Origin of the sequence: Senegalia massiliensis (assembly GCF_009911265.1) — a bacterium.
Taxonomy (GTDB): Bacteria; Bacillota; Clostridia; order Tissierellales; family SIT17; genus Anaeromonas; species Anaeromonas massiliensis_A.
Map to the genome: position 1 here is coordinate 57,672 of NZ_QXXA01000015.1, position 42,477 is coordinate 100,148.

Below are 42,477 nucleotides of genomic sequence, written 5' to 3' on the forward strand. Positions count from 1 at the left end.
GTATCTAATTCATCCCAATCAATTGGTGTTGCTATAGGAGCATTATCTTTATCTCGTATACTATATGGTGCTATTGAAGTTTGACCATATGAGTTTCTTAAATAATCAATAAATATTTTATTATTTCTTTTATCTTTTCTTTGCTCAATAGTATATAAATCACTATTTTTTTCAACTAATTCTTTTGCTATGTTTTTAGAAAAATGCCTTGTTTCTTCAAAATCATACTCTTGTATAATTGGAACAACAATATGGAGACCTTTTGAACCTGTAGTCATTACATAAGCAGATAGTTTCTTATAGTCTAATAATGTTTTTAAATCTTTAGCAGCTTTTATTACTAAATTAAAATCTTTATTTTCAGGAGGATCCAAATCAAATATTATTTTATCTGGATAATCAAGACTATCTTTTTTACTGAGCCAAATATGTTGAGATATACAAGCCTGATTAGCTAAATAAACTAAGGAGTGTTTATTATTACATAGTGGATATATTGTATGACCTTTGTCTTTATTCTTAATATCAACTCTATCAAACCAGCTTGGAAAATATGACGGTATTTGTTTTTCATAAAAATTTATATCATTTATTCCGTTAGGAAATCTATGCATAGTTAGAGGTCTATTTTCTATGTGGGGTATTATATAATTTGATATTTTTAAAAAATAATTTATTAAATCTTTTTTTGATATATTAGATTTAGGAAATATTATTTTATTTTCATTTTTTATGTTAATATTTTTATTATTTATCTTCATATCTATGATTCTTCCTTTAGTTCATTTATTGTTTTTCCTGATATAACCGATTTATTTTCAGTACTAGTAGGGTTTCTTCTGGCATCAGCATAATCATCTTTCATTTTAACTAAAATCCAACGTTCATTTTTTCCTTTAGAAGTTCTAATTAAAGCATAACCACCTTTAAGTTTCTCTCCTTCTAGAAATATAGTTAGATGTCCATTCTCCAATGATTCTTTTATTGTTGGAGAATTATTTTCTTTAAGATTGTAATAAGTACCTCTATCCCATATTATGACTTCACCAGCACCATAGTTGTCTTTAGGTATTACTCCTTCAAAATCTTTATATTCAAAAGGGTGATCTTCTGTAGGCATAGCAAGTCGTCTTTTCCTTGGGTCAGTTGAAGGACCTTTAGGAATAGCCCAAGACTTTAAAATACCATCAACTTGAATTCTAAAATCGTAGTGAAGATTAGTTGCATCATGTTTTTGGATTACAAATATAAGTTCATCATTTTTTTTAATTCTTTTACCTGTAGGTTCAGTTGTATTATTAAAGTTTCTTTTATTTTTATATTCTTTTAAATTATCTTTTTTCATTTAATCATCTCCTATTATGTATGTACCAAAAAAACATAAATATAAACTTAAATGTTTACAATAAGATGTTATAATATATTTAGATATGATTGGAGGAATTATAAATGGAAGATAATAAATTGCAATGTGAAGGTTGTGGAAGGAATTGTTTTATAACTTTAAAAAAAGAAAATAATGAATATTATATAGAAGGCAATAAATGTATTGGTGGGGAAGAGCAAGCAAAGTCTAAATGGGGCTTTCTAAAACAAAAATCCTCTTTGGAAAAGCCTAAAAAGAAAGGATTTTTAAAGAAACTATTTAATAAATAGATGGATTAATCCATCTATTTTATTAGCTTTAATTGTGTTATACTATATATTAATAATACATAATAAATGAGGTGAGAAGATTGAATAAAATCAAAATAGACGAATTAATGAAAGATAAGGATTATTTGAAGTTATTAGCTGAAGAATATCCAACTATATCTTCAGTTTCATCTGAAATAATAAATTTGAATGCAATATTAAATCTTCCTAAAGGTACTGAGCATTTCCTAACTGATATCCATGGGGAATATGAAGCTTTTAGTTATGTACTTAGAAATGCATCAGGAGTTTTAAAGCTTAAAATAGATGATCTTTTTGATGACGAATTAACTAACGAAAAAAAGAAAAAATTAGCTACACTTTTATACTATCCAGAAGAAAAATTAGATTTAATAAAAAAAGAAGCAGTTGATATAGATAGTTGGTATAAAGATACATTGATAAGGTTAATAAAAATTTGTAGAGTAGTTTCTTCAAAATATACACGTTCAAGAGTAAGAAAAATGTTACCAAAGGATTTTTCTTATATTATAGAAGAATTATTACATGAAGAAGAAGAAAGATTAAACAAGCATGATTATTTTCATAACATTATCCATACAATAATAGACATAGATAGAGCAGATGAATTTATAATAGCTATTTCAAATTTAATTCAAAGACTTGCAATTGATAGACTTCATATAATTGGAGATATATATGACAGAGGGCCATTATCTCATAAAATATTAGATGATTTAATACTAAGAAGAAGCTTTACAGATATTCAATGGGGTAATCATGATATATTATGGATGGGGGCAGCAGCAGGTTCACTTGCTTGTATTACAAATGTAGTAAGAATAGCTTTAAGATATGCAAATTTAGCTACATTAGAAGAAGGATATGGAATAAACTTATTGCCTCTTGCTACATTTGCACTTGATATATATAAAGATGATGAATGCAAAAACTTTATTCCTAAAAAACCTATAGAAAATTATTATCAAGAAAAAGACTTAGAATTACTTTCAAAAATGCATAAAGCAATTTCTATAATTCAATTTAAAATAGAAGGACAAATTATAAAAAATAGTTCTAATTATAAAATGGAACATAGACTTTTACTTGATAAAATAGATTATAATAATTTTAGTATTACAATAGAAGATAAAAATTATAAATTAAATGATAAAAACTTTCCTACTATAGATCCAAATAATCCATATATATTAACCAAACAAGAAGAGAGGATACTAAATAGAATAAAAGAATGTTTTTTAGAAAGTGATAAACTACAAAAACATATAAAATTCCTCTATTCTAATGGAAGTATGTATTTAAAATATAATTCAAATCTTTTATATCATAGTTGTATACCATTAAATGATAAAGGAAAATTTAGAAAAGTTGAATTAGGGGATGAAAAATTATATGGAAAGAAATTATTTGATAAACTTGATTTTCTAGCGAGAATGTTCTATTTCAATAATGATCAAATAGATAAAAAATTATATGGGGAAGATATAATGTGGTATTTATGGTGTAATGGTGATTCCCCACTTTTCGGTAAGGATAAGATGACTACTTTTGAGAGATATTTTATTGAGGATAAAATGACACATATTGAAAAAAAAGATCCATATTATAAGTTTAGGGATAATGAAAATGTATTAAATAATATATTAGAAGAATTTGATTTAAATCCTTACTCATCCCATATAATAAATGGGCATGTACCTGTAAAGGCTTCAAGTGGAGAAAGTCCAATAAAAGCTAATGGTAAATTACTAGTTATTGATGGTGGTTTTTCAAAAACATATCAATCAAAAACAGGACTTGCAGGGTATACATTAATATATAATTCATATGGAATTAGACTTGCATCTCATGAACCATTTGAGTCTAAGATAAAAGCGATTAAAGAAGAAAAGGATATATTATCAACATTAGAATTACTTGAAAAAATGGATAAGAGAAAATATATATATGATACTGATAAAGGTAAAGAGTTAGAAGAAAGAGTAGAATATCTTAAAAAGTTATTGTCAGCTTACAGAATGGGATTAATAAATGAAAATGTACAATGATTTTTTGAAATAGATTTTTGTTTAACAAACAATATTCAGGGTAATATTTGTTAAGGAAAGACTTATTATATTAGGAGGGATTTTAATATGAAGGATTATCATGAGCCAATGGAGTTATTAGATGAGCATACTAGAGATTGTGTTAGAGCATTAAATAGTTTAAGAGAAGAGGTAGAGGCAGTAGATTGGTACCATCAAAGAGTTGCTGCTGCTACAGATGAGCAATTAAAAGCTGTTATGGCACACAATAGAGACGAAGAAATAGAACATGTAGCTATGACATTAGAATGGTTAAGAAGAAATATGGATGGATGGGATGAAGAATTAAGAACTTATTTATTTACTGATGATCCAATTCTTGAAGTAGAAGAAAAAGCTGAAGCTGAAGAAGATAGCAATACTGATTTAGGAATTGGAAAATTAAAATAATATTAGTTATTTAATTTTATTTTTTTGAAAGGAGAATTGTTATGTTAAAAAGAAATTTAGCACCTATATCAGAGAATATGTGGCAAGAGATTGATCAAAGAGCAAAAGAAGTACTTTCAAATTATTTATCCGCAAGAAAAGTAGTTAATGTTTCAGGACCAAAAGGTTGGGAGTACAATGCAATTTCAGAAGGACGATTAGAGCCTATTGAATGTGAAGAGGAAGTATGCTCAGGGGTATATAAAGTAAAACCTTTAGTAGAATCTAGAGTAGAGTTTGAGTTAAATAGATGGGAAATGGATAATTTAGAAAGAGGAGCAAAGGATGTAGATTTAGATAATCTTGAAGAAGCTGCTAAAAAAATAGCTTTATTTGAAGAAAAAGCTATTTTTAATGGGTTTAAAAAAGGAATGATAGAAGGTCTTAAGGATGCTTCATCTCAAGAAAAAATGAACTTTGGTAATAGCGGAGATGATATATTAAAATCAGTATCTCAAGCTATGATAAAACTTAATAGAGCATTTGCTGGTAAGCCTTATGTTCTTGTTGTAGGTGAAGAAGCATACCAAAGAATAAACGCAAATTGTATGGGCTATCCATTACTTAAAAGATTAGAAGATTTATTAGGAACAGAAATTGTATATAGTCATGTAGTAGATGGAGCATATTTATTACCATATAATCATGAAGATTTAGAAATGACTATAGGAAAAGATCTGTCTATAGGATATCAAAATAGTGATAATGAAAAAGTTAAATTCTTTATAACAGAATCATTTACATTTAGAGTATTAGATCCTAATATAATTATAGAATTTACTTTATAAATCATATTAAAAAGACTCCCTAGGGAGTCTTTTTAATATGCAGTAACCACGCCACCATTATAATTTTCCTCTATAAAGTTTTTAATTTCATCACTTTGAAGAGCTTTAACTAAAACTTCTAAATTTTTATTATCTTTATCTTCTGGTCTTATAGCTATTATATTGGCATAAGGAGACTCTTTTCCTTCAAGTAGTATAGCATCTTCTGTAGGCACCAAATCAGCCTCTAAAGCATAGTTCCCATTTATTACAGCTAAGTCAACATCATCAAGTGACCTTGGTATTTGAGCTGCTTCAAGTGCTTTAAATTCTAGTTCCTTAGGGTTTTCTACTATGTCTTTCTCTGTTGCAAGTAAACCGGCTTCTTTATCTAATTGTATTAATCCTTCATTTTCTAAAAGTAAAAGAGCACGACCGCCATTTGTAGGATCATTTGGTATAGCAATTGTACTTCCTTTTTCAATTTTTTCTACATCTTTATATTTGTCAGAATATAGACCTAATGGCTCTACGTGAATCTTTGCAAGGGCAACTAGATCAGTATCATTTTTTTCATTAAAATCTTCAAGATAAGGTGTATGTTGAAAGAAATTTGCATCTAATTCACCATCTGAAAGAGCTAAATTTGGTTTTACATAGTCAGTAAATTCAACTATTTCTAAAGTTATACCATCATCTGCTAACTTTTCTTTTACTTCATTTAATAGTTCTGAATGAGGAATAGGAGTTGCTCCTATTTTTAAGGTGCTTACATCTTCTTTTTCCTCTGCCTCGTTACCACATCCTACAAAGATTAATGTTACTAAAGATAATACGATTAATAATTTTTTCATTTTATCATACTCCTAACGATTTTCTAATAATTTAAATGCTATTTTATTACCTAAAGATTGTACACCTTGGACTAATATTATTATGGCTATAACTGCAATAAGCATTACACTTGCATCAAAACCATAATAACCATATCTTATTGCTAAATATCCAAGGCCTCCAGCTCCAATGGCTCCTGCTATAGCTGAATAGCCAATTAAATTTATAATAGTTAAAGTCATACCTAATATTAATGAAGGTAAAGCTTCAGGTACTAAAACTTTAAATATTATTTGCCTTGTAGTAGCTCCCATAGATAAAGATGCTTCTATTACTCCATAACTTACTTCTTTCAATGAAGATTCAACTACACGTGCAATAAAAGGAGCTGCTGCTATAGATAGTGGAACTATAGTTGCTGTATTTCCAATGGAAGTTCCTACAATTAATTTTGATAAAGGTGATAATATCAACATAAGTATTATAAATGGAAAGGATCTTCCAATATTTACTATGAAGTCTAATATGCTATTTAATTTTAAATTAGGCACTAAACTATTTTTTTGAGTAATAAATAATATTATCCCTAATGGAAAACCTAGCAAAAATCCAAATACAGAAGATAATGATACCATAAATAATGTTTCTAATAGGGGGGTATATATAAGATCAAATATCTCTTTCATTTGTTATCACCTCTGCTTTCACATTATTTTTAGTTAAAAAATTTATGCTTTTATTTATTTCTTCCTGATTGCCATTTATTTGTATGGTTAAATTACCAACACTTGTGCTTATAAGTTTATCTATATTTCCAGAAAGAATATTTATTTCTACATTAAAATCTTTTGCTATTGTTGATATTATAGGTTTTTTTGAAGATTCTCCTATAAAAGTTAATTTGAATAATTTGGAGTTTTCAGTATTAGTAATATCTAACTCTTCTATATCATCATTATGCATAGATTCTATAAGTCTTTTAGTAATATCTGTTTTAGGATTGAAAAATACTTCATCTACATTACCCTTCTCTACAATTTCTCCATTTTCCATAACAGCTACTTTATCACAAGTTCTTTTAACAACTTCCATCTCATGAGTTATCATAATGATTGTAAGGTTTAATGTTTTTTGTAACTTTCTTAAAAGTTCCAATATCGATTTTGTTGTTTCAGGATCAAGTGCAGATGTAGCTTCATCTGATAATAATAAATTAGGTTTATTTGCTAGAGCTCTTGCTATTGCTACTCTTTGTTTTTGTCCTCCGCTTAGTTGCGATGGATAAGCATATTTTTTATCACTCAGTCCTACAAGTTCTAATAAGTCGTTTACTCTTTTAGATATTTCATTCTTATCTACTTTTGCAATTTGTAAGGGAAATGCAACGTTGTGAAATACATTTTTTGAACTCAATAAATCGAAGTGCTGGAATATCATACCTATTTTTTTTCTTGTTTTTAATAATTCTTTTTTATTTAAATTAGTAATATCAATATCATTTATATAAATATTCCCTTTATCAACATTTTCTAATCTATTAATAGTTCTTATAAGAGTTGATTTACCAGCACCACTTAGGCCAATAATTCCATAAATTTCACCATTTTTAATATTTAAATTTATATCTTTAAGAGCTACTATATTTTTATCTTTAGTCTTATACTCTTTATATACATTTTTAAGTTTTATCATATTTTCCTCCTTAATAAAAAAAATCCTCTATGAAAGAGGATTTTCCTCCCTCATCTTTCGGCATATGCCGCTGGAATTAGCACCTTATGCATAATGCATTGGTTGCTGGGTTTCATAGGGCCAGTCCCTCCACCTCTCTAGATAAGAGTTTCGATATTTTTTTATTGTTTTCAATTATATATCTATAATTATTATATGTCAACAAGAAATATTCTTTTTTTTAGAACAAATTTATGAGATAATATTTTTAATAGATATAGGGAGGTAAATTAAATGCCTAAAATTACAGATATTAAAGATTCCAAAAAAACAACAGAAAGAGTTCATATATATATAGATGGGGAGTATTTTAAAACTACATTGAAAGAAATAAGTTTTGGATTGAATTTATATATTGGAAAAGATATTGAAAGAAGCATATTAGATGAAATGATTTTAAAGGAAGACTTTATAAAGTGCAAAAACAAAGCATTACAGATAATAAGTGCAGCTCCACAAAGTGAAAAAAATTTAAATATCAAATTAAAAAAATATAATTTTAATGAAGATATAATTGATAAAGTTATTAAAAATTTAAAGGAATACAATCTAGTAAATGATAAAAATTTAGCTAGTTCTATTATAAAGGATAAGAGAAATTTAAGTCACTTTGGAAAAAGAAAGATATATTATGATCTAATAAAAAAAGGAATCGATGAAAGGATTGCTCAAGAAGAAATCTCTAAGTTAGAGGATAATGATTTAGAATTAGAAAATGCAGTATTTCTTTCTAAGAAAAAAGTAAAATTGATAAAAGAGGAAGATAGAAATAAGGTTTACCAAAAATTAGCAAGACATTTAACATATAAAGGCTTTAGTTATGATATAGTAAAAAAAGCTATAGAAAAAACTCTGAAATAAATATTTTTTAAAAATACTTGAAATTTTCTAAAAACTGTATTATAATTATATTGGTAAATAACTTAAAGGAGGTCGTAAAAATGAAAATGCTCAATATGAATAAATTTATAAAAATTAAATATAATACGACCTACACAAGTTATATCTAATATTAACTTAATTTTATCTGTAGGTATGTAGATATCTATGGTTTTTTTATGTCTAATTATCAGAAAATAAAAATGATTATGTATTAAAGGCGATGGATTTATAAATCTATCGCCCTTTTTTATGAACAAGGAGTGTGAAAAGATTGAATAGTTTAAAATTATTATGGAAATTCATGAAAGGAAATAAGTTGCTTTATCTAGCTTCTATATTAAGCATAGGAATTGCAACATTGGCATCAATAATTAACCCTTTAGTATTAAAAATTTCAATTGACTCAGTTATTGGTGATAATCCTATAGATGCGCCAAATATAATTGTAAATATGATTAATAGTATAGGAGGAGTAGTAGTACTTAAAAGAAATTTATGGATATTAGCATTTGCATTAATTTTTCTTACTATAATTCAAGGTATATTTTTATACACAAAAGGAAAGTGGTCAAATAGTGCTGCAGAATCTATTGCTAAAAATATTAGAGAAAAATTATATGATCATATTCAAAACTTACCTTATAATTATCATGTTAAGGCAGAAACTGGAGATCTTATTCAAAGGTGTACATCTGATTTAGATACAATCAGAAAGTTTTTAGCTATACAATTTGTAGAAATAGGAAGAGCAGTTTTTATGATTATATTTATCGGTATAATAATGTTTTCTTTGGATGTTAAAATGGCATTTATATCGATGTCAGTAGTGCCAATAATATTTTCTTTTTCAGTAATATTCTTTTTGATGGTAAAAAAGGCATTTAAGCTTTCTGATGAAGCTGAAGCAGAATTATCAACAGTGCTTCAAGAAAATTTAAATGGTGTAAGGGTAGTAAGAGCTTTTTCAAAAGAAAAATTTGAAATAGAAAAATTTGATGAAAAGAATGAAAACTTTAGATATTTAACCTATAGATTAATTAAGCTTTTAGCAGGATATTGGGCTTTATCTGACCTGTTAAGCTTAATACAAATTGCACTTGTTTTAATATTGGGAGTTTATTGGACTGTTAATAATGAGATAACACTTGGTACATTAGTTGTATTTACTACATATGAAGGAATGCTTTTATGGCCTGTAAGACAATTAGGTAGAATTTTAACTGATTTAGGTAAGTCATTAGTTTCACTAGATAGAATAGGAGAGATACTGGAAAATCCTATTGAAAAAAAAGAAAGTCATGAGATTATGCCTAAAATAAATGGGAATATTGAATTTAATAATGTTTCTTTTTCATATGAAAATTATAATAAAACATTAAATAATGTATCATTTAAAGTGAAAAAAGGTGAGACAATTGCAATAATGGGGAAAACTGGTTCAGGTAAATCCTCATTAGTACATTTACTTGCTAGATTATATGATTATGACTCAGGATCCATAAAGATTGATGATATAGAATTAAAAAATATAGATAAAAAATGGATTAGAAAAAATATAGGAATAGTATTACAAGAACCATTCTTATACTCAAGAAGTATAAAAGATAATATAAGTATTGCAAATTTAAAAGCTAAAGAGAATGAAATTGTTGAGTCTGCAAGAATTGCATCTATACACAATGTAATATTAGGCTTTAATAAAGGTTACGAAACTCCTGTAGGAGAAAAAGGTGTTACTTTATCCGGTGGACAAAAACAAAGAATAGCAATAGCAAGAACTATTATAAATGATAGTCCAATATTAATTTTTGATGATTCATTAAGTGCAGTAGATACAGAAACTGATTTAACAATAAGGAGTGCTTTAAAAATGAGAAAAAAAGATGTGACTACATTTATAATTTCTCATAGAATTACTACTGTAGCTGAAGCAGATAGAATTATAGTATTAGAAGATGGAAAAATTGTTGAAATGGGAAACCATAGTCAATTAATTAAAAGAAATGGTTTATATAAAAAGGTATTTAAGATTCAAAATGGTCAAAATTTTGAAAAAGAAAATATAGTATAAAATGGGGTGACAATATGACAGGTTTTAAAGAAGAAGAATACAGTAAGAATTTAAATATAGGTATTTGGAAACGAATATTTAAATATATGAAAAATTATAAGAAGCATTTATACTTATTAGGATTTATAATGCTGAGTGTAGCAGCTATAGATATAATATTTCCATTGATGACAAAAAGGGCAATTGATAATTATGTGGTACCAGGGAATACAGATGGTTTAATTCGTTTTTCATTTATATATTTAGTGTTAATATTAATTCAAGTTATAAATGTAGGTGCTTTTATTGCAGTTGCAGGCAAAGTAGAAATGGGAATTCAATATGATATAAGGAAATTAGGCTTTAAAAAGCTACAAGAATTGTCATTTACTTATTATGATAAAACACCAATAGGGTGGATTATGGCAAGAATGACTTCTGATGTAAGAAGATTGGGAGAAACTATATCTTGGGGGATTGTAGATTCTGCATGGGGACTTACATTTATGTTAGGAGTAGGAATAGTTTTATTTGTTTTAAACTTTAAATTAGCTCTTATTACACTTTCTGTTGTTCCTGTATTAGCTATTATAAGTGTTTATTTTCAAAATAAAATATTAAACTCTTATAGAGGAGTAAGGAAACTAAATTCACAGATTACAGGTGCATTTAGTGAAGGAATATCTGGAGCTAAAACTACAAAAACTTTAGTTAGAGAAGAAGAAAATTTAAAAGAATTTAAAAATTATACATCAAGTATGAAATTGATATCCATAAGGGCTGCAATATTTTCGGCTTTATTTTTACCAATAGTGCTAACTCTTGGTAGTATAGGTACTGGACTTGCATTATGGTTTGGAGGAAGAGCTGTAGTTTTTGGAGAAATTACCTATGGTACACTTGTAGCATTCTTATCCTATACAGCATTGTTTTTTGAGCCAGTTAGAGAATTAGCTCGTGTATTTGCAGAACTACAATCTGCTCAGGCTTCTGCTGAAAGAGTATTATCATTAGTAGAAATGACTCCAGATATAAAAGATACTAAAGATGTTATATTAAAATATGGAGACATTTTAAATCCTAAAGAAGAAAATTGGGAAAATATTAAAGGGGATATAGAGTTTGAAAATGTATCATTTCAATATCAAAATGGAGAAAAAGTATTAGATAACTTTAATTTAAAAATTAATGCAGGGGAGACAGTTGCTTTAGTTGGTGAAACAGGTTCTGGAAAGAGTACAATAGTTAATTTAGCATGTAGATTTTATGAACCAACTGAGGGCAAAATTTTGATTGATGGAGTAGATTATAAAAGTAGATCATTGTCTTGGTTACATTCTAATATTGGTTATGTTCTTCAAAGTCCTCATCTTTTTAGTGGAACTATAAGAGAAAATATACGTTATGGCTCTAAAAATGCAAGTGAAAACGACATAATAGAGGCTGCAAAAAGAGTAAATGCTCATGAATTTATTGAAAAATTAGAAAAGAAATATGATACTGAAGTTGGTGAAGGTGGAGGTAAATTATCTACTGGTCAAAAACAATTAGTATCTTTTGCTCGTGCTATAGTATCTAATCCATCAATATTTGTATTGGATGAAGCAACGTCGTCTATTGATACTGAAACTGAGAAGAAAATACAATATGCAATAGAAAAAGTTTTGAAGAATAGGACTAGTTTTATAATTGCTCATAGATTATCTACTATAATAAATGCAGATAAAATACTAGTAGTTAAAAATGGTAAGATAATAGAGCATGGAAATCATAATGAGCTATTAAAGTTAAAAGGTTATTATTATAAACTTTATACAAATCAATTAGAAGAACAAAATACTAAAGAATCATGGGTTTAAAATAAGTTTAATTTTTACAATATGAGGTAAATATATTATAAGGAGGTGCTTTATGAGCTTAAGTATATTTGATTATATTTTTATAATTATTAGTGTTTTATGGTTATTAGAATTTTTATTTTATCCTTCGATTAATAGAAAGGATGAAATAAAAAAAGATACATTTTATATGATTTTAGTTACTATTTTACTTATAGTTATTATTAATAGTGTAATGACTTATTTTAATATAGGAATAATCTATATTAAATGGATTAAAGTAGTGGCATTAATAATTTACTCTTTAGGATTGATTTTAAGGTATTGGTCATTATTCATAATTGGAAAAAAATTTTCAAGGTATGTGCAAGTAGACGAAACCCAAGATTTAGTAATTAAAGGCCCATATAGAATATTAAGGCACCCCTTATATTTAGGATTATATTTGCTTACAATATCAATACCACTTTATACTGAAAATTTTTTAGTTTTTATTTTCTCTGCATTTATTATGTTTAGAATACTTAAAATGAGAATGGATGAAGAAGAAATTATTATGGAAAAAGTTATAGGGGAAAGGTATATACATTGGAAAGAGAAAAGATTTAAGTTTATTCCTTTTATTTACTAGAAAAAGAAGGATTTAAATTTTATTTAGATCCTTCTTTTTTTATTATGGAAATTTGATCAGTAATAAATGTTAAAAATCTAAAATTAGAAAACAATGTATAATAATTATTTTAAATTCGTTATATTATACTATTTTTACTTTGAAGAAAAAGGAGTATAATATAATTGGGGGTGAATAAAATTGTCATTTAAAGATATAAAATTAAATTATGATATTATGGCTAAAAATAATATACCATTATTAGTTAATAGTTTTGAGTGGAAAAAGATGTTTGGGAATTTAGATAATAATGATATTCAAAATGCTAAAAAAGAATTATTAGAACATTTGAGAAATCAAAGAAAATATAAAAGTGATCTAAAAAAGTTACAAAATAAAAAAAGAGATATTATGGTTGATATAGTTAATTTATCTCATAAAGTAAATAATAATGACAAGAATTCTATAAGTAAATTAGAACTATCAAGAAGTGAAATGTTAGAAATAAATAAAGAAATAGAAAATCTGGAAATAGAATTAGACAATATGCCTAGTAAAATAAGACATTCTAATTTTGAGCTATTAAATATAACAATAAAGATAGCATATCAAGATTTAAAAATAAAGGAAAAAAAATTAGTACCAATTTATAACGAAATAGAAGAATTGCGAATTAAATTAAAAGAACTTATTGAAAATAAAAATGATTACGAAGAAGAAATAAACAACGCTTATACATTTTTACATAATATGATTGGAAAAGAAGAAATTGAAAAGTTAGATCAGAATTTTTTAGAGAAAAATTAATTAGCTTAGAGTAGCTATAAATTTAGCTTTATTTAGAAATGAGGAGATAATTTGAAATTTGATTTAATATTGTTTTTTTTGCTTATAATAAGTGGTATAGAGATATTCACTAGTATATTCACAAGGCCTTTACTTAAATTTGATAAGAAAGGTCAAAAACGAGAAACAAAAGTTTATACAGTAGTAAAATTAATATTTATAGTATTATTTATAGGTATTACTATATATTTTTTATATAGAGCAGTATATACTTTAGGAATATTACTTGATATTCCTGTAGATAAAAGTTTATTAGATATTATACGAGGTCTTACAAAATAAAAACTTAATGTAATAATAAGTATGAATATAAGAATAATATATTAAATATCAGGCTATTTAAAGAATATTAATATATTTTGATATAGTAGGTACAATAAGGGGTATAAATATTTTAAATTTAAATATAAAAGATAGGAGGGGTTTGATTGAAGGCTAAAGATATAATGACTAAAAGTGTGATAACAGTAACAGAAGATGACATAATAGAAGATGTGACTAAAGTTTTAATAACGAATAAAATTAGTGGAGTTCCAGTAGTGAATGAGGAACAAGAAGTTGTAGGAATTGTAACAGAAACAGATTTAATATTTAGAGACAAAAATGTAAATATGCCGTCGTATGTTCCATTATTAGGAGGATTTATTTTACTTGAGTCTGTAAAAAAGTTTGAAAAAGAATTAAGAAAGGCTGCTGCATATAAAGTTAAAGATGTTATGACATCTCCAGTAATTAAAGTTTATGAAGAAGATGAAATTAGAAAAGTAGTAAATATTATGTTAGATAGGAGAATTAACAGAGTTCCTGTTATAGATAGAGATGGAAAATTAAAAGGAATAATAGCTAGATCAGACATTTTAGCTCATCTTTAATAAAGGGGTGTACTAATTGAATAAGTTATTTGTTGTGATTGTTTTATTGATAGTTATTTTTACTATATCATGCTCTAATAAAAATCCAACAAATGAAGAATTATTTAATGAACTAGTAAAAACTATAAATAATATAGAAACTTATTCTGCAGATGTAAATATATCTATAGAAAGTAATAAAGGGAAAGAAAAATATTCTGCTAAGCATATATTTTCTAAGCCTAAAAAATATAGGATTAAATATTTAGATGAAAAACAAGAAATATATTTTGATGGTAAAAATTTACATTTAATATATCCTAATATTGATAAAACAAAAATTGTTTTAGAAAGAAAAAAAATTGAACAATATAGTACATTATTTATAGGATATTTCTTAGAGCTTATTCAGACTTCTGAAAAAATTGAAATGGAAAGTGATAAAGATTTTTTAATTATTAACTTAGAATTACCAGGAAATAGTGCTAAAAGAAGAAATCAAAAGATATGGTTTTCAAAAAAAGATTTTAAACCAAATAAAATGATAATAACTGACATCAATGGAATAGAAAATGTAGAAGTTAAATATGAGAACTTAAACTATAATGTTACACTAACAGAAGATATGTTATTTGAATAATTTATAAGAGGTGATTAATTGCTAGATTTAAATAACACAAGACCTACATGGGTAGAGATAAACTTAGACAACTTAGCTCATAATATGAAAGAAGTAAAAAATATAGTTAAAAAGGATACTTTGATAACAGCAGTTGTAAAAGCCAATGGATATGGTCATGATGCAGCAGAAGCATCTAAAACTTTTCTGAAGAATGGTGCAGATAGGCTTGCTGTAGCTACATTGTCTGAAGCTATAGAATTAAGAAATTCAGGAATAAATGATACACCTATATTAATATTAGGTTATACTCCAAATTCACAAGCTGAGTATTTACTAAAATATAATATTATAAGTACTATATATTCATTTAATCAAGCACAATTACTATCAAGGTCTGCATTAGAACAAAATAAAATTTCAAAAATACATATAAAAATAGATACTGGAATGAGAAGATTAGGATTTGAATCTAATGCAAAATCTATTGAGGAAATACTAAAGATATCAAAATTACCTAATATAGAAATAGAAGGAATATTTACTCATTTTGCTTGTGCTGATGAAGAAAACAAAAGATTTACAAGGTTACAATTTACAAGGTTTAAATATATAACAGATGAATTAGAAAAAAGAGGGTTAAGGATTCCAATCAAGCATGTATCTAATAGTGCTGCAATAATTGATTTGCCAGAATATAATCTTGATATGGTAAGAGCTGGTGTGATGTTGTATGGATTGTATCCATCTATGAATGTAGATAGAAAAAGAGTTGATTTAAAATCAGCAATGAGTTTAAAAACTAAAATTTCATATGTTAAGTGTGTAGAAAAAAGTGAAGGAATTAGTTATGGTCATATATATGTAACTAATAAAACTGCAAAAATAGGAACATTACCAATAGGTTATGCAGATGGATTTACTAGAATATTGAGTAATGACATAGAAGTAACATTAAAAGGAAAAAAGGTTAATGTATTAGGAAGAATTTGTATGGACCAAACCATGATTAATCTGAGTGAAGTAATGAATGCAGAAATAGGAGATATTGTAACAATTTTTAGTGGTGAAGAAAAAAATACTAATAGTATTGATGATATTGCCCATAAATTAAATACAATTAATTATGAAGTAGTTTGTATGATAGCTAAAAGAGTTCCTAGAGTTTTTGTTAAAGGAGATAATTTTATTAAGGTAAAAGATTATAATTTACATAATATGAGTATATAAATTAGTATTAATTACTCATTTGAAAATGTTCATATACTACTATATAATCAGGTATATACTTTACTTCAATGGAATATAATAATAATAAGTATATAAATTGGAATTATATTATCTTAATAAATTTATCCGGAGGTGCACTAATGGCCGAATCTAAAAAAATAGTTGTGAGCATGCCAAAAACTTTATTGAACGAAATTGATGGAATAGTATCTATTGAGAAGAAAAATAGAAGTGAATTTATTAGGGAAGCTATGAGGCTTTACATTAGAGAGAGGAAAAAGATTCAAATCAGAGAGAGAATGAAAATTGGATATAGAGAAATGGCTAATATTAATTTAGCTTTAGCTGAAATAGGAATTGAAGCAGATAATTGTGAACTCTGTGATTATGAGTCGAAGCTGACGGGATGTGATTAATATTGATTAAAAGAGGAGATATATTTTATGCCGACTTAAGTCCTGTTATTGGTTCTGAACAGGGAGGAGTTAGACCAGTTTTAGTTATACAGAATGATGTAGGAAATAAATATAGCCCTACTATTATTATAGCTGCTATTACATCTCAAATTAATAAAGCAAAATTACCTACACATATTGAAATAAATGCTAGTGAATATGGTTTAACAAAAGATTCAGTTGTACTATTAGAACAAATTAGAACAATAGATAAAAAGAGACTTAGAGAAAAAATTGGACATTTTGATGAAGATATGATGAAAATAGTAGATGAGTGTTTGAGAATAAGTACAGGCCTTGCAGAATTTTAAATTAAAATATATTTTAAAATTAGAAATCATATGATTTCTAATTTTTTATTGCTAAAAAGTTGTTCTAATAGAAATATACTTTTATATTAAATATTAAATATATGTTATATTCTTTTTTAAAACTTATTTGATAGTGTAAAATATATAAGAAGAGGTGATAATATGAAAAACAAAAAATGGTATAAGTACTTTATAGACTACGTTGCAATAACATTCGGTACTATTATAATGGCGTTATCATTAAATATGTTTCTAGGACCAAATACTATAGCGCCAGGTGGAGTCTCAGGTATTGCAATTGTTATTCAAAAGATAACAAATGGATTTGTTAAAATTGAAGTTACAAATTTACTTATAAATATTCCACTATTTATTGGAGGAGTATTAGTTTTAGGAAAATCATTTGGTGCAAAAACACTATATGCAACAATAGGATTATCTTTTTTTGTAAAAATTTTCCCGAATTCAGTAGCTACAAGCAATCTTTTACTAGCCTCTATTTTTGGAGGGCTTCTTATAGGCATAGGTATAGGTATTATATTTAGATTTGGTGGGACTACTGGAGGAACTGATTTAGGTGCAGCAATAATAAATAAATATTTCCCAGGATTAAGTATACCTAAAATTATGATGAGTATTGATTTGATAGTTGTAGTTTTTGCAGGAATAGTAGATAAAAAGTTAGATACAGCATTATATTCTATTATTTCACTGTATATATTAGTAAAGGTGATAGATCAGATACTAGAAGGGCTTAGTTATAGTAAGGCATTTCTTATAATATCCAATAATCCAGAAAAATTAGGCAGTGCAATTTTAAAAGAAATTGATAGAGGTGCTACTATTTTGAAAGGTAAAGGAATGTATACTGGCAATGATAGAAATGTATTGTTATGTGTAGTAAATAGAGCTGAAATAACTAAATTAAAAAACCTTATTAATAAATTAGATAAAAATGCATTTGTTATGGTAACAGAAATTCATGAAGTACTAGGAGAAGGGTTTACAGAAATTAAATCATAATTTTCATACAATCATAATACTATTTAATAAAGAACTTTGTTTAGATGGGGGGATTGTGTGAATAAAAAATGGTGGGTACTTATTTTTTTAACTATAGTTATTTTAGGAATTATTTTTATTCCTAAAATTTTAACTGATAAAGGAGATGAAAAAGTGTCTTTTGATATTATTAAAGAAGATGATATCCCTAAAGAAATAGAAGAAATATTGCCTAAGTATCAAAAGGAAGAACGTGCACTTGCATGTAAAGTAGATGATAAGATTTATATAGTAGTTACAAGAGGAGAAAAAAATACTGATGGTTATGATGTAACTATTCAATCTATAGAGAAAAAGAAAAATAATGGAAAGTTTGATTTAATAGTATATGCTGAATATACGGATCCGAAGCCAGATGAAATAGTACCTCAAGTTATTACTTATCCTACTGTCATAGCAGAAACAGAATTAGAAAAGTTACCTGAAAAAATAGATTTAAAAACAAATTATATAGAATAATCATCAGAATTAATTCTGATGATTATTTTTTATATATAATTGTAATATCTGAATGAATTCTAATATACAATTTAGGGTATAAATGTTTTAAATATTTGAGTGGAGGGGTTTCGTGGATAAATATAAATTAGGCTTAGATAAATTAAAGAATGAATGTAATACTGATTTATTTGATTTTGAAACTACTGAAGAAGTAGATAACTGGGAAGGTATAATAGGTCAACAAAGGGCCATAAAAGCGCTTGAATTTGGGATGTCTATTTACAGAGAAGGCTATAATATATATGTATCAGGACTTAACGGTACAGGACGTAACAGTTATTCTTACTCTCTTGCAAAAGAACATTCTAAATTAAAAAATAATAGTAAAGATTGGTGTTATGTATATAGTTTTCAAAAGCCTGAAAACCCTAAAGCAATTTCTCTTAAAAAAGGAAAAGGGAAAATTTTCAAAAAAGAAATGGGTGAACTTATAGATATATTAAAGGAAAAAATACCTGAAAACCTAAGTTCAAAGAACTATGAAGAAAAATTAGACAATTTATATAAAAACCATAAACAAATAATTCAAAAGATTATAAATGAACTAAATAATATTTCAAAAGAATATGATTTTAAATTTGAATATACTGAAAAAGGTATTGTAACTTTTCCTATTGTCAATGGTAAGCCAATGTCAAAAGCTCAACTTAATGATCTAGATGAAGAAGAAATTAAAGAATTAAAAGCAAAATCTAATAATTTACAATCTGTAACATTTGATATTATTGAAAAATTGAAAAATCAAGAAAATAATTTGTTATATCAAATATCATATTTAGAAAAAAGTATTGTTAGTGAGACAATAAATACCCAATTAAAGTCTGTAAATAAAATATTTGAAGATAATAAAAAAATCATAAAATTTTTAGAAGAAGTAAAAATAGATATTATAGAAAATTATGATAGATTCAAAAATACAAATACATCAGATAGTCAAAAAGGATTAGATTTATTACAGCAAAAAGCTAATCAAGATGACTTTTTTATAAGGTATGAAATAAATTTATTTATTGATAATAGCAGATTAGAAGGAGAAGCTGTAATTAGAGAATTAAATCCTACATACCATAATTTATTAGGTAAGATTGAATATGTAAACCAATTAGGAGTATTAAAAACAGATCATACTAAAATAAAACCTGGATCTTTACATGAGGCTAATTGTGGATACATAATAATACAAGCAAAAGACATATTAAAAAATAAATTTGCTTGGGAAGGATTAAAAAGATCTTTAAAATCTAATCAAATAAAAATAGAAAATGTATTTAAAGAAAGTTTGCTATCACAAACATTAAAACCTGAACCAATTACTTTAGATGTGAAAGTTATTATAATTGGGGATCATTATATTTATCAACTTTTATATGCGAATGATGAAGATTTTAAGAAATTATTTCGTATAAGAGCAGACTTTGATATTGAGATGAAAAGAACAGAAAAAAACATGAAACTTATAGCTAAATTTATATCATATCATTGTAAAAAAAATAAGTTATTACCTTTTAATAAAGATAGTATTGGAAAAATAATAGAATATTCTTCAAGGCTTGCAAGAGATCAAAAAAAGTTAACATGCAGATTCAATTATATAGTAAAGTTATTATATGAGGCAGATGCTTTAGCAAGATGGGAAAATGAAAATATTGTAAATAAGGACCATATAAAACAAGCTTTAGATAGTAAAATATATAGAAATAATCAATATGAAACAAAATTACATGAATTATTTAAAGAAGGAACTTTATTAATTGAAACAAATGGATATGAAATAGGACAGATTAATGGCCTTGCTGTACTTGATTCAGGTGAGTATTCTTTTGGTAGGCCTAATCGTATAACAGTTTCTACATTTGTAGGAGAAGATGGAATAGTATCAATTGAACGGGAAGTAGAACAAAGTGGCAGTAGTTATGATAAAGGAGTATTAATTTTAAATGGATATATAGGAAGTAAATTTGCTAAATTTAAACCATTATCATTATCTGCAAGCATTACATTTGAACAGTCATATGGCATAATAAATGGTGATAGTGCATCTAGCACAGAATTATATGCATTGTTATCTAGCTTATCAGATATACCTATAAACCAAGCAATAGCAGTTACCGGTTCTATAAATCAAAAAGGTGAAATACAACCTATAGGAGGAGTAAATGAAAAAATTGAAGGATATTATAAAGTTTGTAAAACAAAAGGCTTATTAGGAGGAGAAGGAGTTATAATACCTCATCAAAATGTAACTAATCTTATGTTATCTGATGAAGTTATGGATTCAGTAAGACAAAATAAATTTTCAATATATTCTATAAAAACAGTAGATGAAGGAATAGAAATTTTAACAGGAGTAAAAGCAGGAAAAATTAATGAGAATGGTGAATATCCAGAAAATAGTGTTTACTATAAAGTATCTAAAAAATTATCTAAGTTTGTAGAATATACTAAAGATAAATAGTAGATTATTGTATATTTAGCTAAAAAACATTAGAAATGTTGTATGAAATGTCAATAGAAAAAATACCTATTACACGATATAATTAAAGTATAGAAAAATTAATTATTCGGGAGGTACACATGTCTGGTTTAACATTTAAGAATTTAGAAAAAGTTTATTCTGGAGGAGTAAAAGCAGTCGAGGATTTTAATTTAGAAATAAAAGATAAGGAATTTATAGTTCTTGTAGGACCATCAGGATGTGGAAAGTCTACTACATTAAGAATGGTAGCTGGTTTAGAAGAAATATCGGGTGGTGAATTATATATAGGAGATAAACTAGTTAATAATATTCCACCAAAGAATAGAGATATAGCAATGGTATTTCAAAATTATGCATTATATCCACATATGACAGTCTATGATAATATGGCATTTGGTCTAAAATTAAGAAAAGTATCTAAAGATGAAATAGATAAAAAGGTAAAAGAAGCAGCAAAGATATTAGGGATTGAATCTTTATTAGATAGAAAACCTAAAGCATTATCTGGAGGTCAAAGACAAAGAGTTGCCCTAGGAAGAGCCATAGTAAGAAATCCAAAGGTATTTTTGATGGATGAACCATTATCTAATTTAGATGCTAAGTTAAGAGTTCAAACTAGAACAGAGATTTCAAAACTTCATAAGAAATTACAAACTACTTTTATATATGTAACACATGATCAAACTGAAGCTATGACTATGGGAGATAGAATAGTTATAATGAAAGATGGACTTATTCAACAAGCTGACACTCCAAAGAAGGTGTATGAAAATCCTGCTAACGCTTTCGTAGCTGGTTTTATAGGAAGTCCACAAATGAACTTTTTTGATGGCAATATTGAATCAACTGATGTAGATAATTGCCATTTAGTATTAGATAATAGTGAAGTGAAAATAAAAATTCCAGAAGGAAGAGCAAAAATATTAAAAGATAATGGCCACTTTGGTAAAAAAGTAATAATGGGAATAAGACCAGAAGATATACATGATGAAAAAGCTTTTATAGAAGCTTCAGAAGATAGTTCATTTAAAGCTATAGTAGAAGTAACTGAAATGATGGGTTCTGAGACATATTTATATTTAAATATATTTGGTAATAGTGCAATTGCAAGAGTGAATCCAAGAAATAAATCTAAGGCAGGAGATGAAGTGTCTTTAGCCTTTGATACTAATAGAATTCATTTGTTTGATAAAGAAACAGAAAAAGCAATATTTTAAAAGTCTCTTTTCATTTAATTTAAAATAAAAAAGAAAGTAGAAATTTTAAAATTTCTACTTTCTTTTTTTATTTGTGTTATCATAGATTTTATGGTATTATTTAATAAGGTTTTATTACGTTTAGATTACAATAATTATAAAAGAAGTATAAATTATTACTTTATTATTACAAAAAAAATGATATTTACTCTTTTAAAATATAAAGAAATTTATTATAATAGTATTCAGGTGATCTTATGTCAACCAAAATCCAGCTACAAGAAGAGTTAAATATTATAAATTTGTCAACTTCATATGATTTATATGTAGATACGGTTAAAAATGAGGATAAAAATTTAATTTATAATTATAATAACAATGAAAACAATTATTATATATATAGCAATCTAGAAAATATTACTACTAATGAAAAAAATATATTAAGAATTTTAATTTCAGAAAAACTTAACATTTATTCTAATGATACCCATTCAAACAAAATATTAAACAATATACTTAAAAACAATTTAAATACTGAGCAAATTGCAGAAAAATTAAATTGTTTATATATAAATAAAAATGATAAATTAGTTATTATTGGGTTGAAAATTTATAAAAGAGACAGATTAAATGATGCATTTGAAATATTAGTTAATTTAGAAGAGATTGACATAATATCAATTTTTGATGATGAATTTATTCTGATAGTTGTAAATAATAGTATAGAAAAAGCGGTTGAATTGTCTAGATTAATAGTAGAATTAATAGAAATTGAGATGTTAGAGAATATTAATATAGGAATAAGTAGTAGTGATATCGCTATAAATATCAAGAATCTTTATAGAGAAAGTATTGATACCATAAAAATCACAGAAAAATTTAGTATACCAAGTAATGTGAATTTATATAAAGATATATTTATTTATAAAGTAATATCACTTATAAATTATGATGATATAAAGAAATTATATGAAGATATAGAAGAGTATAAAATTAATGAATTAAATAAAGATGATATTAAAACGGCGGAAGTTTTTTTGAATTTAAGTTTAAATATAAGTGAGTCGGCTAGAAAACTTTATGTTCATAGAAATACACTTATTTATAGATTAGAGAAAATAAAAAAACATACAGGATTAGACTTAAGAAACTTTGAACATGCACTTAAGTTTAAATTTATTTTAATTTTAAAAAGTTTTATAAATTATAACAAAAGAAAATAGAACATTAGACAGGAGTGATATTATGATACGTCTAGAAAATGTTACGAAGCAATATAAAAATGGCGTTAAAGCATTAAATGATGCTAGTATTAATATAGAAAAAGGTGAATTTGTATTTTTAGTAGGCTCAAGTGGTGCTGGAAAATCAACTTTAATTAAGTTGATTACTAAAGAAGTAAATCCTGAAAAAGGTAAGATATTTTTAGATGATAAAGATATAACTAGTTTAAGTAGTAGAAAAATTCCAAACATAAGAAGAAATATTGGTATGATATTCCAAGATTTTAAGCTATTACAAAATAAAACTGTATTTGAAAATGTAGCATTTGCTCTGGAGATATTAGGATATTCTCCACGTGATATTAAGAAGAGAGTACCTAAAGCATTGGATATGGTAGGTCTTTCTAAAAAACTAGATAGTTATCCTGATCAATTATCTGGTGGAGAACAACAAAGGGTATCTATTGCTCGTGCAATTGTAAATAAACCTAGTGTTGTAATAGCAGACGAGCCTACAGGAAATCTTGATCCAGATACAGCGTGGGATATAATGAATTTATTAAAAGATATAAATAGACGTGGTACTACAATTCTAATGGCAACACATGCAAAAGATATTGTAGATAACATGAAAAGGCGAGTAATTGCTTTATCAGATGGTAAGGTAATAAAAGATGATACAAGAGGAGGTTACGATTATGAATCTTAGATCAATAGCATACACTTTAAAACAAGGATTACAAGGTGTATGGAGAAATAGAATGATGAGTCTTGCATCTATTGGTTCTGTAACATCCACTTTAATAATACTTGGTATTATCTTAATTTTAGTATTGAATGTTAATAATCTTTCTGTTATGCTAAAACAAGAATTTGATGAAATAGAAATATTTCTATCAGAAGATGCAACGGATGAAGAAAAAACAAAATTAGAGAAAGACTTAAGAGATGTTAAGGGAATTTCAGATGTCAAATATAAATCTAAAGAAGAAGCATTGAAATCTATGAAAGACCAGTGGAAAGATAATTCATATCTTTTAGAGGACTTAGAGGAAAACCCATTTCCTGATTCATTTATACTTAGAATAAATGATCTTGATAATTCAGATAAAATAGTTAATAGTATAAAAGATATGGAAGGTATAGAAGATATTAAATATTATAGAGATATAATAGAAAGAACAGTTACTATAGCAAATATAGTAAGAACAGGTGGAATAATAATAATAGCTATTCTTATTTTAATTTCCATATTTATAATTTCTAATACAATTAAAATAACAGTAGCAGCTAGAAAAAAAGAAATTAATATAATGAAGTACGTAGGAGCTACAAATGGATTTATTAGAGGTCCATTTATAGTGGAAGGGGTACTACTAGGTATTTTAGGTTCTATCGTTTCAATAGCTTTAATAGGCTATGGATATAAATATTTATTTGATATAGCTAGTCAAAGACTATATGTATTTGCAACTGTATACATGATTCCATATTATCAAATATTAAATGACATTGTAATAATGTTTGTGGCTATCGGAGTTGGAATTGGTGTAATAGGAAGTGTTATATCACTTAGAAGATTTTTGAATGTTTAAGCGATTAAGGGAGGAAACTATGTTGAAAAAAGGGAAGGCGTTATCTTTTTTACTTGCAACTGCAATCTTTTTAAACGTAGGAATTGTTTATGCGGGAGATGTAGATGAATTAAAGCAAAAACAAAAAGGTATTGAAACTAGACTAAAAGATGCACAAAAAGATCTAAAGAAAAAAGAAAGTGAAATGTCTGAAGTAGAAAAAGAAATAAAAAAATTAGATGAAGAAATAAATGATGCTGCACAAGAAATAAAAAAAGTAGAAGGCAAGATATCTAATGTAGAAAATGATATAAATACTACTGAAAAAGAATTAGAAGAAGCCCAAAGTAATGTAGATGAAAAAAGTGAAACATTAGGTGCAAGATTGAGAGTTATGTATAAAAATGGTAATGTCAGTTATTTAGAAGTGCTTTTAGGTGCTGAAGACTTTGGGGATTTCATTAGTCGATTAGATTTAGTACAAAAAATAGCAGATCAAGATGTTGATTTATTAAAGTATATGCAAGAACAAAGAGATATAATTGAAGATAAGAAAAAAGAATTAGAAACAAAGAAGAAGTTATTAGATCATCAAAAAAGTCAAGTGAGAAAACAACGAGAAAAACTTTCTTTAGCAAATAGATCTAAAAAAGATGAAATGAAAAAGCTAGAAAAAGATTATAAAAAACTAGAAAAATTAGAAGATGATTTAAATAAGGAAGCAAATGAAACTACAAATGATATACAAAACTTACAAAATCCTAATGCAGAGTATGTAGGTGGAGAATATACATGGCCAGTACCTGGTAAATATAAAATAAGCTCACCCTTTGGATATAGAACACATCCTATATATGGAACTAAGAAACTACATACTGGTATAGATATTGGTTATGGTGGACAATATGGGACTACAGTAGTAGCAGCAAATAGTGGTAGAGTAATATATGCTGGATGGAAAAGTGGATATGGTAATACTGTTATGATTGACCATGGTGGTAGAATAGTTACACTATATGCACATAATCAATCACTATTAGTAAGTGTAGGACAACAAGTTAAAAAAGGGCAACCTATTGCTAAGGGAGGAAGTACAGGTAATTCTACAGGTCCTCACTGTCATTTTGAAGTAAGAAAAAATGGACAATATGTAAATCCTTTATCATATTTAAGATAATTTTAAAAGACAGAGTTTTAACTCTGTCTTTTAAAATGTTTTGATGAATAGTTAAATTGAAATGGTAAAAGCTAAATGGTATAATATTATAGTAATTTTAATAAACTTTATAGTATGATACTTAATTGGAGGTGAATAAATGATTTCAAAGAAAAAAGCTATTATAATTGGAGTAATTTTGATTTTATTAACTGCTACAGGCACTTTTATATTAGATAATATGGTTCAACTTACTATAGGAACAAAAATAATAATGCCTAAAAGTCAATTGAATAGCACAAGTAAGATAGCATATATAAAGAATTATATAAATGAAAATTATCTAAACGATGTAACTAATGAAGAACTTACAGATGGACAGCTAAAAGGATTATTTGAAGGCTTAGAAGATCCTTATTCTGTATATATGTCAAAAAAAGAATTTGCTGATTTTATGGATCAAACAGAAGGAAGCTATGGAGGAGTAGGAATAATAGTAACACCTGGAGAAGATGGATATATAACAGTTGTATCTCCTATAGAAGATACTCCTGGAGAAAAAGCTGGGATAAAGTCTGGAGATAAGATAATTAAAGTAAATGATAAGGAGTTTACTGCTGACACTATGGATAAGGCAGTTGATCTTATGAAAGGAGATCCTGGAACAGATGTTAAGCTTACAATTCTAAGGGATACTGAAGAAGGAAAAACAGAAGAAATTGAGGTTGAATTAACTAGAAAAGAAATAAGACTTAAAAGTGTTAAATCACAGATGTTAGAGGATAATATTGGTTATATAAGAATTATACAATTTGATGAATTGGTATATGAAGATTTTAAAAAGCATTTAGAACAACTACAAGATAATGGAATGAAATCCTTAGTAATAGATTTAAGAAATAACCCTGGTGGGTTACTTGCACAAACGGCAAATATTGCTGATTTGCTTATAGGTAAATCAAATATAGTTTATACAGAAACTAAAAATGGAGAAAGAGAATATTATAAATCAGACGAAGATAAACTAGGTATTCCTATTACAGTTCTTGTAAATGAAGGAAGTGCTTCAGCTTCTGAAATATTATCTGGAGCTATAAAAGATACAAATACTGGAACGCTTATAGGAACTAAAACATTTGGTAAAGGTATAGTACAAAGAATAGAGCAACTAAGTGATGGTTCTGGATTTAAACTTACAGTTTCTGAGTATTTCACACCAAATGGTACTAATATTCATGGAAAAGGAATTGAGCCTGATATTGAGATAAAGCTTCCTGATGGAGTTGAAGGTGGAGTTGAAAACTTAGATCAAGACATACAACTTAAAAAAGCAATAGAAATATTAAGAGAAAAGATGTAGACAATTGTCTATATCTTTTTTGTCGTTTGATTAGTCAAATAATAGGGAATAAATATTAGTAGATGTATTGACTTAATATAGAAATAGCAATATAATAATAACGAACAACCGTTCCTTAAAATTTTGAGGTGATAAAAATGAGTATATTTAAATTAAGTTCAGAATTTAAACCTACAGGAGACCAACCTGTAGCAATAGAAAAATTAGCAAATGGAATAAATAATAATAATAAGTTTCAAACATTATTAGGAGTAACTGGCTCAGGTAAAACTTTCACAATGGCTAATATAATTGAGAAAGTAGAAAAGCCTACGTTAGTTATAGCTCATAACAAGACACTTGCAGCACAGCTTGCAAGTGAGTTTAGAGAATTTTTTCCAGATAATGCAGTTGAATATTTTGTAAGTTATTATGATTATTACCAACCTGAGGCATATGTTCCAGGAAGTGATACTTATATACAAAAAGATGCTTCTATAAATGATGAGATAGATAAACTTAGACATTCAGCTACAGCATCTTTATTTGAAAGAAGAGATGTTATAATAGTAGCTTCTGTATCATGTATATATGGTCTTGGAGATCCTATTGATTATGAAAATTTAGTATTATCTTTAAGGCCAGGCATGACTAAGGATAGAGATGAAGTTATAAAAAAATTAGTTGATATACAATATGAAAGAAATGATATTAATTTTATAAGAGGAACATTTAGAGTTAGAGGTGATATAATAGAGATATTTCCTGCTTCATCTACAGAAAATGCCATAAGAGTAGAATTTTTTGGAGATGAAATAGATAGAATAACAGAAGTAAATTCTTTAACTGGTGAAATAATAGGAAGAAGAAACCACATCTCAATATTTCCAGCTTCTCACTTTGCTACATCACAAGATAAAATAGATAAAGCAATGATTAGTATAGAAAAGGAATTAGAAGCAAGGTTGAAAGAACTCAGAAGTGAAGATAAACTCCTAGAAGCACAAAGACTTGAACAAAGAACCATGTATGACATAGAAATGCTTAGAGAAATGGGCTATTGTAATGGAATAGAAAACTATTCTAGACACTTAAGTAATAGAAAAGCAGGGAGCAAACCATATACACTTATTGACTATTTTCCTGATGATTTTCTAATTGTAGTAGATGAATCACATGTAACTATACCTCAAGTAAGAGGAATGTATGCAGGAGATAGGTCTAGAAAACAAACACTAGTAGATTATGGCTTTAGATTACCTTCAGCACTTGATAATAGACCACTTAATTTTGAGGAATTTGAAGGACATATAAATCAAATGGTATTTGTAAGTGCTACACCTGGTCCTTATGAACAGGAACATTCAGAACAAATAGTAGAGCAAATCATAAGACCTACAGGTTTGTTAGACCCATCTATAGAAGTAAGGCCAACTGAAAATCAAATAGATAATTTGATAAAAGAAATAAATATAAGAGTAGAAAAAAATGAAAGAGTTCTTGTCACAACTCTTACTAAAAAAATGAGTGAAGATCTAACTTCGTATCTAGAAGAAATAGGAATAAAAGTAACATATCTTCATTCTGACATAAAAACAATAGAACGTATGCAAATAATTAGGGATTTAAGACTCGGAAAATTTGATGTGTTAGTAGGGATCAACTTATTAAGAGAGGGATTAGACTTGCCAGAAGTTTCTCTAGTTGCTATTTTAGATGCAGACAAAGAAGGATTTTTGAGGTCTGAAACTTCAATGATTCAAACAGTAGGAAGAGCAGCAAGAAATTCTGAAGGTAGTGTTATAATGTATGCTGATAAGATCACTAATTCTATGAATAGAACGATATCAGAAACAAATAGAAGAAGAAGTATTCAAAAAGAATACAATGAAGAGCATAATATAGTGCCTACTACAATAAAGAAATCTATTAGAGATGTAATAGAAGCAACAAAAGTAGCAGAGGATGAAGAAGGCTATAATGTAGAAAATCAAATGACTAAAGAAGAAATTGAAAATATGATTATAGCAATAGAAACGGAAATGATGCAAGCCGCAGAAAATTTACAATTTGAACGAGCAGCAGAATTAAGGGATAAAATAACAGAACTTAATAAAAAATTAGATAATTAGGTACTGGCCTTAAGTAGGAAAGAGGGATAATAGAATGCAAAAAGATAAATTAATAGTTAAAGGAGCTAAAGAGCATAATTTAAAAAATATTGATATTGAATTACCACGTGATAAATTTATAGTTTTAACTGGATTATCAGGCTCAGGAAAATCATCATTAGCTTTTGATACAATATATGCAGAAGGACAAAGAAGATATGTAGAAAGTTTATCTGCATATGCTAGACAATTTTTAGGACAAATGGAAAAGCCTAATGTTGAATATATTGAAGGATTGTCTCCGGCAATATCAATAGACCAGAAGACTACAAATAGAAATCCACGCTCAACTGTTGGGACAGTTACAGAGATATATGATTATTTTAGACTTTTATTTGCTAGAGTAGGCAGTCCTCATTGCCCAAATTGTGGTGATGAAATATCTTCTCAAACTATTGATCAAATGGTTGATAAAGTAATGGAGCTAGAAGAGAGAACAAAAATACAAATATTAGCTCCTGTAGTAAGAGGAAAAAAAGGTCAACATAAAAAACTTTTAGAAAATATACGTAAAGAAGGATTTGTAAGGATAAGAATAGATGGAGAAATATTAGATATAAATGAAATTGAAGAATTAGAAAAAAATAAAAAGCACACTATAGAAATTGTTGTAGATAGAATAATAATAAAAGATAATATAGAAAAGAGACTAACTGATTCAATAGAAACATCACTTGATATAGGAGAAGGACTAGTAATAATTAATATTATTGAGGGAGAAGATATGCTATTTAGCCAGAATTTTGCATGCGCTGATTGTGGAATAGCACTTGAAGAAATATCTCCTAGGATGTTTTCTTTTAATAGTCCCTTTGGTATGTGTCCTACATGTAATGGTTTAGGAAATCATAAAAAAGTTGATAAAGAATTAGTTATACCCAATAAAAATTTATCATTATCTCAAGGAGCTATTGCTCCATATAGTGGTGCAGGAGAGGATACTTACTATTATAGAATATTTAAAGCTATAGCAGACTATCATAATTTTTCAATGGATAAGCCTATAGGAAAAGCTCCTAAGGCTATGTTTGATGAATTATTATATGGTACAGATAGAAGTATACAATTTAAATTTAATAGTAGATTTAGTGGAAACAAGAGTTATAGAGGAACTTTTGAAGGAGTAATAAATAACTTAGAAAGAAGATATAAAGAAACTAACTCAGATTATATTAGAGAAAAAATAGAAAATTATATGAGTATAATACCATGTAGTGATTGTCATGGTGCAAGACTAAGAGATGAATCTTTAGCAGTTACAATAAACGATAGGAACATATCTGATGTAACGGAAATGTCAATAAAAGATAGCTTTGATTTCTTTAATAACTTAAAGCTTACAGAAAGACAGGAGTTTATAGCACACCAAATTCTAAAAGAGATTAATTCTAGACTTGGATTTTTATCAGATGTAGGGCTTGAATATCTTACTCTCTCACGAAGTGCTGGAACATTATCTGGAGGAGAATCACAAAGAATAAGGCTTGCTACTCAAATTGGCTCTTCTTTGGTAGGAGTATTATATGTATTAGATGAGCCTAGCATAGGATTACACCAGAGAGACAATGATCGATTATTAAAAACACTTAGAAATCTTACAGACTTAGGAAATACACTTCTGGTAGTAGAGCATGATGAGGATACGATGTATGCTTCAGATTATATTGTTGATATTGGACCTGGAGCAGGAGTTCATGGTGGAGAAATTGTGGCACAAGGAAATGTAAATGAAATAATGAAGTGTAAAGAATCTATTACAGGACAATATTTAAGTGGGGATAAAGAAATATCTATCCCTGATAAAAGAAGAAAATTTAATGGAAATAAAATAAAGATAAGAGGAGCTAAAGAGCATAATCTTAAAAATATCGATGTAGAGATACCCTTAGGAGTATTTACTTGTGTAACAGGAGTATCTGGTTCAGGCAAGTCAACTCTTATAAATGAGATATTATATAAAGGGTTGTCACAAGAGCTTCATAGAGGCAAAAAGAAGCCTGGAAAACATAAAAAAATTGATGGTATAGATAATGTTGACAAAGTGATAGATATAGACCAGTCTCCTATAGGTAGAACACCTCGATCAAATCCTGCAACTTATACAGGGGTATTTGATCATATACGAGAGTTATTTGCAATGACACCTGAAGCTAAAACTCGTGGATATAAAAAAGGAAGATTTAGTTTTAATGTAAAAGGTGGAAGATGTGAAGCATGTAATGGTGATGGTATAATAAAAATTGAGATGCATTTTTTACCAGATGTATATGTGCCTTGTGAAGTATGTAAAGGTAATAGATATAATAGAGAGACATTAGAAGTAAGGTATAAGGGGAGAACAATATCTGATGTATTAGAGATGACAGTAGAAGAGTCATTAGAGTTCTTTGATTCTATACCAAAGATAAAGAGAAAATTAAAAACTATGAATGATGTAGGACTTGGATATATTCATTTGGGCCAACCTTCTACTCAACTTTCAGGTGGAGAGGCACAGAGAATAAAGCTTGCTACAGAACTTAGCAAAAGAAGTACAGGAAAGACATTATATATTTTAGATGAACCAACAACAGGACTTCATTTTGCTGATATCCATAAACTTATTAAAGTATTAAATAAACTTGTAGATAGTGGAAATAGCGTTCTTGTAATAGAACATAATTTAGATGTTATAAAAGTAGCTGATCATATAATAGATTTAGGACCTGAAGGTGGAGATGGTGGTGGAACTGTTGTAGCTACAGGTACACCTGAATTTATATCAGATGTGGAAGGTTCCCATACAGGACATTTTTTAAAGAAAATATTAAAAAATAATTAATAAATAGGGAGTGTTTCTAGAAACACTCCCTATTTATTAATTTCTTTTACAAAATAATCTATTCCATCCTCTGAAATTTTTGTAAAACCCATTTTTTCTAAATAATTATTATGTTTATTATTTTGTGAAATACTAATAAACCTATTATATCCTTTATTTAAAAAGTAATCTTTATTTTCTTCAAAAAGATACTTTCCAATTTTAAAATCTCTATACTCAGGTATAGCATAGTCCATTTCAATTTTCAAAGTATTTTTATCATATTCTGAAGCAATAAAAATACTAGCTGGCACTAAATTTCTCAATACATATATATTTATAACACTATCATCAGTATTAAATCTAGTTGAAGAAAAATAATTTAATAGATCTTCTTTATAGAAATCTAAAAAATAATTAAAATATTCAGAATTCATATCTATAGGTAATATTTTAAAATAATCTTTTGAACTATAAATCTTAGTTAAATAATAAATGTTAATAAAGCTTATACCCAAATTCATTATTGCAACAGGTAAAGCTCCAATTAAGAAACCATAAATAGAAAATATGATACAACCTATTAAATTTATCCATCTAAGTTTTATAACAGATGACATTAAAAGGGATACCAAAATTACAAATGATGCCAAATAGCCAAGCCATTCTAACCAATTTATATCCATTTTGTAACCTCCATATTTTAATTAAATTTTTTCATAGGTATTTTTTTCTGATTTAAAATTCCTACGAATTTACGAGAAAGTTCACTATCGATATCAAAAACTAATTTACCTTGATCTGCTATTAGATATAATTCGATATAATCAGTAAAAATAAAATAATCTTTTATATCATTATATGTGTAAACATCGGAATCATTATAAACATTAGCACCATATATTATAGGTAAACTAAGTCTGAAATCCCAACCAGATATTATGATATAGTCTCTGGTAAAATATCCATAAATACTTTTATTTGAAATTCTAAGTATAAACTCTATAATTAAGAAAGAAAGTATAAATAATACTATTCTAGGAATAGAAATAGACTCTATACTAAAATCTTTAAAAAGAGAAATAAAATATATAAGTATTATAGCTAAATATATTATTAAACGTACTGATAAGTTAAAACCATTAGTTTTAACTTTAAGTAATACATTATGTTCATTTAAGAATCTCTTAGTATATATTTTCCTTATTGTTGATTCTATAACCATAAAAAATATTAAATAAATTGTATATAATATAGGAGAAACTATATTATAATAAGTATAATCATCTATATTTTCTAAAAAAGGTCTAAATATAACTCCAACAATAGACATAAAAAAGATTGTAATAAAAAATGATGTAAAAAATAAAATACTCTTCTTAGTACCTGACAAGTTTGTACCTCCTTAAGATGTTATAGTATTATTATAACTAAATTTAATAATTCTTTCAATTATGATATTATTATAATCAAAAGTAGTATAAAAAAGGATGATATATATGAATTTTAATATAGAAGAAGAATTAAAAAAATTGCCTGATTCTCCAGGTGTTTACTTAATGAAAGATAAAAAAGGCGAAATCATATATGTAGGAAAAGCAATAAGCCTTAAAAATAGAGTAAGACAATATTTTAGATCTTCCTCTAACAAACAAGCAAAAGTAAAGGCTATGGTAAGTCATATAGAAGAATTTGAATATATATTAACAGATTCTGAAGTAGAAGCTTTAATTTTAGAATCAAATTTAATAAAAAAGTATAAACCAAAATACAATGTCCTTTTAAGAGATGATAAACAATACCCATATATAAAAGTAACATTAAATGAAAATTATCCTAGGGTTATAAAAACTAGGAACGTATTAAAAGATAAGGCAAAATATTTTGGACCATATACTAGTGCAGGGGCTGTAAATGATACCTTAGATATAATAAGAGATTTATATCCAATTAGAACTTGTAAATTGAAATTAGAAGAAGGAAAGAAGGTAAGAGAAAGACCTTGTTTGAATTATTATATAGGAAAATGTAATGCACCATGTATGGGAAATATACCACATAATGAATATATGGAGATGATAAATGAAATAATAATGTTCTTAAATGGAAAAGAAGAGAATTTAGTAGAAATAATTAAAGGTAAAATGAGTAAAGCTTCTAAAAGTTTAGATTTTGAGGGAGCTGCTAGATATAGAGATCAAATACTTTCATTAGAGCATATTTTAGAAAAACAAAAAATAGTTTCTACTACTTCTACAATAGACAGAGATATAATAGGAATGGCTCGTGGTATAGAAGATGCTATAGTTCAAATATTTTTTATGAGAAATGGAAAGCTAATGGGACGTGAACATTTTATAATTACTGATATAGAGAATCAAACTAGAGAAGAAATACTATCTTCATTTACAAAACAATTTTATATGGGAACAGCATTTGTACCTAAAGAGATATTAATTGAAGAGGAATTTGAAGATATGGATATTGTTTCTCGTTGGCTTACGGAAAAAAGGGGATCAAATGTGTATATAAAAGTGCCTTTAAGAGGTGAAAAAAATCATCTCATGGAGATGGTTAGAAAAAATGCATTAGATATATTAAATCAATATAGTGATAGAATAAAAAGAAAAACAAAAAAAGAAAAAGGTACTTTGAAAGAGTTAAGACGAATTTTAAATTTAGAAAAAACTCCAAATAGAATAGAAGCATTTGACATTTCTAATATAGCAGGTGTTGAATCAGTTGGATCAATGGTAGTATTTGAAAATGGAAGTAAGAAAACTAGTGATTATAGAAGGTTTAAAATTAAATCTATAGAAGGGCCAAATGATTATGGAAGTATGGAAGAAATATTATGGAGAAGATTTAATAGAGCTATAGAGGAAGCAAAATCTATAAAAGAAAATAAAGTAGGAATTAAAAGCTTTTCTGTTTTACCTGATTTGATAATGATGGATGGAGGAAAAGGACAAGTTAATATTGCATTAAAGGTATTAGAAGAGTTTAATCTAGATATACCTGTATGTGGCATGATAAAAGATGATTTTCATAGAACAAGAGGAATTATATATCAAAATAAAGAAATAAAAATTTCTAAACATAGTGAAGTTTTTAAATTAATTACAAGAATACAAGATGAAGCACATAGATTTGCTATAAGTTATCATAGAAGTCTAAGAGATAAAAAAGTATTTAAATCAGTTTTAGATGATATAAAAGGGGTTGGAACTAAGAGAAAAAAAGCCCTTTTAAGAGAGTTAGGTTCTATTGAAAATATAAGAAAAGCAAGTGTTGAAGAAATGAAAAGTATAGATGGAATGAATATAAAGGCAGCACAGTCTGTATATGATTTTTTCCATAAATAAGGGAGTGGTTATGTGAATTCAGTAAATATAAAAAGAGTAATTAAAGATATGGATGTAGAAGTAATTTATCAAAGTAAAAATAACAATATAAATATTATAAAAAGTGATATAAATAGACCAGGGTTACAACTAGCTGGTTATGTAGATTTTTTTGCAGAAGATAGAATACAAATCATTGGTAATGTAGAATGGCACTATTTACAAACACTTGATAAACAAATTAAATTTAAACGATTAGAATATTTATTTTCTCATCCAATACCTGCTCTTATAGTAACTAGAGATTTATATATTTCAGACGAAGCACTGAACTTAGCAAAAAAATATGACAGAACTATTTTAAGATCATCTCTTTCAACATCAAAATTTATAAACAATCTAATGATATATTTAGATGATATGCTTGCTCCAAATACTACTATGCATGGAGTTTTAGTAGATGTATATGGTGTTGGAGTATTGATTACAGGAAGATCTGGAGTTGGCAAAAGTGAAACTGCTCTAGAATTAATAAAGAGAGGGCATAGACTTATAGCTGATGATGCTGTTGATATAAAGAGAAAAGATGAAGGAAATTTAAAAGGGACTGCTCCAGAACTTATAAGACATTTTTTAGAAATAAGAGGAATAGGTATACTAGATATTAAGAGATTATTTGGGGTAGGAGCTGTAAGAAATTCCAAAACTATAGATCTTGTTATAGAGCTTGAATATTGGGATGATAAAAAACAATATGATAGAACTGGATTAGATGAAGAATATACTAATATATTAGGAACTAAAATGTCCAAAATAATAGTTCCTGTAAAGCCTGGAAGAAATATTTCCATGATTGTAGAAGTTGCAGCACGAAATTATAGACAAAAAAAGATGGGTTATAATGCAGCACTTGAGTTAAATAATAAATTAATTCATCAAATGGAAAATAGATAGGGGGTTAAATTATGTATATTGGAATTGATATTGGAGGTACAACCATAAAAATTGGTATCGTTGATGAAAAAGGTGAAATAATATACCGTGACTCTACATTAACAAAAGTAGAATTAGGATATGAAAAAGTAAAAGATGATTTAATTGACTTAATAAATAAAGCGATTAAACTTTCTAAGTCGAAAGGTTATGATATAAAATCTATTGGCATAGGGGTACCTGGAGTTACTGACCCAAATAGTGATTATGTAGTTTATGCAACAAACTTGAAATGGACAAATGCACCATTAGGTAAAGACTTAAAATCTACTTATGATATACCTATTTATATCGATAATGATGCAACAGTAGCAGGAATTGCAGAAAGTGTAAAAGGTATTACTAAGGGATATAAGAATTCAGTTTTTTTAACATTAGGTACAGGAGTTGGAAGTGGAATTATAATCAATAATAAAGTTTATAGTGGAAGTCATAATAAAGGTTCAGAAATTGGACATATTATAGTAGGAGAGAATTTTTATGATTGCAATTGTGGAAATAATGGATGTCTTGAGACATTTGCGTCTGCTACAGCTATATCTAAGTATACACATAAATTAATAAATGAAGGGTATAATGATGAAGAATTTATGGACGCTTTAAAATCTAATGATAATATAATAGATACAAAATTAGTGTTTGAACTTGCTAAAAAAGGTAATAAATTAGCATTAAAGTCTGTAGAAAGAATGACTGATTACTTAGCAATAGGTCTTGCTAATATTATTAACTTAATTGATCCTGATATAATTGCAATAGGTGGTGGAGTCTCTAAAGCAGGTGAATATTTGATAGAAAAAATAAATAAAAAAATTATCAATTATGTAATATTTAAAGAAGGAGAAATTACCCAAATAAGTCTTTCCCAATTAGGTAATGAAGCAGGAATAATAGGTGCAGCCTTAATTTCAGAATATAAATAACATTATATTGTATACAATATAACAATTTTTTTTCTATTTGAATATTTTTTTGAAACCTTCAAAAAAATTGTATCTTATTGACATCAGCATATTTGTTTAATATACTTAACTTGAGCTAACTTTGTTGATTAATTTTATTTTAATTATTTATATTATATGAGGGGGTAATTAAATGTCAAAAGCAATGAAAACTATGGATGGAAATACAGCCGCTGCTTATGTATCTTATGCATTTACAGATGTTGCTGCAATTTATCCTATCACACCTTCTTCTCCAATGGCAGAATACGCTGATGATTGGTCAGCTAATGGAAAGAAGAACATTTTTGGTCAAACAGTAAAAGTGACTGAATTACAATCTGAAGGTGGAGCATCAGGTGCAGTTCATGGCTCTTTACAAGCAGGAGCATTAACTACAACTTTTACAGCTTCTCAAGGATTATTACTTATGGTACCTAATATGTACAAAATGGCAGGAGAACTTTTACCAGGAGTATTTCATGTAAGTGCTCGTGCTGTAGCAAGTCATGCATTATCAATATTTGGTGATCACTCTGATGTTATGGCTGCAAGACAAACTGGTTTTGCTTTACTTGCATCTGGTAGTGTTCAGGAAGTTATGGATTTAGCAGGTATAGCTCATTTATCAGCTATAAAATCTAGAATACCTTTTGTACATTTCTTTGATGGATTTAGAACCTCACACGAAATACAAAAAATTGAAGTTGTTGATTACGATGAATTTGATAAATTAGTTGATCATGAATCTGTAAAGGCTTTCAGAAATAGATCATTAAATCCTGAAAGACCAGTAACTAGAGGTACTGCACAAAATCCTGATATATTCTTCCAAGCACGTGAATCTTCAAATAGATTTTATGATGAATTACCTCAAATTGTTGAAGATTATATGAAAGAAATATCAAAAGTAGTAGGTCGTGAATATAAACCATTTAATTATTATGGTGCAGAAGATGCTGAGAAAGTAATAGTTGCAATGGGATCTGTTACTGAAACTATTGAAGAAACTATAGATTATATGATATCAAAAGGAGAAAAAGTAGGTGTTATAAAAGTACATCTTTATAGACCTTTCTGTGAAAAATTCTTCTTTAACGTATTACCAAAAACAGTTAAGAAAATAGCGGTACTTGATAGAACAAAAGAGCCAGGATCATTAGGAGAGCCTTTATACCAAGATATTAAAACACTTTTCTATGATAAAAATGAAAGACCATTAGTAATAGGTGGAAGATATGGTTTAGGTTCAAAAGACACTACTCCATCACAGATAAAGAGAGTATTTGATGAATTAGACAAAGACGAGCCTAGAAATGGATTTACAATTGGAATTAATGATGATGTAACTCATTTATCTTTAAATATAGAAGAAGAAATAAATACTACGCCAGAAGGAACTATTAGATGTAAGTTCTGGGGACTTGGTTCTGATGGAACTGTAGGAGCAAATAAAAATGCAATTAAGATTATAGGAGATAATACTGATATGTATGCTCAAGGATATTTCTCTTATGATTCTAAAAAGTCAGGTGGAATAACAGTATCTCACTTAAGATTTGGTAAGAAACCAATAAAGTCAACTTATTTGATTGAAGAATCAGACTTTACTTCTTGCTCTACTCAATCATATGTTAAAAAATATGATTTACTTAAAGGACTTAAAAAAGGCGGTACTTTCTTATTAAATACAATATGGAGTCAAGATGAATTAGACGAAAAGTTACCAGCAAGCATGAAGAAATATATAGCAGATAATGATATTAATTTCTATACAATAGATGCTACTCATATGGCTCAAGAAATAGGACTTGGACATAGAACAAATATGATAATGCAATCAGCATTCTTTAAACTTGCTAATGTAATAGATTTAGATGAAGCTGAGAAATATTTAGATGAAGCTATTGTTAAGTCTTATGGTAAAAAAGGTGAAAAAATAGTTGAAATGAATAAAGAAGCAGTTAAAAAAGGTATGAATAACTTAGTTAAAGTAGATGTACCTGAGTCTTGGAAAAATGAAACAGTTGAAAAGCAAGTAGCTGAAGGTGAAGAAATGCCTGATTTTATCAAAAATATACTTGATCCAGTTAACAGACAAGAAGGAGACTTATTACCAGTAAGTTCATTTGTAGGAGCTGAAGATGGTACATTTGAAAATGGTTCAGCAGCATTTGAAAAACGTGGTATTGCTGTAACTGTACCAGAATGGCAACCAGACAATTGTATACAATGTAACCAATGTTCATTTGTTTGTCCACATGCTGTAATTAGACCTTTCTTATTAGATGAAGAAGAAGTGGAAAGAGCACCAGAAACATTTGATACAATTAAGCCAATGGGTAAACAATTTGAAGGTTTAAGATATAAAATTCAAATATCACCATTAGATTGTACTGGATGTGGAAATTGTGCAGATATTTGTCCAGCTAAAGAAAAAGCATTAATTATGAAACCTATTGAAACTCAAACAGAAAAAGAAATTCCAAATTGGGAATTTGCAATGACTGTAACTGAGAAAAAAGATAGAATGAATTTAAATACTGTTAAAGGAAGTCAATTTGCACAACCTTTATTAGAGTTCTCTGGAGCTTGTGCAGGTTGTGGAGAAACTCCATATGCAAAAGCAGTTACTCAACTTTATGGAGATAGAATGTTAATAGCTAATGCAACAGGTTGTTCATCAATCTGGGGTGGTTCAGCTCCTTCAACTCCATATTGCATGAATTCAAAAGGTCAAGGACCTGCTTGGGCTAATTCATTATTCGAAGATAATGCAGAATATGGATATGGAATGGCTGTAGCAACAAATCAATTAAGAGATAAATTAGAAGTATTAATGAATGAATTAATTGAATTAAATGTTTCTGATGAAGTTAAATCTGTAATGAAAGAATGGATAGATTCTAAAGAAGATGCAGAAGGTTCTAAGAAAGCATCAGCAAAGGTATTAGATGTTATAAATTCAAATGATATTATAGATGAAAAAGCAAAATCTATATTAAAACAAATTGAAGAAACTAAAGATTACCTAGTTAAAAAATCAGTTTGGATTATAGGTGGAGATGGATGGGCATATGATATTGGATTTGGAGGTTTAGACCATGTGTTAGCGTCTGGAGAAAATATCAATGTATTAGTATTTGATACTGAAGTATATTCAAATACTGGAGGACAATCTTCAAAAGCTACTCCAACATCAGCTGTAGCTAAATTTGCTGCATCAGGTAAGAAAACTAAGAAAAAAGATTTAGGAATGATTGCAACAACTTATGGATATATTTATGTAGCACAAGTATCTATGGGTGCAAATAAAAATCAATTTATGAAGGCATTAGTTGAAGCAGAAAGTTATGATGGACCATCAATTATAATAGCTTATGCACCATGTATAAATCATGGAATAAAAGCAGGTATGGGTAAAGCACAAGAACAAGAAAAGAACGCAGTAGATGCAGGATACTGGCATTTATATAGATATAACCCAACACTTAAAGAAGAAGGAAAGAATCCATTTATATTAGATTCTAAAGAACCAAAAGCTTCATTTAGGGATTTCTTAATGAGTGAAGTTAGATACACTTCATTAGCAGCTACATTCCCTGAGTTTGCAGATCAATTGTTTGAAAAAGCAGAGAAAGATGCGAAAGAAAGATATGAAAATTATAAGAGAATGGCTGAAATGGAATATTAATTAAATAAAAAAACGTAGATTCTACTAGAATCTACGTTTTTTATTATGTTTTTAAACTACCTTAATATCAGATTTAGCTAATATTTTTTGTTCTCTTTCATTTACATCTGATAATTTTTCCATTTCTTTTTCATATTCTTTTACAAACTCTTCATCTTTAATAGATAAAAGATTGATTTTAACATTATACATAGCACCTATAACTGCATTCCTTGCCATCATTGTTGCTATTAAACCATCTGTTACTGCTGATTGATTACCTTTTTCTACTACTTTTTCTGCATAGTCAAATATTTTATATGCATCTTTAGCAATCTCTAAAGGAACTTTTGCAGCACTTTTAAGTCCTTCTTGTATAGCTTCTTTTCTTTTTTTCTTTTCTTCATCTGTAGTTTTAGGCAAACCAAAAGCATCATCAACTTCTTTATAAGAGTTTGAATCTCTAGTTATATCATTTAAAAATTTAGATTTCATATTTTCTGCTATCTTCTTTATTTCTTTCATTTCTTCTTGAGCTTCAGCATATTTCTTTTTACCTATTGTAAGGTTTGTAACCATTTCAAGTAAACTTACAGATAAAGCACCGGATAAAGCTGCTACACTTCCACCACCTGGCATAGGTTCATTTGAAGCTAGTATGTCTGTGAATTTTTTTACTGTTAAATCTTGAAACATAAATTTATCTCTCCCTTATTTTAATATTTATAAATTAGAATAACCCACTAATTTCTCCCTCATCAGAAAGATACATATTATTTGCTGCAGGTGTTTTAGGAAGCCCTGGCATTGT

The 42,477-nt window shown here is 27.3% G+C and carries 38 protein-coding genes and 1 riboswitch (1 of these 39 cut by a window edge); of the genes, 30 read left to right on the forward strand and 8 right to left on the reverse strand.

What is annotated here, in order from left to right; translation table 11 throughout:
* Together ligD and D3Z33_RS13335 are read right to left on the reverse strand one after the other, a co-directional pair.
* Positions 1 to 761, reverse strand: partial view of a non-homologous end-joining DNA ligase gene (ligD, locus tag D3Z33_RS13330; RefSeq protein WP_160198270.1) — the 5' portion only. Its footprint begins 106 nt before the window's first position; the window shows 761 of its 867 coding nt (coding positions 1–761); it begins with the start codon at positions 759 to 761; its stop codon lies beyond the left edge, outside the window.
* Between the two features lie 2 nt (positions 762 to 763).
* Positions 764 to 1,345: a DNA polymerase ligase N-terminal domain-containing protein gene (locus tag D3Z33_RS13335; protein WP_160198271.1), complete on the reverse strand. Its 582-nt coding sequence runs from the start codon at positions 1,343 to 1,345 to the stop codon at positions 764 to 766.
* Positions 1,346 to 1,449: 104 nt separating this feature from the next.
* On the opposite strand from D3Z33_RS13335, the gene D3Z33_RS13340 reads away from it, so the two are divergent.
* The 4 genes from D3Z33_RS13340 (at position 1,450) to D3Z33_RS13355 (ending at position 4,981) form a co-directional block, all read left to right on the forward strand.
* A complete protein-coding gene (locus tag D3Z33_RS13340; protein ID WP_160198272.1) occupies positions 1,450 to 1,656 on the forward strand; it encodes a hypothetical protein in 207 nt (68 codons plus the stop codon).
* 107 nt (positions 1,657 to 1,763) lie between these two features.
* Complete coding sequence (locus D3Z33_RS13345; protein ID WP_160198308.1) at positions 1,764 to 3,725, forward strand: fructose-1,6-bisphosphatase; 1,962 nt, start codon at positions 1,764 to 1,766, stop codon at positions 3,723 to 3,725.
* An 87-nt stretch (positions 3,726 to 3,812) separates the two neighbouring features.
* A complete protein-coding gene (locus tag D3Z33_RS13350) occupies positions 3,813 to 4,154 on the forward strand; it encodes a ferritin-like domain-containing protein (protein WP_160198273.1) in 342 nt (113 codons plus the stop codon).
* Positions 4,155 to 4,195: 41 nt separating this feature from the next.
* On the forward strand, positions 4,196 to 4,981 hold the full coding sequence (locus D3Z33_RS13355; RefSeq protein WP_201750535.1) for a family 1 encapsulin nanocompartment shell protein: 786 nt from the start codon (positions 4,196 to 4,198) through the stop codon (positions 4,979 to 4,981).
* 32 nt (positions 4,982 to 5,013) lie between these two features.
* On the opposite strand, the gene D3Z33_RS13360 is transcribed toward D3Z33_RS13355, so the two are convergent.
* Genes D3Z33_RS13360 through D3Z33_RS13370 form a run of 3 tightly spaced genes read right to left on the reverse strand, consistent with a single transcriptional unit; the run spans position 5,014 to position 7,486 of the window.
* The gene (locus D3Z33_RS13360) at positions 5,014 to 5,814 is read right to left on the reverse strand and encodes a MetQ/NlpA family ABC transporter substrate-binding protein (protein WP_160198274.1); all 801 of its coding nucleotides are present in this window, start codon (positions 5,812 to 5,814) and stop codon (positions 5,014 to 5,016) included.
* A gap of 12 nt (positions 5,815 to 5,826) precedes the next feature.
* Entirely contained in the window at positions 5,827 to 6,480 is a 654-nt protein-coding gene (locus D3Z33_RS13365; protein WP_160198275.1) for a methionine ABC transporter permease, read from the reverse strand.
* Entirely contained in the window at positions 6,464 to 7,486 is a 1,023-nt protein-coding gene (locus tag D3Z33_RS13370; RefSeq protein ID WP_160198276.1) for a methionine ABC transporter ATP-binding protein, read from the reverse strand. The genes D3Z33_RS13365 and D3Z33_RS13370 overlap by 17 nt, the downstream gene beginning before the upstream one ends.
* Positions 7,487 to 7,533: 47 nt before the next feature.
* Positions 7,534 to 7,634: riboswitch (SAM riboswitch) on the reverse strand.
* Between the two features lie 125 nt (positions 7,635 to 7,759).
* Between D3Z33_RS13370 and D3Z33_RS13375 the strand changes: the two genes are divergently transcribed.
* From D3Z33_RS13375 to uvrA, 22 genes are all read left to right on the forward strand, one after another.
* On the forward strand, positions 7,760 to 8,386 hold the full coding sequence (locus D3Z33_RS13375) for a regulatory protein RecX (protein WP_160198277.1): 627 nt from the start codon (positions 7,760 to 7,762) through the stop codon (positions 8,384 to 8,386).
* 292 nt (positions 8,387 to 8,678) lie between these two features.
* Positions 8,679 to 10,478, forward strand: a complete 1,800-nt coding sequence (locus tag D3Z33_RS13380; RefSeq protein WP_160198278.1) for an ABC transporter ATP-binding protein — start codon at positions 8,679 to 8,681, stop codon at positions 10,476 to 10,478.
* Between the two features lie 14 nt (positions 10,479 to 10,492).
* On the forward strand, positions 10,493 to 12,316 hold the full coding sequence (locus D3Z33_RS13385) for an ABC transporter ATP-binding protein (protein ID WP_160198279.1): 1,824 nt from the start codon (positions 10,493 to 10,495) through the stop codon (positions 12,314 to 12,316).
* A gap of 52 nt (positions 12,317 to 12,368) precedes the next feature.
* Positions 12,369 to 12,926 carry a methyltransferase family protein gene (locus tag D3Z33_RS13390; RefSeq protein WP_160198280.1) on the forward strand — a complete coding sequence of 186 codons (558 nt, stop codon included), beginning with the start codon at positions 12,369 to 12,371 and terminating at the stop codon, positions 12,924 to 12,926.
* Positions 12,927 to 13,106: 180 nt separating this feature from the next.
* On the forward strand, positions 13,107 to 13,712 hold the full coding sequence (locus D3Z33_RS13395; RefSeq protein ID WP_160198281.1) for a hypothetical protein: 606 nt from the start codon (positions 13,107 to 13,109) through the stop codon (positions 13,710 to 13,712).
* Positions 13,713 to 13,763: 51 nt separating this feature from the next.
* Positions 13,764 to 14,033, forward strand: a complete 270-nt coding sequence (locus D3Z33_RS13400) for a hypothetical protein (RefSeq protein ID WP_160198282.1) — start codon at positions 13,764 to 13,766, stop codon at positions 14,031 to 14,033.
* Positions 14,034 to 14,179: 146 nt separating this feature from the next.
* Positions 14,180 to 14,623 (forward strand): CBS domain-containing protein, encoded by a 444-nt coding sequence (locus D3Z33_RS13405; protein WP_160198283.1) that lies wholly within the window; start codon positions 14,180 to 14,182, stop codon positions 14,621 to 14,623.
* Between the two features lie 16 nt (positions 14,624 to 14,639).
* A complete protein-coding gene (locus tag D3Z33_RS13410) occupies positions 14,640 to 15,242 on the forward strand; it encodes a LolA family protein (RefSeq protein ID WP_160198284.1) in 603 nt (200 codons plus the stop codon).
* 18 nt (positions 15,243 to 15,260) lie between these two features.
* Positions 15,261 to 16,451, forward strand: a complete 1,191-nt coding sequence (gene alr / locus D3Z33_RS13415; protein WP_160198285.1) for an alanine racemase — start codon at positions 15,261 to 15,263, stop codon at positions 16,449 to 16,451.
* 68 nt (positions 16,452 to 16,519) lie between these two features.
* On the forward strand, positions 16,520 to 16,867 hold the full coding sequence (locus D3Z33_RS13420) for a CopG family ribbon-helix-helix protein (RefSeq protein ID WP_160198286.1): 348 nt from the start codon (positions 16,520 to 16,522) through the stop codon (positions 16,865 to 16,867).
* Entirely contained in the window at positions 16,867 to 17,217 is a 351-nt protein-coding gene (locus D3Z33_RS13425; RefSeq protein ID WP_160198310.1) for a type II toxin-antitoxin system PemK/MazF family toxin, read from the forward strand. The genes D3Z33_RS13420 and D3Z33_RS13425 overlap by 1 nt, the downstream gene beginning before the upstream one ends.
* 162 nt (positions 17,218 to 17,379) lie before the next feature.
* Entirely contained in the window at positions 17,380 to 18,240 is an 861-nt protein-coding gene (locus tag D3Z33_RS13430) for a YitT family protein (RefSeq protein ID WP_160198287.1), read from the forward strand.
* 57 nt (positions 18,241 to 18,297) lie between these two features.
* Positions 18,298 to 18,738 carry a protease complex subunit PrcB family protein gene (locus D3Z33_RS16785; RefSeq protein WP_160198288.1) on the forward strand — a complete coding sequence of 147 codons (441 nt, stop codon included), beginning with the start codon at positions 18,298 to 18,300 and terminating at the stop codon, positions 18,736 to 18,738.
* 112 nt (positions 18,739 to 18,850) lie between these two features.
* Positions 18,851 to 21,235 (forward strand): AAA family ATPase, encoded by a 2,385-nt coding sequence (locus D3Z33_RS16995; RefSeq protein ID WP_160198289.1) that lies wholly within the window; start codon positions 18,851 to 18,853, stop codon positions 21,233 to 21,235.
* A 119-nt stretch (positions 21,236 to 21,354) separates the two neighbouring features.
* Positions 21,355 to 22,473: an ABC transporter ATP-binding protein gene (locus D3Z33_RS13445; protein WP_160198290.1), complete on the forward strand. Its 1,119-nt coding sequence runs from the start codon at positions 21,355 to 21,357 to the stop codon at positions 22,471 to 22,473.
* Between the two features lie 236 nt (positions 22,474 to 22,709).
* A complete protein-coding gene (locus D3Z33_RS13450) occupies positions 22,710 to 23,675 on the forward strand; it encodes a PucR family transcriptional regulator (RefSeq protein WP_160198291.1) in 966 nt (321 codons plus the stop codon).
* A gap of 22 nt (positions 23,676 to 23,697) precedes the next feature.
* Positions 23,698 to 24,384 carry a cell division ATP-binding protein FtsE gene (ftsE, locus tag D3Z33_RS13455; RefSeq protein WP_160198292.1) on the forward strand — a complete coding sequence of 229 codons (687 nt, stop codon included), beginning with the start codon at positions 23,698 to 23,700 and terminating at the stop codon, positions 24,382 to 24,384.
* On the forward strand, positions 24,374 to 25,270 hold the full coding sequence (gene ftsX, locus D3Z33_RS13460; protein ID WP_160198293.1) for a permease-like cell division protein FtsX: 897 nt from the start codon (positions 24,374 to 24,376) through the stop codon (positions 25,268 to 25,270). The genes ftsE and ftsX overlap by 11 nt, the downstream gene beginning before the upstream one ends.
* Positions 25,271 to 25,292: 22 nt before the next feature.
* On the forward strand, positions 25,293 to 26,426 hold the full coding sequence (locus tag D3Z33_RS13465) for a murein hydrolase activator EnvC family protein (RefSeq protein ID WP_160198294.1): 1,134 nt from the start codon (positions 25,293 to 25,295) through the stop codon (positions 26,424 to 26,426).
* Between the two features lie 139 nt (positions 26,427 to 26,565).
* Positions 26,566 to 27,765, forward strand: coding sequence for a S41 family peptidase (locus D3Z33_RS13470; protein WP_160198295.1), 1,200 nt, complete (start codon positions 26,566 to 26,568; stop codon positions 27,763 to 27,765).
* Positions 27,766 to 27,902: 137 nt separating this feature from the next.
* Positions 27,903 to 29,876 (forward strand): excinuclease ABC subunit UvrB, encoded by a 1,974-nt coding sequence (uvrB, locus tag D3Z33_RS13475; protein WP_160198296.1) that lies wholly within the window; start codon positions 27,903 to 27,905, stop codon positions 29,874 to 29,876.
* Positions 29,877 to 29,910: 34 nt separating this feature from the next.
* Positions 29,911 to 32,736 carry an excinuclease ABC subunit UvrA gene (uvrA, locus tag D3Z33_RS13480; protein WP_160198297.1) on the forward strand — a complete coding sequence of 942 codons (2,826 nt, stop codon included), beginning with the start codon at positions 29,911 to 29,913 and terminating at the stop codon, positions 32,734 to 32,736.
* Positions 32,737 to 32,765: 29 nt separating this feature from the next.
* Here uvrA and D3Z33_RS13485 read toward each other — a convergent pair whose 3' ends face one another.
* On the reverse strand, positions 32,766 to 33,401 hold the full coding sequence (locus D3Z33_RS13485; protein WP_160198298.1) for a YgjV family protein: 636 nt from the start codon (positions 33,399 to 33,401) through the stop codon (positions 32,766 to 32,768).
* A gap of 17 nt (positions 33,402 to 33,418) precedes the next feature.
* Entirely contained in the window at positions 33,419 to 34,108 is a 690-nt protein-coding gene (locus tag D3Z33_RS13490; RefSeq protein ID WP_160198299.1) for a hypothetical protein, read from the reverse strand.
* 106 nt (positions 34,109 to 34,214) lie between these two features.
* On the opposite strand from D3Z33_RS13490, the gene uvrC reads away from it, so the two are divergent.
* From uvrC to nifJ, 4 genes are all read left to right on the forward strand, one after another.
* Entirely contained in the window at positions 34,215 to 36,080 is a 1,866-nt protein-coding gene (gene uvrC / locus D3Z33_RS13495; RefSeq protein WP_160198300.1) for an excinuclease ABC subunit UvrC, read from the forward strand.
* Between the two features lie 12 nt (positions 36,081 to 36,092).
* Positions 36,093 to 37,013 carry an HPr(Ser) kinase/phosphatase gene (hprK, locus tag D3Z33_RS13500; protein ID WP_160198301.1) on the forward strand — a complete coding sequence of 307 codons (921 nt, stop codon included), beginning with the start codon at positions 36,093 to 36,095 and terminating at the stop codon, positions 37,011 to 37,013.
* Between the two features lie 11 nt (positions 37,014 to 37,024).
* A complete protein-coding gene (locus D3Z33_RS13505; RefSeq protein ID WP_160198302.1) occupies positions 37,025 to 37,975 on the forward strand; it encodes an ROK family protein in 951 nt (316 codons plus the stop codon).
* 172 nt (positions 37,976 to 38,147) lie between these two features.
* Positions 38,148 to 41,687 (forward strand): pyruvate:ferredoxin (flavodoxin) oxidoreductase, encoded by a 3,540-nt coding sequence (gene nifJ, locus D3Z33_RS13510; protein WP_160198303.1) that lies wholly within the window; start codon positions 38,148 to 38,150, stop codon positions 41,685 to 41,687.
* 51 nt (positions 41,688 to 41,738) lie between these two features.
* On the opposite strand, the gene D3Z33_RS13515 is transcribed toward nifJ, so the two are convergent.
* Entirely contained in the window at positions 41,739 to 42,362 is a 624-nt protein-coding gene (locus D3Z33_RS13515) for a cyclodeaminase/cyclohydrolase family protein (RefSeq protein WP_160198304.1), read from the reverse strand.
* Positions 42,363 to 42,477: the final 115 nt, after the last annotated feature.

Excerpts from the sequence above, each read along its gene's own strand:
- D3Z33_RS13385 (WP_160198279.1), top strand. The coding sequence starts at position 10,493 with ATGACAGGTTTTAAAGAAGAAGAATACAGTAAGAATTTAAATATAGGT.
- D3Z33_RS13430 (WP_160198287.1), top strand. The coding sequence starts at position 17,380 with ATGAAAAACAAAAAATGGTATAAGTACTTTATAGACTACGTTGCAATA.
- D3Z33_RS13470 (WP_160198295.1), top strand. The coding sequence starts at position 26,566 with ATGATTTCAAAGAAAAAAGCTATTATAATTGGAGTAATTTTGATTTTA.
- D3Z33_RS13505 (WP_160198302.1), top strand. The coding sequence starts at position 37,025 with ATGTATATTGGAATTGATATTGGAGGTACAACCATAAAAATTGGTATC.
- D3Z33_RS13445 (WP_160198290.1), top strand. The coding sequence starts at position 21,355 with ATGTCTGGTTTAACATTTAAGAATTTAGAAAAAGTTTATTCTGGAGGA.
- D3Z33_RS13345 (WP_160198308.1), top strand. The coding sequence starts at position 1,764 with ATGAAAGATAAGGATTATTTGAAGTTATTAGCTGAAGAATATCCAACT.
- D3Z33_RS13350 (WP_160198273.1), top strand. The coding sequence starts at position 3,813 with ATGAAGGATTATCATGAGCCAATGGAGTTATTAGATGAGCATACTAGA.
- D3Z33_RS13365 (WP_160198275.1), bottom strand. The coding sequence starts at position 6,480 with ATGAAAGAGATATTTGATCTTATATATACCCCCCTATTAGAAACATTA.
- uvrC (WP_160198300.1), top strand. The coding sequence starts at position 34,215 with ATGAATTTTAATATAGAAGAAGAATTAAAAAAATTGCCTGATTCTCCA.
- D3Z33_RS13375 (WP_160198277.1), top strand. The coding sequence starts at position 7,760 with ATGCCTAAAATTACAGATATTAAAGATTCCAAAAAAACAACAGAAAGA.
- nifJ (WP_160198303.1), top strand. The coding sequence starts at position 38,148 with ATGTCAAAAGCAATGAAAACTATGGATGGAAATACAGCCGCTGCTTAT.
- ftsE (WP_160198292.1), top strand. The coding sequence starts at position 23,698 with ATGATACGTCTAGAAAATGTTACGAAGCAATATAAAAATGGCGTTAAA.
- D3Z33_RS13335 (WP_160198271.1), bottom strand. The coding sequence starts at position 1,345 with ATGAAAAAAGATAATTTAAAAGAATATAAAAATAAAAGAAACTTTAAT.
- uvrB (WP_160198296.1), top strand. The coding sequence starts at position 27,903 with ATGAGTATATTTAAATTAAGTTCAGAATTTAAACCTACAGGAGACCAA.
- D3Z33_RS13340 (WP_160198272.1), top strand. The coding sequence starts at position 1,450 with ATGGAAGATAATAAATTGCAATGTGAAGGTTGTGGAAGGAATTGTTTT.
- uvrA (WP_160198297.1), top strand. The coding sequence starts at position 29,911 with ATGCAAAAAGATAAATTAATAGTTAAAGGAGCTAAAGAGCATAATTTA.
- ftsX (WP_160198293.1), top strand. The coding sequence starts at position 24,374 with ATGAATCTTAGATCAATAGCATACACTTTAAAACAAGGATTACAAGGT.
- D3Z33_RS13370 (WP_160198276.1), bottom strand. The coding sequence starts at position 7,486 with ATGATAAAACTTAAAAATGTATATAAAGAGTATAAGACTAAAGATAAA.
- D3Z33_RS13450 (WP_160198291.1), top strand. The coding sequence starts at position 22,710 with ATGTCAACCAAAATCCAGCTACAAGAAGAGTTAAATATTATAAATTTG.
- D3Z33_RS13360 (WP_160198274.1), bottom strand. The coding sequence starts at position 5,814 with ATGAAAAAATTATTAATCGTATTATCTTTAGTAACATTAATCTTTGTA.
- D3Z33_RS13355 (WP_201750535.1), top strand. The coding sequence starts at position 4,196 with ATGTTAAAAAGAAATTTAGCACCTATATCAGAGAATATGTGGCAAGAG.
- D3Z33_RS13390 (WP_160198280.1), top strand. The coding sequence starts at position 12,369 with ATGAGCTTAAGTATATTTGATTATATTTTTATAATTATTAGTGTTTTA.
- D3Z33_RS13420 (WP_160198286.1), top strand. The coding sequence starts at position 16,520 with ATGGAATATAATAATAATAAGTATATAAATTGGAATTATATTATCTTA.
- D3Z33_RS13485 (WP_160198298.1), bottom strand. The coding sequence starts at position 33,401 with ATGGATATAAATTGGTTAGAATGGCTTGGCTATTTGGCATCATTTGTA.
- D3Z33_RS13515 (WP_160198304.1), bottom strand. The coding sequence starts at position 42,362 with ATGTTTCAAGATTTAACAGTAAAAAAATTCACAGACATACTAGCTTCA.